We start from the raw sequence: 51,007 nt of genomic DNA on the forward strand, positions 1-51,007 counted from the left end.
TGCCGTCGATCACTGTGTTGGTGTATCCGCCGATCCAGATCGTGCCGTCGACGATATGCGCGATCAGCAAGGCATCATGGCCCATCTCGCGCCCCTGGCTTACCGCGTAGCCTGATGCCAGCGGCCCATGCGGTTCGGCCTGGGTCAGGTAGGCCGCGATCAGGCCGTTGGCGGCGCCCGAGGCAGGATCTTCGACGATGCCAACACCCGATGGGAAAGCGCGCACCACCAGGTGGTAGTCCGGATGGGTGCTGCGGGCGAACGCACACAGGCCCATGCTGCCGCTGGCGACGGCCAGCGCGCCGATGGCGCTGTGGTCTGGACGCCACGCCCGCAGACTGGCCTCGTCCACGCACTCGGCCAGCCACCAGCGCCGGCCGCCATCCACTAGCGCGGGCGGCAACTTGCCCAAGTCAATGCCATCGAGCGTGGCCGCGAGCAAAGGATGGGCATGCAATCCGGTCTTCACTACGCGCGCTTCGGGTGATTGCAGCAAGAGCCGGCGCTGGGCATTGCTTTCTTCCACGCGGATCGGCAATACGCCAGCGCCGCATTCCTGCCAGAGCAGGCCGTCCTTTGGCGTAGCCAGCCCGCATTCGAGGACGGCGTGCGCGCTGCCGATGCTGGGATGGCCGGCAAAGGCGATTTCCTTTTGCGGCGTAAAGATGCGCACGCGATAACTGGCTTTCGAATCGCCCGGCGGCAACAAAAAGGTGGTTTCGACCAGATTGGTCCAGCGCGCAAAGCGCTGCATGTGCGCATCGCTCCAACCGGCGGCGTCGGTGACGACACCCAGGTGGTTGCCGCCGCCGGGACTCGCGGCGAAGACGTCCAGGTGCATATAGCGGATTGGGTTCATACGGCTCGGCGGCGATGCGGACGTGGCTTGATCGCGCATTCTAGCCGTCGACAACTTGGCTCGTGAACGTCAAGATGGAGAAATTCCAAACAATTGTCGGATTCGTCATATGCCGATTACGCTGCTCATCATCCTCGCCGCCACCTGCATCGTCTCCTTCATGGCGTTCAATAATCGGCGCCTGATCGACGACCTGATCCTGTGGCCGCCCGCGATCGAGCGTAAGCGCGAATATTACCGGCTGGTCACCTATGGATTGATCCACGCCGATCCGATGCACCTGTTGTTCAACATGATGACGCTGTTCTTTTTCGGTCGCGTGATGGAGCCGTTCTACAACCAGACGCTGGGTGCGTTCGGCTTTGGCCTGTTCTACCTCGGCGGGCTGATCGTTTCGATTCTGCCCACGTACCTGAAGAACCGCCGCAACAACAATTACCACAGCCTGGGGGCGTCCGGCGCGGTGTCGGGGGTATTGTTCGGCTACGTCATGCTTGCGCCGTGGACGCGGATCCTGGTGTGGTTCGTGCCGGTGCCGGCGATCATTTACGCGGTGCTCTACGTGGGTTATTCGATCTACATGGACCAGCGCGGGCAGGGCAATATCAACCATAGCGCCCACTTGTGGGGCGCCGGTTACGGGGTGCTGTTCACCGTGTTGATTAATCCTGCTGTGCTGCCGCATTTCCTGGCTGCGTTATCGCAGCCGGGCATATGAGTTGAACTTGCTCATTGCGCGTACATCCAGAAATGCTCTAATTAAACCTCGTCAACGATCACCGCCGGAGTACGCACGCATGGCAACGACCCGCAAGTCTGCCGCGAAGAAGTCCGCGGCCCGCAAGGCAACCCGAAGCGCAAGCCAGGCCAGGAACAAGCCGGCTGGCAAGGGAGCTGTAAAAAAAGCCGTTAAAAAAGCTGCAGTCGGCAGAAAGGTGGCAAAGAAGGCAGCGCGCAAGACGGCAAAAAAAGCAGTAGTTAGAAAGAACGCCGCCACGGCCGTAGGCAAGAAGGTCGCAGGCAAGGCGGTAAAGAAGGCGGCCGCGCGTAAGACGGCTACGCCGTCCACGAAAGCCGCGACCGGCAAGGTCACCAGAAAGGCCGCCAAGAAAGCCAGCAAGAAGGCCACAGGCAAGGCGGCGCCGACCAAGAAGGCGCCGGCCAGAAACGCTTCTCGTTCATCCGCTGCCACGCCTGCGCCGCAGGCAAAGCCGGTGGCGAAAAAGGTGGCGAGGCCGCCGAAAAAGCCGGTGGTGGCCGAACCATCCGCCCCGGCTCATATCAGCCCGGAAGAAGCTGTTGCGCATATCCAGGCCCTGCTGCAAGCCAAGCAGGAGCGCATCAAGCAAGGTCCGACCTGGCCTGGCGCCACCTCCGTGCCGCATGTCGGCAACGATGGCGCGCCGAACCATGACAATCATTTCAGCGATGTGCATCACGTGCCGCATGCACGCGGCGATCAAGTTAAAAATGGAAAGAGTTAAGCGAACGCGCCATTGACATGATTGGCGTAGCAAAAGGCCGGCTTGTATTTAAACGCAAGCCGGCCTTTTCCATTCCCGCTCACGGCCCATTTATTGCCCGAGGAATAACGTGGTTGCGTGGATCGCATGGAGTCCCCGCCATGAATAATTCCGTCAAATACCTGCTTGCCGGCTTGATGCTGGCAGGTTCTCTGGTTGCACTGTCCGGTTGTGTGCCTAGCTACAGCTATGTTCAGGGCAATGGTTACGCAGGCGATGCTTACTATGGAAGCGGCCCGGCCGTGATCTACGGCGATCCGTATGGCTATTACCCTTGGGGTGGCTATTACGGTGGCTATTGGGGCGGTTATTACGGTTATTACGGCGGCTATCGCGGATGCTGCCATGGCGGTGGTCGTTATTGGCGAGGCGGCGGCTTGCGCGGTGGCGGCCATGGCGTAGCGCACGGCTCGTCAGGCGGCGGCCATCCCGCGCACTGACCCGCTCGCTTAAGTCAAAATGCGGGGATGACCTTACTCCGTACTGTTTTCCACCGTGCTCAGCTTGCTTGCTATATTGCGATGGCTTGTGCGCTTGGCGCATGCGCCGACTTGCGTTACTACGCCCACGTGACCCACGGTGAAAGCGCGCTGCTGCTTGAACGCCGCTCGGTGCGCAAGGTGATCGCCAATCCGGCTACCGATCCAAGGCTGGCTGTCCGCCTGCGGCTTTCCCAGCAGGCGCGGCAATTCGCCACCGCGCAGCTCAAACTGCCGGACAATCGCAGCTACACCTATTACGTCGAACTGCACCGTCCCTATGTAGTGTGGAACGTTTATGCCACGCCGCGTTTTTCGGTCGATGCGGTGCCGCAGTGTTTTCCCATCGCCGGATGCGTGGCCTATCGCGGCTGGTTCGATGAAAAAAAGGCCCTTGCCAGTGCACGACAGTTGCGAGCGCAGGGCAAAGACGTCTACATCGGCGGGGTTCCGGCGTATTCCACGCTCGGCTGGTTTGCCGATCCCATCCTCAGCAGCATGCTGCGCTGGGATGACGACGAACTGGTCGGTACGATTTTCCACGAGCTCGCCCATCAGCTTATCTACGTCAAAGGCGATACCGCGTTCAACGAAAGCTACGCGATGTTTGTGGAAGACCAAGGCGTTCGGGAATGGCACCGCTCGCGCGGCGAGGTCGAAGGAAATGACCGCGATCAAGCCATGGATGATGGCTTTACCCAACTGGTGCTGGACCTGCGTGGACGGCTGAAAAAGCTGTATGCCAGCGACGGTGATGAGCCTTCGATGGAAGCGGGCAAACAGCGCGCCATCGCCGACTTCCGCGCGCGTTACGTCGCATGGCGCGACAAATATTGGCCGGGCGACCATCGCTACGATAAGTGGGTATCAGGTCCGATCAACAACGCCACCCTGTTGCCTTTCGGCCTGTATGACCAGTGGGAGCCTGCGTTCGCGGAGCTGTTCAAGCAGGCCGATGGACAATGGCCGGATTTCTATGCCCGCGTCCGTGCGCTGGGAAAGGCGCCTCGGGCACAGCGTGAAGCAGGCCTGCGTAGCTTGTTGAGTATGTCCGGGAAGCCGCAGTAGGCGTCGCTTCAGGGACGGACCTTGTGCTGCGCCATATAGCGCAAATAAGCGAGCAGGGCACCGAGATCCGCATCCGACAACGATTCCTGCGTGGCAAAACCGGACATCTTTCCCTCCGGCCAGCGCCGCAGCGATTGTGGATTGCGGATGAAGGCGCGCAACATGGCGTCGCTCAGGTATTCGGTGGGGCTATGCGGGATGTTGAGGTCCGGCCCCATGCGCGCGTCGCCCTGTCCGTTGAGCGTATGGCAGGCAAAGCAGGTGCGCTGGAAAACCTTGTAACCGTGGCGGACAGGGCTGTCCGCGGGCAGCGCGACGGCCGGAGCGGTGGCGGGGAAGCGCGCGGCTATATTCTGCGTGCGCCGGATGCGCACCAACTGGTAAGGCCATTGCTCAGTGCCGATGCCGGCTGCTGCCGGGTTCGTCCACACAACGTAGAACGGGCCGGCGTCGCCTTTGTGATCGGGCAGCGGCGGCCATGGATGCCGTGGGTCCTCGACGGCAAGCCATGCTTGCGCGCCTGCCTGGTCGAGGATGGTATCTGCAGGAATGTCGATCGAAAAACCGTCAGCTGCCACGAATTGCAAACGATCTCCGCGTTGCAGGCCCGGAAGCAGGGCGCGTAGCGGAACCGCGCGGTACGTCATGGTGCCGCGAAACGCCACATCGATGGGGATGGTGACGTTCCGGACGTCCGGGCGCGCCAATAGTTGTGAGGTGGTCCAGAGATGCACGCCACGGCCAGCGTCGACATTCAGCTCGGCCGCGCGCAGAGGCAAGGCGAAGCACAGCGCTGACAGGCATAAGCGGCGAAGCCACATGGCAAAAGTCCTTGTGGTGACAGGCACTTGGAAATGGTACAGATAAAACCGTATGGTGCCGGCGCCGGCAAGCTATCGATAAGCTGAACCGATCCAAATGGCACCTTGAACTTCCCCTGCCGCGGCCACACTAAGTAGTCGTATCGCCGTGAGGCGACGAGCGGATGGCACAAAACATCGTGGCATCCAGGGGTTGGTTCCTAAGTTTACCCTCCCCCCGGAACGCAACCTAACAAACCCCGGCAGTTATTCCCCTGGCTGCCGGGGTTTTTTATTTCCCTTTCCGTTTCTCGACGCACTGTTCACGATTGCGATTCCGGCAGGATAATTGCCGGCAGCGGCATTATGGCCGGCGTTCCTCTTTCCGACATGGATGCCCATGATCGTCAGTTCCCTGCTCGATACCGACCTGTACAAATTTTCCATGATGCAGGTCGTGCTGCATCAGTATCCAGCCGCGCAGGTGGAGTATCGCTTCAAGTGCCGTAATCCGGGCATCGACCTGGTGCCCTACATCGACGAGATCCGCGACGAACTGCATGCCCTGTGCGGCTTGCGCTTTACCGAGCAAGAGCTGGAATACCTGCGCACCTGGCGTTTCTTCAAGAGCGACTTCATCGATTTCCTGGGATTATTCCAGCTCAACGCCAAATACGTGGATATCGCGCCGTCGCCTCGGCAGAACGGTGAGATCGAGATTCGCATCTGCGGCCCTTGGCTACATACGATCCTGTTCGAAGTGCCGTTGCTGGCCATCGTCAACGAAGTCTATTTCCGCAACACGAACGCGCAGTTGGATCTTGCCGAGGGCCGCCGCCGCTTGGCGGACAAGATCACGCTATTGCGCGATGCTCCCGGCTATGCCGAATGCCGCATTGCTGATTACGGTACCCGTCGCCGGTTCTCGCGCCAATGGCACAAGGAAGTGGTGACGACCCTGCACGCAGGCTTGCGCGATCAACTGGCCGGTACCAGCAATGTATGGCTGGCCCGGCAGCTGGGGCTGCGCCCGCTGGGCACACTGGCGCATGAATATCTGCAGGCGCATCAGGCGCTTGGTCCACGGCTGCGTGATTCGCAGGTGGCCGCACTGGAGGCGTGGGCGAAGGAGTACCGGGGTGACCTGGGTATCGCGTTATCGGACGTCTACGGCCTTTCCGCGTTCCTGCGCGATTTCGATATGTATTTCTGCAAGCTGTTCGACGGTACGCGGCACGATTCGGGCGATCCGTTCGCGTGGGGCGAGCGCGTGCTGGCGCATTACCAGGCCAATCGCGTCGACCCACGCAGCAAGATCCTGGTGTTCAGCGATGGCCTTGATATTGCCAAGGTCATGAAGCTTTACCAGCACTTCCGTGGGCGTTGCCTGCTCGCCTTCGGCGTCGGTACCAATCTCACCAACGATGTTGGCCCCACGCCGCTCAACATCGTGATCAAGATGGTCCGCTGCAACGGCCAGCCGGTGGCCAAATTGAGCGATTCACCGGGCAAGAACATGTGCGAGGACGAAGCCTATATCGCTTATCTGCGGCAGGTGTTCGACATTCCTGTGCTCGTTGGCGAGGGCGATCAGGCGTACCGGGAAACGTAAATCGACATGACACGAGGGGCGGATGGAATCGGCCCCTGGCCATGCACGATTCATCCCGTTATTCAAAACGCAGGCAATACGGCACCGTGGTATTTCTGTTCGATGAAGGCCTTGACCTGCGGGCTGGTCAAGGCCTTGGCGAGTTTCTGGACGCGCGGATCGTTCTGATTGTCCGGACGGCCGACCAGATAATTCACGTAGGGCGAGTTCTTGTCCTCGATCAGCAACGCATCCTTGGTTGGGTTCAGTCCGGCGGCTAGCGCGTAATTGGTATTGATCAGCGCCAGATCCACTTCGTCCAAAGTGCGCGGCAGCATGGCCGCCTCCAGTTCCTTGAATTGCAGATGCCTGGGATTGGCCGTGATGTCCTTGAGGGTAGCCAGTTCGTCGTTGGGATCCTTCAGCGTAATCAGGCCATGCTTGGCGAGCAGCAGCAGGGCGCGGCTATTGTTGCTGGGATCGTTCGGGATCGCGACGGTGGCGCCATCGGGCAACTGGTCGATCGATTTGAACTTGTGCGAATAGGCGCCGAACGGTTCGATGTGTACGCCGGTAATGATCACCAGGTTGGTTTTGCGTTCGCGATTGAAGGCATCCAGGTAGGGCTTGGTCTGGAAGTAATTCACGTCGATGCTCTTTTCGGCCACCTGCAGGTTGGGCTGCACATAGTCGGCAAATACCTTGATCTGCAGATTCACGCCTTCCTTCGCGAGGATGGGCTTGACCTGCTTGAGGATCTCCGCATGCGGCACCGCGGTGGCGGCCACGGTCAGTGTCTGGCCATTTGCGCTATCGGAATTGGACGACGAGCAGCCGGCCAAGAGCAGGGCGGCAAGGAAAGCCAGGAGCTTTTTCATGAATACGTTCCAGTTCTTGTGCATCGCATCAGAGTAGCCGTCCAGACGTCTGGATGCAAAGCTGCCCGCTGGCGTGGTTCGGCAGGCCGGATCGAGCTTCGCTGACGATTCAGCGCCGGCTGTAATGGGCAACGATGCGATCGCCAAGCATCTGCAACAACTGCACCAGCACAATCAGCAACAGCACGGTCACCACCATATAGTCGGATTTATAACTCAGGTAACCATAGCGATACGCCAGGTCGCCGAGGCCCCCGGCCCCGATGGCGCCGCCCATGGCCGTGTAGCCGACCAGCGCAATGGCGGTAACCGTCACCCCCGCCCACAGGCTGGCGCGTGCCTCCGGCAGCAGCACATGGCGGACAATCTGCCAGGTGCTGGCGCCCATGGCCTGCGAGGCTTCGATCACGCCGTACTCCACTTCGCGCAAGGCCGTTTCCACCAGGCGGGCAAAAAACGGCGCAGCGCCGATCACCAGCGGCGGGATCGCGCCGCGGATGCCTAGTTTGGTGCCGACCAGGACATAGGTGAGCGGCATCAGCACGATCATCAGGATGATGAAGGGAATCGAGCGAAGCACGTTTACCGCCAGCGACAGGGCGCCATAGAGCTTGGGCATGGCATGCAACTGCCCTTTGCCGGTAAGAAACAACAGCACACCGAGCGGCAACCCGATCAAAACGGTGAGCAGCAATGAGCCGCCCAGCATCAGCAGGGTGTCGATGCAGGCCTGGCCCAGTTCGCCCCAGTCGTCGATATTGGGAAACAGGCTTTGCAGCAAGGGCAGGTGGGTGGCGATCATCGTGCAAGCTCCTCCACGTCAATGCCCGCGTCGCGCAGGGCCTGCAATGCGACATCCAGGTTGGCGCCCTGCATCGCCAGCGTGAGCTGGCCGTATGGCAGGTCCTTGATGCGATCGATACGCCCGGCCAGGATGTTGAAATCCACGCCGGTTTCGCGGGTCACGCGGCCCAGGGTCGGCGACCAGGTGGCTTCGCCGCGAAAAGACAGGCGCAGGATACGGCCAGGGACATGTTCATAAGGCACGTGTGCGCCAGCTGCTTCCTCGGGCAGCGCTTCGTTGACGAAGCGCCGCGTGGTGGGATGCCGGGGATGCAGGAAAACATCGGCCACCGAACCGTGTTCCACGATGCGGCCGCCATCCAGCACCGCGACGCGATCGCATACCCGGCGCACCACGTCCATTTCGTGCGTGATCAGCACAATGGTCAGTTTCAGGTCGCGATTGATTTCTGCCAGTAGCTCGAGCACGGACGCCGTGGTTTGCGGATCGAGCGCGCTGGTTGCTTCATCGCACAGCAGGATGGAAGGCTGGTTGGCCAGCGCGCGGGCAATGCCGACTCGTTGCTTCTGCCCGCCGGAAAGCTGCGATGGGTATTTGTTGGCGTGCGCCTCCAGGCCGACCCGCTGCAGCAACTCGTCGACCCGCGCGCGGATCACTTTGGCTTCCTTGCCACCGGCAAGGCGCATCGGGAAGGCAATGTTGTCGGCGACGGTCTGGGAGGAGAGCAGGTTGAAGTGCTGGAAGATCATGCCAATGCGCTGCCTGGCCGCGCGCAGGGCGGTGCCGGCGAGCGCGGTCATGTCGGTATCTCCTACCAGAATGCGCCCGCCGCTCGGCCGTTCCAGCAAGTTGACCAGGCGTACCAGTGTCGATTTGCCGGCGCCGGAATGCCCGATGATGCCAAATACCTCGCCATCGGCGATGTCCAGACTGAAAGCTTCGAGCGCTGGAATGTCCTTGCCGCCGACGCGGTAGGACTTGTGGACATCGACGAAACGGATCACGGCGAACCCTGGCCCATGGAGGAGCCGGCATTCTATGCCACTACCCGCGCCGGGGCTGCAGTAGACTGCCATATCGATATGACCCGGGAGCGATCCATGACGACTGCTTACGACTTCCATGCGCGCGACATCGACGGCAACGAGCGCTCACTGGGCGAATGGCGCGGCAAGACCTTGCTGGTCGTCAACGTGGCTTCCAAGTGCGGCTTTACCCCGCAGTACAAGGGCCTGGAAGAACTGTGGCGACACCATCGCGACGAAGGGTTGGTGGTGCTCGGCTTTCCCTGTGACCAATTCGGTCATCAGGAACCGGGCAACGAAGAAGAGATCAAGCAGTTCTGTTCCACCAGCTATGAGGTGACCTTTCCCCTGTTCGCCAAGATCGAGGTGAACGGCGAAAACGCCCATCCGTTTTACCGCTGGCTGAAGCAGCAGGCCAAGGGCCTGTTGGGCAGCGAAGCGATCAAGTGGAATTTCACCAAGTTCCTGGTCGATGCCGAGGGTAACGTGGTCAAGCGCTATGCGCCGACCGACACGCCGGAAAAGATCGACAAGGATCTGCGCAAGCGCTGACTGCGCGGCACGCTTGCGGACTTCAGCCGCGCCCCTGAAAAGCGGCCAGCTGCTCCATGATGGCGTCAAGGGTGCGGCTGGGGCTGGGTTCGTCGCCTTCGCGCACGACATTGTTGAGCATGATGGCGAAAGCCAGCCGTTCGCCCGACGCCGTCGTCACGTAGCCGGCCACGCAGCGCACGTCGTTCATGCTGCCGGTCTTGGCGTGTACGTTATTGCTGGCGGCCGTGTTGCGCATGCGCCATTGGAGCGTGCCGTCCACGCCGGCGGTCGGCAACGTGTCACGCAGTTGCGCGCCATAAGGCTGCCTGGCCAGGTAGACGAGCAGATGCGTCATGGCCGCCGGCGTCGCCAAGTCCTGGCGCGACAGGCCGGCGCCGTCCTCGATCTGGCTGTCCTCGGGTGGAATGCCGATGCGTCCGAGTAGTTCGTCCAGGGCACGTATCCCCCAGGCTTCCGTCGTGAGGAAGCCCGACGCCGGATCGGCCACCTGTCCGGCGCTGGCACGTGCCTTGACGCCAGCGATCTGCAGCAAGTTTTGCAGGTAGAGATTCTGCGATCTTTTCAAGCCGCGGGTAAGCACGTCCATCACTGGCGGCGACAACACCTGTGCCAGCACCACCGCCCGGTCGAGCCCGATGTCGGCCTGTTGTGGCCAGTGCAGTACGCGCAGCGCCCCTTTCAGGCGAATACCGTGCCGCGCCAGTGCCTCCTGCAATAGCGTGCCAGCGAACTGGGCCGGATCCGCCATCGCAAGCTTGTAGGTTTGCGCCTGGGATTGCGCGGCGATATGGCCGAATGCGTATAAGGTCATATCACCCGGGGCGCGATAAAGGTTGATATCGCTGCGTGTGTTGCCTGCACTGGTGGTGAGCGTATTTATCACGCGAGGGAACGCATCGGCTGGATCGAGCTTCAACCGTGCCCGCTCGCCCGGAACGCGCGAGGGTTCCACCATCAGGTTGACGGTGTTTTCCTGCACGCTTAAAGCTGAAGCGGGCGGGGCGAACCAGCTTTGCAGGTCACGCGCCTCCCAGCCGGAGCCGGCGGATGGGCCGCTGAAATAGCTATCGTCGGCGATCAGGTCGCCCTGTACCTCATGCACGCCGCTTGCAGCGAGTTGCGCGGCGAGCTGATCGGCCCAGTCGGTATTGGTGCCCGGCGTGTCGAGCGTCGGATCACCCATGCCGCGCAGGATCAGCGATCCTTCCAGCCGCCCTTGTACGATCGGCTGCGTGACGAGCAGTTGTGTAGGAATGCGGTAATCGGTGCCTAGCGTATCCAGCACCAGCGCTGCGGTATACAACTTGGCGGTGGAGGCCGTTTGCAGCAGCTTGCCCGCATCGTGCGCATAGAGCGTGCGGCCAGTATCGAGTGAGATCACATCGATTCCCCAACGCGACGACGCAAAGCGTGGAGCTGCGATCTGCGCATCGATCGCCGCAGCCAGTTGCTGCACGGTGTGGGATGCCGTGATCTGCGATACCTGCGTGACGCTTGCCTGGGCAACGGCGATGGCGCCAAACAGCGCACAGGCGGTGGCGACGCGGAGCGGATAACGCGATGCGGCGAGCTTCATGCGCTTAGTATTGCCGAAGCTTCGCGGCACGCGATAGCTCAAGCTATCCATGCATGGCGGTGGCGAAGGCGTAGTCCCAGCCATGCCAAGCTCATCCCGCGCATAGCCATGAAAGCAAGAAATGCCAGCCATAGTCCGTGATTGCCAAGTCCGCGCGCAAACCAGGCGAGCCATGCAAAAAAAACCACGGATACCAGCATCCCATCACGCATCTCGCGCGCGCGCGTCGCGCCGATGAACAAGCCATCCAGCAGGTAGCTCCACACCGCCACGACCGGTAACGCCGCCAGCCAGGGCAGATAGCGATAGGCTGCATCGCGCACATCGGGCAAGTTGGTTTGCAGATTGACGAATAGCTTTCCGGCTGCGCTGAAGAACAACGCATAAGCGATGCTGCCGATCAGCGACCATCCGCCGGCCACGATCAACGCCCGGCGCAATGCATGGGGATCGCGCGCGCCGATGGCGTGGCCGCACAATGCTTCGACCGCGTTGGCGAGCCCATCCAGGCCGAACGCAGTGAGCATCAGTCCATTGAGCAACAGCGCATTGGCCGCGACGGTGACGTCGCCCAGTCGCGCACCCAGCAGCGAGAGGCTGAAGAACACGCCTTCCAATCCCAGTGTGCGCAAAAAAATATCGCGATTCACCATCAGCAAGGGACGCCAGTGCTGCCAGGCGCGCATGGCGCGCCAATCGATCGTGCCGTCCAACCTGCGCGCCATCTGAAGCGCACGCCAAAGGCCGTAGACAGCGCCGCACCATTCGCCCCCCACCGAGGCCAGCGCGATACCCGGCACGCCCCAACCGAAGCCGGGTACGAACAAAAGGTTCAGCGCGATATTGACGATATTGGTCACCAGCAGCAGCGCCAGCGTGGTGCGTGCGCGCTGCGCACCGATGAACCAGCCGGCCAGCGCATAGTTGAGCAGCGCGGCGGGTAGTCCGAACAAGCGCAGGTACAGGTAGTCCAGCGCGCGCCCGGATAGCAATGGCGTGGAGTGCATCTGGCTGACCAGCCACGGTAGCAGCGGCACCATCAAGCCACCCACCAACAGGCCAAGCGAGGCGGCAAGCAGCAAAGCCTGTGCCTGCACGGTGCGCAATCCCGATGCATCGCCCGCACCCTTGGCCTGTGCAACAAAGCCGGTGGTGCCCATGCGCAGAAAACCCAGGCTCCATACCGGCAGGGCGTATACCGCGCTGCCGACGGTTACGGCACCAAGGTCCTGGGTTTGCGGTAAATGACCGGCCACGGTGCTGTCTACCAGCGCTACCAGCGGCACCGTGAGATTGGACAGGATCATGGGGGCCGCCAGTGCCCACACTTGCTGATGAGTCGGGCGATGGCGCCAGGCTTCGAGGAATGCGGTCATGGGAGAAATCGGGCCGTTTTGCGGCCATTCTGGCACGCGGCGAGGTGCCCGGGCCTCATGGATGTTACCCTTGCCAATCCTGTCGTCGGCGAAGGTCGGCGTCCTTCACTACCGCGAGACCATCATGCAGATCGCCGATAATTCCGTTGCTTCCTTTCACTACACGCTGACCGGCGACGATGGCCAGGTGATCGACAGTTCCGAAGGCCGCGAACCGCTTACTTATCTGCACGGCAGCGGCCAGATCGTGCCGGGCCTGGAAAAGGCGATGGCCGGACGTGCGGCCGGCGACCAGTTCAAGGTGGACGTCGCGGCCGCGGAAGGCTACGGCGAGCATCATCCGGAACTCATGCAGGAGCTGCCGCGCGAGGCGTTCCAGGGCGTGGAGGATATCCAGCCGGGCATGCAGTTCCAGGGGCACGGTCCGCAAGGCGTGATCAACGTGACGGTGACCAAGGTTGACGACGACAAAGTGCACATCGACGGCAACCATCCCCTGGCCGGCCAGACCCTGCACTTCGAGATTGAAATCACGCAAGTGCGTGTAGCCAGCGAAGAGGAAATCGCGCACGGCCATGTGCACGGCGCAGGCGGTCATCATCATTGATGCGATGCGACCGCGCGATGGTTCGCGCGGTCGCATGCAGTTCGGACCGTTCCCGGATTAAATCCGGGGAGCCCGACGAGTGACTGCACTTCAAGGCTTCGCGCCAGCCCGGCTGCCGTGCTCGCGCAGCGAAGGCCTCAGTACCAATCCAGCAGCGAAATGCCCACGCCCAGGTACGTGGCATTGTGGTTGTAGTCGATGATGCTCTCGCCGTAACCCTTGAACAATTCCATATAGCCGCGCAGGTTGCCCACCACCGGGAAGCTCCAGGTGAAGCGTCCGCCGCCATGCTGCTGGCTGCCGCCGCGTAGCGAATCGCGCAGCAGCAGGCCAAATTCCTGTCCGTGCCATTCGTGGATGATCTGCACGTCGGCGCGGCCCATGTAATTGCTGATATCCGGATTGTTGTCGTCCGCGGCGCTCTCGGGAATACGCCACCAGGGACGGAACATGATGGTCCAATCCGCGCGCTCGAAGCCGATTTGCGCCATCACGCGGTTCCAGCTGCGCGAGAGCGGATCGGACTGGCCATTGGATTGATGGTTCACACCAATGCTGAGCAGGCGTCCGTCCCAGCCGAACAAGTGATAATCCGTATCGAATACCAGCATGGCCTCGGGCTCGTAATCGGTTTCGCGGAACGGACGCGACAGTTTCGAGTTGTACACCTGCCAATAGGAATCCTGCGTATAACCCACCCACAGGTCACCGACATCGCCGAATACTCCCTGCCAGAGCTTGGTCTTCAGGCTGAGCTGAAACTTGCCTTCGATGTTCTGCATGCCCAGTGGCACATGCTCGGTATTGGCTGGATTGGGACTGGAAGGAAGATTGTTCTGGTTGGTGGTGGCGAATGCCGGCAATACATAGATCGGTTTGTAGCCGCGCAGGTTGAATGTGCCGAGCTTGCTGTCCGGGGATAGTTCCCAACGGCTGTCCAGCAACGAAAGCGGAGCATTGTTGCCGGTGGACGTGGCGGCAACCGACTCCTGTCGAAAGACGTTCGAAGACGCAGGCGCGGCCGGCTCGCTGCGTTTTTGCGCCACCGGCATCTGGTTGCGGCCGGTAGCGCGGTCGTAGCATGCCAATCGTTGCGCATCGCTCTCGATACCCGTGCAACCTTTGATGTCCGACGGGCTGACGTTTTGCGCCTGAAGCGTCGACATGCCGAGGCTGGCGCACGTGCCGGCCAGCAAGCAGCGGAACCACGGTTTCATGGGCAACCTCCAAAGCGCCCGTCCCCGGCGCGATAGCCCCAAGTCTAGCGATGCTGGACCCAGAATAAAAAAACCGGCCATCGCGTGATGGCCGGCGTGACGGATACGTCAATGTCCGCGCTATCGCGGTTTGTCAGTTCAAGTTCTTCAACCAGCGCTCGTATTGCGCCTTGGTAATGCGCTTGCCGTGGCCCGCGACATAGCTGAAATCATTGGCCAGCGGCGGGTAGGCGTTGGCCTGTTCGCTGGTGATGTATTTCGATCCGCCGGACAATTGCTCGAACGAAGGCGGGGATGCCGTGGAGGGCGTCTGATTCATGGTCGAATTGATCGTGACCTGGCCTTGGGCCGAGTTGAACGTGGCGCTGCCGTTACCGGCGTTGCCCTGGGCGGGCATGCCCGGTTGCGAAGGGGCCGGCGGCTGATTCATCTGTGGCGCTGCGGCGGGTTGCATCGGCTGGCTTTGAGCGGGCGCAGGTGGCGGAGGGGGCGCTGGCGGTGCAGGCGCCGCCGGTGCCATGGCGGGCTGCATCGCCGGCGGTTGGTCCTGGGCCGCAACGCAGCCCGTAAAGAGCAGGCCGGCACCGATGAAGGAGACAAGAACGGACATACGAGGTTTCATTGGGATTGGCTCCGTGCGGCAATGATCAAGGTGCCGGCTGCGGCCTTGCGATCATCAACCGATGGCGGGCCAGCCGAGTTCGGAACGCACGTTAGCAAGCTTGCTGTCAATGCCAGCACAATAGTCGGGTCATGATTTCGTGAAGGCATGCGTCCATTGCGCTCCTCTTCATCTCTTGCCGGAACCATCACTCGTGGCCAGGCGCGCGTGCTGCAACTTGCCGCACAAGGCTTGCTGCAGGCACCCCGGCGCCGTGCGCGGCGCGAAGATCTGCTGGCGGCGATCCAGCGCATGCGCCTGTTGCAGATCGACAGCATCCATGTAGTGGCGCGCAGCCCTTATCTGGTGCTGTATGCCCGCCTGGGCCATTACCCGCCAGCGTGGCTTGATGTCGCGCTGGAAGACGGACGCATCGCCGAATGCTGGGCACATGAAGCCTGCTTCGTAACGGCGGCGGACTTCGGGCTGCATCGTGCATGGCGCGCGCAATCGCAAGGCAAGCACTGGGCGGATCGGCACGCAGCGCGCGCCAGGGACAATAACCTGACGGAAATGCAGGCGCTGCTGGAGCACATTCGCGCAACCGGTCCGGTGCGCGCTTCTGATTTCGAGCGCGTCGATCGCGGCGTTTCCGGGTGGTGGGAGTGGAAGCCGGAGAAACGCTGGCTTGAGGCATGGTTCGCTTCTGGCGAATTGATGGTCGCGCGTCGTGAACGTTTCCAGCGCGTCTACGATCTGGCCGAGCGCGTGCTCGCCAAGCTCGATCCGCCCTTTGACGAAACAGCCTCGGCGTTATCGGCTGAAGAACTGCGGCGGCTTTTCATCCTCGATAGCGTGCGTGCGCTCGGTGTGACGCAGGCGCGATGGATAGCCGACTACTTCCGCCTGAAGCCTTCGGTAGATGAACGCGAGTTGGCGCCCCTGGTTGCGACCGGTGAATTGCTACGGGTCCAAGTAGCAGGTTGGGATAACGCGGCCTACGTGCACCGCGACCACGTACCGTTACTGGAAAAGGCCGGTGCCGGGCGATTGCGCGCTACGCATACCGCCTTGCTGTCGCCATTCGACCCGCTGGTGTGGGACCGCGCGCGGGCCAGCGCCATGTTCGATTTCGACTACACCATCGAATGCTATGTCTCCGCTGCCAAACGGCGTTATGGCTATTACGTGCTGCCGATCCTGCATCGCGGAAACCTGGTCGGACGCCTCGATGCCAAGGCTCATCGTGCCGAGGGTATTTTTGAAGTGAAGGCGCTGTACTTCGAAGAAAAGATTACGCCCACGGCGCGGATGCTGGAGGAGGTCGCGCACGCGGTGGCCGCGACAGCCGCCTGGCATGGCACGCCCACGATACGGCTTGGCCGCTGCCGCCCCGCATCGGTCGCTTCGACGTTACGTGCGTATTGGCGTGCTTGAGGGCACGCCTTTAGTGGTTAACCGTTGTTTGTGGCGATGCGCAGGAATGGCCCTGCAAGACCGCGTTCAATTGCTGCGTCAATCCCGCGCAGCGATTCGCCAGGTAGGGACGCACGCGCGGATCGTTCGCATCGTGCAGCAAGCTGCTGCGCATGGCCTGGTAATGCCCGGCAAGGGTTTCGGGAGAATAAATACTGGCGGCGCGGTGACATGCGATATAGCTGTTCAGGTAGCTATCGCAGGCGGGGATGCCGGTAATGATGGCGGGCTTAGGCGGCTGAGCGGGCGCTGCCGGCTTGCGTATCGCCTGGTTGCAGCCGCTCAAGAGCAAACCTGCCAGCCAGCAACCCGCCCAGCGAACACCGGCCTGCCGAAAGAAACCTGCCTTATTAACTAACGCCATGAAGCTCTTCCACACGTAAAAACCTATCTTAGGGATGCCCTGATCAATGCTATGCAGGTGGCATGATGTCCAGAAGGCTCGCAGGGTAAGTTGCTTGGCGCCGCCGTCTTACTCGCTATTCAAGCGGCAGGCCAAGGCGCGGCACAGTCTGCGAGCCTTCTGGACATCACTCCATTACTTTAGTTTTAGATTCAATCCGCCGGGGCCGTGGCTGTCTGTCCGCATGCCCTCCGCGCGCCCCAAAGCCGGATACATCCATGTGTCCGCCGCGTGCGCCGATGGCCCCGTGGCCTGCGAACAGACAGCCGCGGTGACACCTGCGTAGCGTTGATCAGGGCATCCCTAGCATAGCGCCCCTGCTAAAAGGCCATTCCAGCTGAACGCCTATTCGCCTTATGCCTGTATTTGCGAGTATGATGAGCGCACTGTGTTTGCCGGGGTCACCAGAGTCACGTGACCCGATGCAGCCGATTACGATCTGCCTCATCGCTCACCCCCTAGGGTTTTCCTTAGCACACCAGTAAGCCGGCCCCGCTCTCGGCGGTCGAGTCTCTATTTTTACGAAAAACCTAGTTTGGAGTGTGTTTCATGTCTGATCGTCAGATCGGTACCGTCAAGTGGTTCAACGATGCCAAGGGTTTCGGCTTCATCAGCCGCGACAATGGCCCGGACGTCTTCGTGCATTTCCGCGCGATCCAGGGCAATGGCTTCAAGAGCCTGCAGGAAGGCCAGAAGGTCAGCTTCAAGGTTGTGCAGGGCCAGAAGGGCCTGCAGGCCGATGAAGTTATGGCTGCCTAATCGATTAATGAATCGATTTAAAAAGCCGGGCTTGATGCCCGGCTTTTTTATTACCACGACTATACCAATTGTGATTCCTGGCGTGAATTTTCCATCACATATCTTTTCACGGAAGTCATTATCCTGTGTTTACTGTGTCTGCTAGGTAAGGCGTGTGTCTGCTCTGCGGATCTGTTTTCCGCAAGGTTCGCTTGATCTCGGCATTCCCAGTAAGCCGTCGGCTCGGGTGGGTCGACTGGTCTCAGAGTAAAACGGTCGAACGGAGTAAGTCATGTCGGATCAACGTGAGAAAGGCACAGTCAAGTGGTTCAATGATGCCAAGGGCTTCGGTTTCATCAGTCGCGAAAATGGCCCTGACGTTTTCGTCCACTTCCGCGCAATTCAGGGAAATGGCTTCAAGAGCCTGAAGGAAGGCCAAAAGGTGGAGTTCAAGCTAGTGCAGGGGCAAAAGGGCCTGCAAGCCGATGAAGTCACCCCGGGCTAGAACCAGTTTGACAACATATCTACGAAGGCCGGCGCATGCCGGCCTTTTTGTGTCTGGCGCGGGTGTTGGCTAACCTGCCGCAATGTCTGCATTACCCATTCCGCTTGCCACGCATGCGAGGTCAAGCATCGTCACGGTGAATTCCGGCGATGGCGCGCGTAGCGAATTGATTCTGACGCGGCCGATCGATGATCCGCTGCATAGTTTGTATTGGCTACCGGCGATGGGTGTGCCGGCCCGGCATTACCTGCCGTGGGCACAGGCCTTGGCCGCGCATGACATCGCTGTAGCCTTGCACGAGTGGCGCGGCATCGGTTCCAGTGATCGGCGCGCCGGACGACACCTGGACTGGGGCTATCACCAGTTGCTGGAAATGGACATACGCGCAGGCGTGACAGAAGCCAGGGCACATTGGCCACAGGCGACGTCCTGGATGGGTGGGCACAGCCTTGGCGGACAGCTGGCGTGCCTCTATGCCAGCCTTCATCCCTGCGATGTGGCGGGTATGGCGCTGGTCGCCAGTGGAGCACCTTACTGGCGGTGTTTTTCTTATCGCCCGGTCATGTTTGCGGCCTACGCGCTTGCTACGCCACTGGCCCGACTGCTGGGACATTTTCCGGGACGTGCGATCGGTTTCGGCGGCAACGAGGCGCGCAGCGTTATCGCGGACTGGGCGCGCAGTGGACGCACCGGCCGTTATTCAGTTGCCGGCCTTGGAGCGGATGTCGAACCGAAATTGGCCGCGCTGCGACAACCGGTGCTTGCACTGCGACTGCGCGATGACTGGATGGTGCCGCCGTCTTCGCTGGCATGGTTGCTCGGCAAGATGCCAAAGGCGCCCCAACGGATCGACACAGTGGGGCCGGAACAACTGTCCGGCCAGGCCGCCGATCATTTCAGCTGGATGAAACAGCCCAATGCATTGGCAGCGCCGCTGGCGAACTGGATGCGGTCATGAGGCGCCGCGTAGCGTATCGCCCTTGATCGTAGCGGCGCAGGCGCCATGTTGCCTTGCCTGACCCCAGTGGATATCGCCCATGAAGCTGTTCGAATCCTATGCTCAGCGAAGCCTCACCCTGCGCAATCGCATCGTGGTCTCGCCAATGTGCCAGTACTCGGCAACCCATGGCGTACCTGACCACTGGCATGCCGTGCACTTGGGCAGCCGCGCGGTAGGCGGTGCGGGTGCCGTGATCGCGGAAGCTACCGCGGTATCGGCCGAAGGACGTATATCCGCCTATGACACCGGCATCTGGAATGATGCGCAAGTCGAAGCCTGGCGGCCGATCACGGCATTCATCGCCGCGCATGGCGCCGTTGCAGGTGTGCAGCTGGCGCATGCCGGGCGCAAGGCCAGTGTGAGCCGTCCGTGGGAGGGAGGCGGTCCGTTACCGGACGGGCAGGGCGCCTGGCAGACGGTGGCGCCCTCTGCCGTAGCGTTCGACAAGGATTGGCATGTGCCGCAAGCGTTGGACCTTGACGGCATACGCAAGGTCGTGGCGGATTTTCGTGCGGCGGCGATCCGTGCGCGTGAGGCAGGTTTCACGCTGCTCGAATTGCATGGCGCGCATGGGTACCTGCTACACCAGTTCATGTCCCCGCTGAGCAATCATCGTGACGACGCCTATGGCGGCAGTTTCGAAAACCGCACGCGACTGCTGCGCGAAGTGATCGGCGCCGTGCGCGAGGTGTGGCCCGCGGATTTGCCCCTATGGCTGCGCATTTCCGCCACTGACTGGGCCGAGCATGGCTGGAATATCGGCGAGAGCGTCCGTCTTGCCAGCCAGCTCAGCGAACTTGGCGTCGACCTGGTCGACGTATCCAGCGGCGGACTCGTTCCGCACGTGAAGATTCCGCTCGGCCCCGGCTACCAGGTGCCTTTTGCGGCGAGGATCCGGCAAGAGGCAGGCATCGCCACCGGCGCGGTCGGACTGATCACCGAGCCGGCACAGGCGGATGGCATCCTTGCCGGTGGCGCGGCCGACGTCGTGCTGATTGCGCGCGCCAGCCTGCGCGATCCGTACTTTCCGCGCCGTGCCGCGCAGGAACTGGGCGCAACAATCGAGGCGCCAGTGCAGTATCAACGGGCCTGGTGACAAAACCGGGCGTGCCATCCACGCCTGCGCTGATCGAGAACGCCCAGCTGTACGACCTGGGCGGTGGTTTTTGTCGTGCGTCGCCTGGTGCGGCGCTAGAGCCTGTTCGCACGGTTGGCGTAGCCCGGGGTTAGCGTTGCGTGGTTGTCATGTGGCGGTGCACGGCGCAGGCCTGGCTGGCTGCCAAGAAGCTGCGCGCTGCGCATGGCGGCCACGCAAGCCTGGCCCGAAAGGGCCAGATCTGTTTGCCCACAGACGGCGTTATCACTCGGTCATGTGCGGGCGTACACAGCCTCGCTCTTGCCTGCGAGCAAACCGCTCTCGGCGCGGGCTGCGCGAATAGTGGGAACAGGCTCCAGGTGTCCCGCCAGGTCGATCCGTTCGTGCTCTTTGATCACATGGGCTCGGTGGATTTCGGACCTGGCAAGGGCATGGATGTGTCTGCACGGCATCCAGGCGGGGCGCGTTACCGCATGCCGATGAAGAAGCCGATCCGCGCCAGCTTCGCGTACTGTTAAGCTGAATGCGTCGAATCATCGGTATTCGCCATGTCCGCCTTTACCAGCTTTCGCGACTTCTATCCCTACTATCTCGACGAGCACCGCGACCGTCGTTGTCGACGACTGCACTTCGTTGGCAGTTCACTGGTAGTGCTGATCGTGGTACTTGCGCTGCTGATGGGACGGCCAGGGCTCCTGTGGCTGGCCCCGGTGGCAGGTTACGGTTTTGCTTGGGTGGGGCATTTCGTTTTCGAAAAGAACCGACCCGCCACCTTTCGCCACCCGCTATACAGCTTGATGGGCGATTGGGTGATGTATGGGGACATACTGCGCGGCAAGATCAGGCTGTGATCGCACAAGCTTGACACGGCGTCGACAAACGGCCGCCCCACGAAACATGAACCGAAGACGCGAACGCGCGTGTTTCCCGTAGGCGCATGGCGTTTGCGTCTGAACGCGCAGCAACCTGTCAAAAATATCTGACAACCGATGATCTGCACCCGCGTTACATTTGCCCACCTTCCCCGAACCACCGCTGGGCTGCCATGTCCCACCATGCCTTTCCTCATGTGCGAAATAGCGGGGCGTCTGCTATCAACTTTGTGTTGATCATGGCTACGGTTTCCTGAGCATCGATATCCATGTCTTTCACACCTCCCTCGATACCTCAGCGATGGTCGGCCAGCCATGTGGCCTGGGCGTCGGCAATCTTGTGCCTCGGTTTGGCGGTGCGGCTGTTCCGCATCGATCACCAGCCGTTCTGGCTCGATGAAGCGCTGACGTCCCAGCGTATCCACCTGGGTTTTCACGGATTGATTGCCGACAGCTTCACCAACCGGCATATGCCGACCTACTTCCTTCTGTTGCAACTGGCTTCGTCATTGTTCGGTTCCGGCGATGCATGGCTGCGCATTCCGTCGGCAATGTTCGGCGCGCTGTCGGTCGGCATGGTGTTCATCATTGCGCGTCGCATCGGCGGCCTGGGTGCGGGAGCGGTCGCCGGACTGCTGATGGCGCTCTCCCCGTCGCAGGTGCAATACGGACAGGAAGCGCGTTCTTACACGCTGGTTACCTTGCTGATTACCGTGGCCTTGTGGGGCCTGTTGCGGTTGGCGCAGGATCCCTTGCGTGCGGCGGCCGACCTCCGCGGTGGCGGCGCGGACCGTTGGGGTTGGGCGGCCTACCTGCTTGGCACGATAGCGGCCTTGGATGTACTAGGTGCCGCGGCGCCATGGTTGATTGTTTCGAATCTCTCGCTCTGGCTGATCTGGCGCAGCTTGCGCGGATCAGTGGATGCGCGCGATGCCTTTCGCCGCCAATGGCTGGCGAGCATGGTGGCGATCGCGGTCTGCACCGTGCCTTTCTACGCTGCGATCGTCGTGACCAGCGACGGGCATATGTTGCAAAAATTCGACTGGATTCCACCGCTGAGCTGGCAAAACCTGTGGGTAGTGACCGCAAGCGTGTACCTGATGCGCATGAGCGCCGTGGTGAAATTCGATTTGCTGCATACGGCTGTACCGCTGCTGGGAGCGTTGGTAGCGCTGGCCGGCGGCGTCGGCCTGTTGCGCATGCGTGGCCGCCTGGATGGCCGGGTGGTGCTGCTGAGCGTGGTCGTGCTCCCGCTGTTGATACTGGCGATCTCGCTGTTCAAATCCATGTTGCTGCCGCGTTACATCCTGTGGAGTGCGGCGCCGTTCTTCATCCTGGCCGGGCTGGGAGCCGCCGCGTTGCCGCGACGGACCTTGCCACTGGCGATCACGCTGTTGTTCCTGCTCGGCGTCGTGAACCTGGGGCCGGTCTACCGCATGGAGACCAAGCCACGCTGGGACATGGCTGCCGCAACGCTTGCGGCGAACGTCCGGCCGGGCGATACGGTGTTTACCGCCGACCCGAACGCCCCGACCATGCTGACGGTGCTGCAGCCCAAAAATGGCTTGCCGATCGAAGCCAGCGCGCTGGTGACTTCGCAACTTGACCAGGCGCTGGCGCGCTGGCACGAAGGCGGGCGGGTGTGGGCCGTGAACGGTCGCTCCGCGCTCGGTCAGCGCGAAGAGCTTACCGAGTTCAAGAGCCGCATAGGGGCGCTAGGCGCACCAGCGGAGCAAATTCCGCAGGGCAAGGAAATCACCATACTGATGTTCCCTGCGTCCGAAGAGTCGGCGGCGAACTGACCGTCAGCGATAGTGTTGGTGGCATTCGCTGCAGACCTGGTCGACCGGCTTGAGCGCGGCGGCCAGGGCAGGGCAATCCGCCGGGGCCGATTGCGCGGCGGTCAGCAAGGCGGCATGCAAATGGCCGGCCAGGTCTTGGAACGGCTTTGGTGCATTCGGGAAGACTGCCGGAATATCGGCCGCGATCAGTTGCATATGCTGCAACTGGTCCAGGTTCGCCGTGGCCTCGCAGTGCTGCCCCTTGACCGCCAGTTTCAACTGCTGGCGATGGAAGCCCATGGTCACCATCAAGGCTTGCGGCACCGGGTTGCGTTGGCTCAATGCCTGCATGGTAAATACGGTACCGATGATACCGATGGCGAGTCCGAGCACAATCAGGAGAGCAGCGCGCATTTGCCTTGGCCTGTCCGGGTAGCGATGGACGCGGAGCATAACGCACTCCGTATGGCAGCCGGGTAGCAGTTAAAATGCACGAAATAGCCTGAGCGGGTCATGCGCGTGAATCCCTACACTTACCGAGCCGCGGCGGGTGGCTGCCCGTGAGCGGTGCCGTTTATCCCAGCGAGCGCTTCGAGGGCGTGGAGCGTTTATATGGCGCAGGCAGCGTGAGCCGCCTGGCGCAGGCGCATGTCTGCGTAATCGGTATCGGCGGCGTCGGCTCCTGGGCGGCCGAGGCATTGGCACGCAGCGGCGTGGGACGCCTCACCCTGATCGATGCCGACGAAGTCTGCGTGTCCAATACAAACCGCCAGCTGCACGCGCTGGATGGCGAGTACGGCAAGCTCAAGGTAGGGGTGATGGCGGCGCGCGTGCACGCGATCAATCCTGCGATCCGGCTGGAGGCGATCGAGCGCTTCCTTACGCCCGCCACCCTGGATGAATTGCTGGATCGCGGCTACGACATAGTGCTGGATGCGTGCGACGCATTCCGGGTGAAGCTGGAGGCGATCGCCTGGTGCCGGCGCCGCAAATTGCCGATGGTGACGGTCGGTTCGGCGGGCGGTCGCACGGACCCTACGCAAATATGCGTGCGCGACCTGTCGCGCACCGAGCACGACGCGATGTTCAGCCTGATCCGCAAGAAGCTTCGCCAGGATTTCGGATTTCCCCGCAATCCGGAGCGCTACTTTGGCGTATCGGCGGTGTATTCGCTGCAGAACGTGCAATACCCGCAACCGGATGGAACCGTATGCGGCACCCGCCCGCCCGGTGGACAGGCCTTGAATCTTGCCTGCGGCGGAGGACTGGGCGCCGCCACCCATGTGACCGGCGCGTTTGCGTTCGCCGCGGTGGGGAAGGTGCTCGAGAAATTGCTCGGAAATCAGTGAGGCGCAGCGAGGAACGAACCGGCTCGTCCATCCGCCGCACTCGTTGCTCGCTTGCTGCTTGCCATTTTCCGCGCGATCACCAACCCATGTAATGTCCGCCGTTGATCGCCAGGTTTGCCCCGGTGATCCAACTGGCGTCATCGGTGGTGAAGAAGGCGACCGCGTGTGCAATTTCCTCCGGCTTGCCGAGACGGCCGACCGGAATCTGCGCGATGATCTTTTCGCGCACTTCTTCCGGCACTGCCATCACCATGTCGGTGCCCACGTAGCCGGGCGAAACGGTGTTCACGGTAATGCCGAAGCGCGCGTTTTCCTGCGCCAGTGAAATGGTGAAGCCATGCATGCCGGCTTTCGCGGCGGCGTAGTTGGCCTGGCCGTACTGGCCCTTCTGGCCGTTTATGGAGCTGATCTGCACGATGCGGCCCCACTTGCGGGTGCGCATATCTTCGATCACCGGACGGGTGACATTGAAGCAGGCATTGAGGTTGGTGTTCACCACGTCCATCCACTGCTGGTACGTCATCTTGTGGAAGGTGGTGTCGCGGGTGATGCCGGCATTATTGACCAGGATCTCGACCGGACCGCACTGATGATGGACCGCGGCGATCATGGTTTCGCATGAGGCCGGGTCGGCGACATCGCCCGGTACCATGCATACCTCGATGCCTTCCTGCGTCATCGACTTGCGCCAGGCTTCGGCTTTGGCCTCGTCGCGGTAATTGGTGGCGACGCGGTGTCCCTGCCGGGCAAGGTAGCGCACGATCGCAGTACCAATGCCGCCGGTTCCGCCGGTTACCAATGCCGTGCGCTGTGCCATGACCTGCTCTCCTTGGATGTCTACGTGGAAGCCACCGCGAGGGGTGCGGGTGGCTTGGGGTTATACGCAGACAACATGAAGAAATATCGGTTCTCGGTATTGCGAACATGGTACGGCTGCGTCCCGTTGTTATACCGGGTTACGGAGTCGGAATGTCGCTGCAATGCGTCAAATTGTTGGGGTCGAAATGGGCGAGCGCCGCATCGAGCAGCGCGGACGGACGGACGGCCTTTTCGTCCGCAGGCACGCCAAGGAATGCCAGTGCCTGCCGCAACGCCGGCATCGGGTGAGCGGGATCGATTTCCTGCGAGCGCTCGGACTTCGACAGCTTGCGGCCTTCGCTGTCCAGCACCAGCGGCAAATGCACATAACGTGGTGTCGGCAATCCCAGGCATTGCTGCAGCCAGATCTGACGCGGGGTGGAATCCAGCAGATCGCTCCCACGGACCACTTCGGTGATGCCTTGCCAGGCGTCATCCACGACGCAGGCCAGTTGGTAGGAGTAGAGCCCTTCGACCCGGCGGATCACGAAATCGCCCACGTCGTCGCGCAATCGTTGCTGCTGCGGGCCCTGCCATCCGTCCACGAAGGCAATCGTCTCGTCCGGCACGCGGGCGCGCCACGCCGGCGCGCGCCCAGGATCGGGCCGGGCCGTGCAGCGGCCGTCGCGATGGATGCCGCCGCCGGCGGCCAGCTCGCTGCGACTGCACCAGCAGGGAAAGACCATGTTGGCCCGCCGCAATTGCGCGAAAGCGGCATCGTAGGCGGCAATGCGCGACGACTGGTAAATGACCGGCTCATCCGCGACCAGGCCGAAAGCCGCCAGGGCGGCGATGATGGCTGCCGCCGAGCCGGCGACTTCGCGTGGCGGGTCGATATCTTCCATCCGCACCAGCCAGCATCCACCCGCATGGCGCGCGCGCAACCAGCTGCCCACGGCAGCGGCCAGGGAACCGGCATGCAGCATGCCGGTGGGCGAAGGAGCGAAGCGTCCGCGATAGCTCATCGAGCCATTCTACGTAAGCCGCCCGAGTGCTGGCGGCCTTCAGGCGATGGGGCGCGCAGCTCTTGAAAGGTGGAATTTTGCCCGAATCTCCAGGCTCGGATTACCATTCTCCATTCAGTGTCAGTGTGACCGACCTGGGACAACTATGCGCCGCATCGCACTCTTCTTGCTTACCAATCTTGCCGTCCTGTTCCTGCTGAGCATTGTCTGCCGCCTTTTCGGCATCGACCAGTGGGCGGCCATGCGCGGCTACGGCGGCATGACCGGGCTGCTGGTTTATGCCGCCGTGTTCGGCATGGGGGGCGCTTTCATTTCACTGGCCATGTCCAAGTGGATGGCCAAGATGTCCACCGGCGCCCGGGTGATCGAGCAGCCGCAGAACGAGAACGAGCGCTGGCTGGTGGACACGGTGCGCCGCCATGCTCAGAACGCCGGCATCGGCATGCCCGAGGTGGCGGTCTACGACGCACCGGAAATGAATGCGTTCGCGACCGGCATGACCCGCAACAGTTCGATGGTGGCGGTGAGCACCGGCCTGCTGCACCAGATGGACCGCGAGCAGGTCAGCGCGGTGCTCGGTCACGAGATCGGCCATGTAGCCAATGGCGACATGGTGACATTGACCTTGATCCAGGGCGTGCTCAACACGCTGGTGATTCTTGCCGCACGCATCGTCGGCCGGCTGGTCGATAGCTGGATGTCGGGTGGCCGCGATAATCGCGAGGGTTCCGGCATCGGCTATTTCGTTTCGGTCATGGTGTTGCAGCTGGTGTTCGGCCTGTTCGCCTCGATGATCGTGATGGCTTTTTCGCGCTGGCGCGAATTCCGGGCCGACGCAGCCGGCGCCAGGCTGGCCGGCCGCGGCGCGATGGTGTCCGCGCTGCAGCGGCTGCAGCTCAACCACGGCGAAAGTACCTTGCCCAAGACCATGGCGGCGTTCGGCATTTCCGGTCCGCTGGCCCAGGGGCTGCAACGCCTGTTCATGAGCCATCCGCCGCTGGAAGAACGTATTTCAGCGTTGCAAAACGCAGCGGCATAGGCCGACAGGAAATTAAAGTTCGCCCTGGCCGGCCTGCTTCGCCATGATGAAGCAGCTGCGGACTGGGCGGGTTATCACTCACGACCACATGCTTGGAAAGCCATCGTTATGAGCGCAACCACCGAAACCCGCAAATTCGAAGCCGAAGTCGCCCAGGTATTGCACCTGGTGACGCACTCCCTTTATTCGCACAAGGAAATCTTCCTGCGCGAACTTATTTCCAATGCCTCCGACGCCTGCGACAAGCTGCGCTTCGAATCCATCGCCCAGCCCGAGTTGCTGGCGGGCGATGCCGAACTGCATATCGACGTAAGCTGGGACGCGCAGGCCCGCACGATTACCGTGCGCGACAACGGCGTGGGCATGAGCCGCGACGAAGTGGTCGCCAATATCGGCACCATTGCCAGCTCCGGCACCCGCCGCTTCCTGGAAGCCATGAGCAGCGAGCAGAAGAGCGACGCGCGCCTGATCGGCCAGTTCGGAGTCGGCTTCTATTCGGCGTTCGTGGTCGCGGACAAGGTCACCGTGTTAAGCCGCCGCGCCGGCGCCCCGGCCAGCGAAGGCGTGAAGTGGGAAAGCGACGGCAAGGGCGAGTATTCGCTGGAGCAGATCGATCTGCCCGAGCGCGGCACGGCGATCGTGCTGCACCTGAAAGCCGACGAGGACGAATTCCTCAAGCGCTGGCAACTGCGTTCGCTGATCACCCGCTATTCCGATCACGTCGCGTTTCCGATCCGCATGCCGATCGAAAAAGATGACCAGCCTACCGACGAATGGGAAGCCGTCAACGCCGCATCGGCGCTGTGGACCAAGCCCAAGAGCGAGATCAGCGACGAGGACTACCAGAGCTTCTACAAATCGCTCGGTCATGACTTCAACGATGCGCTGGCCTGGACGCACAATCGTGTCGAGGGCAGCCAGAGCTTCACCACACTGCTGTACCTGCCGGCGCAACCGCCGTTCGAGCTGATGATGGGCGGGCGTGACGAGCGCAAGGGACTGAAGCTCTATATCAAGCGCGTCTTCATCATGGATGCGGCCGAAGAGCTGCTGCCCAATTACCTGCGCTTCGTGCGCGGCGTCGTCGATGCCGACGACCTGCCGCTGAACGTAAGCCGCGAAATCCTGCAGCACAATCGGCAGCTGGAGCGGATCAAGGCCGCCTGCGTGAAGCGTGTGCTGGACCTGATCGAGAAACTGGCCAAGGACGAGCCGGAGAAATTCGAGACCTTCTACAAGGCATTCGGCAACACGCTAAAGGAAGGCATCGCCGAGGACCAGGCCAACCGCGAGCGCATTGCCAAGCTGCTGCGTTTCGCATCCACCAAGGGCGAGGGCAGCGCGCAGAAAGTCTCGCTGGATGACTACATCGGCCGCATGCCGGTGGACCAGGACACCATTTGGTACATCACTGCCGACAGCCATACGGCGGCCGCAGGCAGCCCGCAGCTGGAAGCTTTCAAGGCCAAAGGTACCGAAGTGCTGCTGATGTCCGACCGCATCGACGAATGGATGCTCGGCAGCCTCAGCGAATACGCCGGCAAGAAGCTCCGCAACGTCGCCAAGGGCGATTTGCCGCTGGACGAAGCAGGCAAGAAACAGCAGGAAGAGGCCAGCAAGGCCGCCGAGCCGCTGCTGAAGAAGCTGAAAGCATTGCTGGGCGATCGCGTGGGCGACGTAAAGGTATCGGCACGCCTTACCGATTCGCCGTCCTGCCTGGCGCTGTCCGATTACGAGATGGCGCCGCACCTTGCCCGTTTGCTGCGCGAAGCGGGTCACGACATGCCATCCAGCAAGCCTACGCTGGAGATCAACCCGCAACATGCCTTGCTCAAGCGAGTGGAGACGGAAAGCGACGATGGCAAGGCAAAGGATCTTGCCAACCTGCTGCTCGAACAGGCGGAAATTGCCGCAGGTGCACAGTTAACGGATCCGGCTGCATTCGTGCAGCGCTTGAACCGGGTGCTGCTAGGCTGACGCGGCAACGCTCCAAGTGCTTGCCAGGGCGGCCGCTATACTGCGGCCGCCTTGCTGTTGAAGGAACGCGATGAGCGCCTTGCTGCTGCTGTTTGCCTGCCTGTTGCTTGGGGTCGTGGTGGCACGCTGGGCGCGGCCGCCTGCCGGCATCGTTCCGGGCATCAACTGGTGGGTGATCAACGTTGCTCTGCCTGCGCTGGTGCTGAACCTGATCCCGCGCGTGACATTCGATTCGCAATTATGGTTTCCGGTGGCCGCCATGCTGGTGGTATTTGGCGGCGCGTGGCTGCTGTTCGGATGGCTGGGTTCGCGCCTCGGCTGGCCGCGCGGTCGCACCGGTGCGTTGATACTGGTGTGCGGCTTGGGCAATACCTCGTTCATGGGGTATCCGATGCTGCTCGCCCTGCATGGGCAGGCGGGGCTTTCGCTGGCGGTGGTAGCCGATCAGCTCGGTTGTTTCCCGCTGCTTTCCTCGGCCGGCATCGTGGTGGCATCCATCTATGCAGGACGTCGCCCCGAAGCGGGATTGATCGTGCGCCGCATCCTCACGTTTCCGGCCTTCGTCGCGCTGGTTGTCGGCGTGCTCGCCGGCAGGCTCGGCGGTTGGCCTGAGGCCGTGAACGGGGTGCTGGCTCCGCTCGGGGCGACGCTCACGCCGCTCGCTCTTTTCTCGGTCGGCATGCAGTTCCGGTTTCGCGTCGATGCAATGCAGGTGGGAGCGCTGAGTTGGGGCCTGGGCTGGAAACTGCTGCTGGCGCCTTTGGCGTGTTGGTTGATCGGCCGGGCCGCCGGCGTCGGCGGTCTGGTTCTCACCATCAGTGTTTTGCAGGCGGCCATGGCGCCGATGATCTCGGCCGCCATTCTTGCCGACGAATACGAACTTGATCCACCGCTCGCCAATGCCTTGCTGGGTGCCGGCATTGTGCTGTCCCTGCTGACCGTCCCACTCGCGAACCTGTGGCTGCCGCCGGTTTGAACGGTTGGGATACAAGCGGGGCCAACGTGCACGAGTAACACACGGCACAGGGCCTGAGGTCGAGGAAAGGCAGCGCGCGAGCAGGTTGAAGCGTTGCTCCGCATCGTTGCAGGCAGGTCTGTTTTCCTCCCATGCCCGTGCCATCGTGTGCAGGCCTTCCTGGGCAGCTTTGAGTCCGCAGCCGGTGCGCCGGCGGTATAGCCTCAGCGCGCCGACCCTGTTGCCGGCATCGTATTCGGCCATGATCTGGGCATCGCTGATACCAAGGTCGGGTTGGCAAGGTGGAGCAGGGGACCTGCGCAAATACATGGCGCGGGCAACAGCAAAGCCGGCGAAGAACGCCAGCGGGAGGCGTAGATAATGCTGCCATTCGATATTCACGGACCCATTCCTTTTTCGGGCGTCGATGAGGCGATAATGCCAGCCATGAACGATAGCCGCCCTTCCTCGCTGGCCGCGGTGCGCGCCGACATATGGCTATGGGCCGCCCGCATGTACAAGACGCGCAGCCTCGCCAAGCAGGCTATCGATGGCGGCAAGGTCGATATCAATGGCGCCGGCTGCAAGCCTGCCAAGACCCTGCATGTCGGCGACCGCGTCCGGCTGACCCGGGGGGAAGAGCGGCTGGAACTGGAAGTCCTCGCGCTATCGGAACAGCGGGGGCCGGCCAGTGTGGCGCAAACCCTCTATCGGGAAACCGAGGCCAGCCTGCGCGCACGAGAGCAGATGCGCGAGCAACGCCGCTTGAGCGGTGAGGGACTCAATCATCCCGCTTCGCGGCCCAACAAGCAGGAACGCCGGGAACTGCGACGGCTTAAAGAGTTTCCATGAGCAGCACATCTCAGAAATCCGCCTGAATCTGCGTGAATATCCCGGTAAAGCGAGCGATTCGATACGACGTCGCTGCGCGAGCGGGATTGCAGATTGAGGGGACGGCATGAACGGGATCGAATTCTTCAAGCGCTTGCTTGGCGGCCATGCCTCGGACGCCGTCCAGCATGGACGGTTGTTGCAGGCAGCCGCCGGCACGCGAGTATTGGTGGTGGACGATTCGCCGACCATCCGTGCCGTGCTCGGCAAGATGTTGGGGCAGGACGCTTATGCCGTGCAAAAGGCGGTCGATGGTGAAAGCGCGATCGCGCTGGCGAAAGCCGAACAGCCGGAGCTGATTTTTCTCGACATCGTGCTGCCGGGCATCAATGGCTTTGCCGTGCTGCGCAGTTTGCGACACGATCCGCTCACGCGCCATATTCCGATCGTAATGATCAGCGGCAACCAGCAGGCAACCGAGCAGTTCTACGTACAGCGCTTCGGTGCGGACGATTTCATCAAGAAGCCTTTCGGCCAGCGCGAAGTGCAACGGGCTATTCATCAATTGGTCCGTGCGGGGCGGCTGGCAGCGCGTGCGCCGCTGGTTTCGCCAGCGGCGATGCTGGATCCGACGGTACCTTACGTGGAAGTCGGCGCGACGGCGTCGAGCATTGCAGCCTAGGGATGCTCTAATCAATGCTATGTAGGCGTCACCAGCTCTGTGTGTTCGCAGACCATAGGTTCGTCGGCGCACGCGGGGAGGGTACATGGATGTACCCGGCTTTGAGGAGCGAGGAAGGGATGCGGACAGACAGAGCTGGCCCCGACATATTGAATTTAAAGCTATGGGGTGATGTCCAGAAGGCTCGCAGAGTGCGCCGCGCGGCTTGGCAAGACGGCCAGTCTTCCCGGCGCCGCACAACACACTCTGCGAGCCTTCTGGTCATCATGCCGCCTGCGTAGCATTGATCAGAGCATCCCTGGCGTGCCCAGATTGCCATGCCCAAAGACAAAGAAACGCCGCAGCGCGTGAGCTGCGGCGCTTCTTTTTACGGCTGGATCAAAGCTTGATGCCTAGCGCCTTCGCCACGCCTGCCGCGTAAGCCGGATCGGCCTTGGCGAAGTGACCCAGTTGCCGACGCACAATCTCTTCCGGAACGCCTTGCATGGCGCCGGCGATATTGTCGAACAACTGCTGCTGCTGGTTCGCGTTCATCAGGCGGAACAGATCGCCGGCCTGCGTATAGTCGTCATTGCCTTCACGATGATCGTAGCGATCGGCATCGCCGGAGATCTTCAAGGGCGGCTCCTTGGCCGACGTGTCTTGCACGGGCCCGTTGAACGAATTGGGCTCATAGTTCACGCTGCCGCCGCCGTTTTCGTCGAAGCGCAGGGTTCCATCGCGATAGTAGTTGTGTACCGGGCAGCGCGGGCGGTTCACCGGCAGATGCTCGTAATTGACGCCCAACCGATAACGGTGCGCATCGGCGTAGGAGAAGATGCGAAATTGCAGCATCTTGTCAGGACTATGGCTGATGCCCGGCACTACGTTGGCGGGCGAGAAGCTGGCCTGCTCGACTTCGGCGAAATAGTTGTCCGGGTTGCGGTTCAGCTCGAGCACGCCGACCTCGATCAGCGGATAGTCCTTGTGCGGCCATACCTTGGTGAGATCGAAAGGATTGTAGGCCGTCCGGGTTGCTTCGGCCTCCGGCATGATCTGCACGTACATCGTCCAGCGCGGAAAGTCCTTGTTCTCGATTGCGTCGTAAAGATCGCGCTGGTGCGATTCGCGGTCATCGCCGATCACCTTGGCGGCTTGCGCATTGGACCAGTTCTTGATGCCCTGCTGGCTTTTGAAGTGGAATTTTACCCAGAAGCGTTCGCCGGCTTCGTTCCAGAAACTGAAAGTGTGGCTGCCGAAGCCGTGCATATGGCGCAGCGAGGCAGGCAGGCCGCGGTCGCTCATCAGGATAGTGACCTGGTGCAGCGATTCGGGCGATAACGACCAGAAATCCCACATCGCGGTGGCGCTGCGCATGTTGGTGCGCGGATCGCGCTTCTGGGTGTGGATGAAATCGGGAAATTTGTAAGGGTCGCGCACAAAAAACACCGGCGTGTTGTTGCCGACCAGGTCCCAATTGCCTTCCTCGGTATAGAACTTGATGGCGAAGCCGCGCACGTCGCGTTCGGCATCCGCGGCACCGCGCTCGCCGGCCACCGTGGAGAAGCGCAACAGCAGGGGTGTCTGGCTGCCTGGCGCAAAGACCTTCGCGCGCGAGTAGCGGGTGATGTCGTGCGTGATGGTAAGTGTGCCGAAGGCCGCCGAGCCCTTGGCATGTACCACGCGCTCGGGAATGCGCTCGCGGTTGAAATGCGCATGCTTTTCGAAGAGCTGGTGATCCTGCACCAGCAAGGGGCCGCGCGGACCCGCGGTGAGGCTGTTCTGGTTATCGGGCACCGGTGCGCCCGAAGTAGTGGTCAGTGTCTTGCGGTCTTGGCTCATGGCGAATTCCCTTCGTTGCGGCTGCTGGAGTGGCTGGCGTCTGCCAGCTGGAAACCGACTCTACGCAACCTTCGACGGCAAAAGGAATTCGATTGTTCCGATGCTTCCCATAGGGCTGGGCTATAGCCAGCCGGTACGGTGGCAGAAAGCCGTCCGCGCTTCAGGACAACGATTTCAGGCGATAAAGCGCTTCGAGCGCATCCCGCGGGGCCATGGTGTCCGGATCCAGTCCGGCAAGTTCGCGCTCCACGGCTGAAGGCGATGCGGCGAACAAGCCCAGTTGTGGCGAGACGGGAGCGGCCGCGGCAGGCGCGCCGACGTGCGCATGCATGCCGCGCTCCAGCTCGGCAAGCGTGCGCCGCGCATCGGCGATAACCGATCTGGGCAGGCCGGCCAGGGCGGCCACCTGCAAGCCGAAGCTGCGATTGGCCGGTCCTTCTTTTACTGCGTGCATGAAGACGAGCTGTTCGCCGTATTCGACCGCGTCCAGATGCACGTTGGCGATAGTGGGATATTCGACAGCCAGTTCGGTCAGCTCGAAATAGTGCGTGGCGAACAAGGTATAGGCACGGCTGCTCGCCGCCAGGTGCACGGCTGCCGCACGGGCAAGCGCAAGACCGTCATAGGTGCTGGTGCCGCGCCCGACTTCGTCCATCAGCACCAGGCTTTGCGGCGTGGCGTTGTGCAGGATGTTGGCCGTTTCGCTCATTTCCACCATGAAGGTGGATTGTCCGCGCGACAGATCGTCGCCGGCGCCGATGCGCGTGAAGATGCGATCGATCGGTCCGATCGCCGCGCGCGCGGCAGGCACGTAGCTGCCGATATGTGCCAGCAGCACGATCAATGCGTTCTGGCGCATATAGGTGGATTTGCCGCCCATGTTCGGCCCGGTGATGACCAGCATGCGGCGGTTGTCGTCGAGCACGAGGTCATTCGGCTCGAACGGCTCGTCGCGCACCTTTTCCACCACGGGATGGCGGCCGCGCTCGATGGCGATGCCTGCGGCATCGGTGAGTTCCGGCGCGCGCCAGTCCAGCGCGTCGGCGCGTTCGGCCAGCGTGCACAGCACATCCAGTTCCGCCAGCGACGAGGCGGCATGCTTGAGCGGCTCAAGCTGTTCGGTGAGGGTATCGAGCAGGGCTTCGTACAAGGCGCGTTCGCGCATCAGCGAGCGTTCCTTGGCGGAAAGCACCTTGTCTTCGAAGGTTTTGAGTTCTTCGGTGATATAGCGCTCGGCGTTCTTGGTGGTCTGGCGGCGCGTGTAATGCGCGGGCGCCTTCTCCGATTGCGCCTTGCTGATCTCGATGTAATAGCCGTGCACGCGGTTGTAGCCGACCTTCAGCGCAGGAATGCCGCTGGCAGCTTTCTCGCGTTCTTCCAGTTCCACCAGGTATTGGTCGGCATGCGTGGCCAGACGGCGCAGTTCGTCCAGTTCGCTGTCATAGCCATCGCCGATGATGCCGCCGTCGCGCAGCAATACCGGCGGCTGCGCGATGATGGCTCGCTTGAGCAGCTCGGCCGTCGCCGCGTGATCGCCGATGCCGTCGACCAGGGCGTGCAGCAACGGGCTATCCAGCGTGGCGATCGAGGCGCGCAAGGCGGGCGCGGCCGCCAGTCCGTCACGCAGGGTGGAAAGGTCGCGCGGGCGTGCGGAGCGCAGGGCGACGCGCGCCAGGATGCGCTCCAGGTCGCCGATGCCGCGCAGCTGATCGCGCAAACCTTCGTAACGGCGCGACTCGATCAGCGCGCCAATCGCCTGGTGCCGTCGCCGCAAGGTTTCGCGCGAACGCAGCGGACGATTCAACCAGCGACGCATCAGGCGTGCGCCCATCGGCGTGACGGTTTCGTCGAGCACGCCCAGCATGGTGTGCTCGGTACGTCCGCTCGGATGGGTGTCCAGTTCAAGGTTGCGGCGCGTGGCGGCATCCAGCGCGATCGTTTCGCTGGCGCTTTCCACGGCCATCCCGGAAAGATGCGGCAGGGCGCTCTTTTGCGTTTCTTCCACGTAACCAAGCAGGCAGCCGGCCGCCGCGACAGCCAGCGACAGGCTATCGACGCCGAAGCCGCCGAGGTCGCGCGTGCCGAAGAAACGATTGAGTTCGCGGCGTGCCGCATCGCCATCGAAATGCCACGGCGGCCGCTTGCGCAGCCCTGGCAGCGCGCTCACCAGTTTTGGCCAGGCCACGTCTTCGCACACCAGCGTTTCGGCGGGCTGCAGGCGTGCCAGTTCGGCAGCGAGCGTTTCGGCGCCGGGCACTTCGCTCAACAGGAAGCGGCCACTGGAAAGATCCACCCACGCCAGGCCGTAATGACCTTGCGCGCCCGCGGCGATAGCCAGCAACAGGTTGTCGCGGCGCTCTTCCAGCAAGGCTGCATCGGTCACCGTGCCTGGCGTGACGATACGTACCACCTTGCGTTCCACCGGGCCTTTGGCCAGTGCCGGATCGCCGATCTGCTCGCAAATCGCCACCGATTCGCCCAGCCGCACCAGCTTGGCCAGGTAATTCTCCACCGCGTGATACGGCACCCCGGCCATCGGAATCGGCTGCCCCGCGGACTGGCCGCGCTGGGTCAGCGTGATATCCAGCAGCCGTGCCGCCTTGCGGGCGTCGTCATAGAACAACTCATAGAAATCGCCCATGCGAAAGAACAGCAACACGTCGGGATGCGCGGCCTTGGCGGCTAGGTACTGGCGCATCAAGGGGGTGTGCAGCGAAAGGTCGTCCTGGCTCATGCGGTCAAAGTCTTGGCGTCGTGGCGCGAAAGGGGGTACAACGAAAAACATCGCGCCACAAAGCAGGGCGTCGAGAGAACGCGGAGTTTCGCATGGAGTTGTCATCCGTTCCTACCGACGCCGAACTTGCGTCGCGGGCCGTCCAGATTGCAGCGGCAATGCAGCAGCAGCAATTGATGCTGGCGGCGGCCGAATCGTGCACGGGAGGCTGGATCGCCAAGACCTTGACGGACCTGCCCGGAAGTTCCGCCTGGTTCGACGCTGGCGTGGTGACCTACAGCTACCGGGCGAAGGAAGGGCTGCTCGGGGTCCGCCGCACCACGCTGGAGCGGACTGGAGCGGTGAGCGAGGAGACCGTGCTGGAAATGGTTTCCGGTGTACTGGACCGTCTGGGTGCCGACATGGCCGTGGCGGTAACCGGCATCGCCGGGCCTGGCGGCGGCACGGCCGACAAGCCGGTCGGCACCGTATGGATCGGCTGGCAGCGGCTCAACACGGCGGCGCGTGCCAGGCTGTTCCATTTTTCCGGCGATCGCGAAGCGGTGCGGCGCCGGACCGTGGCGGCGGCTCTCGCCGGTGTGCTGGAGATGCTGACGGACTGAGCAGGCATTCGCCATCGGGCTGGCTTGACCGATGTGGGATACTTGAAACCTTCATCGATCCCAGTCCGTGAGACGGTCCTGGGAGAGGATGCACGCCATACCCACCACGACCGGAATCAAGACGATGGATGACAACAAGCGCAAGGCGCTCGCCTCCGCCCTCGGCCAGATCGAGAAGCAATTCGGCAAAGGCGCGGTGATGCGCCTGGGCGACCGCACCGACGACAACATCGACACCATCTCCACCGGTTCGCTGGGCTTGGACATCGCGCTCGGCGTGGGCGGCTTGCCGCGTGGCCGCGTCGTGGAGATCTACGGGCCGGAATCGTCGGGCAAGACCACGCTCACCCTGCAGGTGATCGCCAACTGCCAGAGGAACGGCGGTACCGCGGCTTTCGTCGATGCCGAGCACGCGCTCGATCCCAGCTATGCGCAGAAGCTGGGCGTGAACGTGGAAGACCTGTTGGTATCGCAGCCCGACACCGGCGAGCAGGCGCTGGAAATCGCCGACATGCTGGTGCGTTCCGGCGCGGTGGATATCGTGGTGGTCGACTCGGTCGCCGCACTCACGCCCAAGGCTGAAATCGAAGGCGAGATGGGCGATTCGCACGTCGGCCTGCACGCCCGGCTGATGAGCCAGGCGCTGCGCAAGCTCACCGCCAACATCAAGAAATCCAACTGCCTGGTGATCTTCATCAACCAGATCCGCATGAAGATCGGCGTGATGTTCGGCAGTCCGGAAACCACTACCGGCGGCAATGCGCTGAAGTTCTACGCCTCCGTGCGCCTGGATATCCGTCGTATCGGCGCGGTGAAGAAGGGCGAGGAAGTGATCGGCTCGGAAACGCGCGTGAAAGTAGTGAAGAACAAGGTGGCGCCGCCATTCCGCCAGGCCGAGTTCGAGATCCTCTACGGCGAGGGCAGCTCGCGCGAAGGCGAGATCATCGAGCTGGGCGTCAAGGAGAACCTGATCGACAAGTCGGGCGCCTGGTACAGCTACAAGGGCGACCGCATCGGGCAGGGCAAGGAAAACGTGCGCCAGTTCCTCAGGGACAACGCGGCGATCGCCGATGAGATCGATCGTGAATTGCGCGCGCGCCTGCTGGTAAGCACCGGCGGCACGCCAGCTGCGTCCGCAGAAGCATTGGAAGAAGCCTGAGCATGGGCGAGCGACGCCTGCGGATTCTGCTGGTCGGTGCATCGGGTACGCTCGGGCGCGCGGTGGCGGCCGAGCTCGGTCAGCGTCATGAGGTCATTGCGGCCAGCCGCCATGCCGGCAGCGTGAACATCGACCTTACCGATGTCCAGAGCATCCACCGCGGATTGAAGCAAGCCGGCGAGCTGGATGCGGTGATCAGTGCGGCGGGCAAGGTCGCTTTCGCGCCGCTGGCGGATTTCAAGGCGGCGCCCTATGGCGAGTCGCTGCATACGCTGGGCATCGCCGACAAGCTGCTGGGGCAGGTGAACCTTGCCCTGGCTGCCCGCGATCATCTGCGCGATGGCGGCTCGATCACGCTGACCACCGGCATCCTCTCCCAGCAACCGATCGTGGCGGGCAGTTCGGCCAGCCTGGTCAACGGCGCGGTGGAAGCTTTCGTGCGCGCCGCCGCTGTCGAGTTGCCGCGCGGCTTGCGTATCAATGTCGTCAGTCCCACCGTGCTGACCGAGGCGATGCCTTCCTACGCGCCGTTTTTCCGGGGTTTCGAACCGGTCAGCGCGGCGCGTGCCGCCATGGCTTTCAGCCGCAGCGTGGAAGGGGCGCAGACCGGCCAGATCTATACGGTGTTTTGAGGTTTTCGTTGTCCATTCCCAGGGAAATGCTGGCCAAGCTTTTCGCCATGGCGCCGACGTTTTTCCCAGGCGAGACGGGATAAGCAACAGCCGATGAAGCGCAAACCCGGCGATCATGAAAAGACCAAGCCCAGTGCCTATGACAAGGCGCTGGGCTTGCTTGCGCGCCGTGAGCATTCCCGCCGCGAATTGCGGCAGAAACTCGGCCACAAAGGTTATGCCGGCGATGAGGCTGGCGAAGCATTGGATCGCCTCGGCGAACAGAATTACCAGGATGACGACCGCTTCGCCGAAGCGCTGATCCGTAACCGCGCCGGCCAGGGCTATGGGCCCATGCGCCTGCGCGCGGAGTTGAAAAGCCATGGCCTTTCGGACTCCCGTATCCGTGACTTGCTCGGCGCCGCCGATATCGACTGGGGTGCGTTGGCTGCCGTCCAGCTTCGTCGCCGTTATGGCGGCGGAGGCGTCGCGGACACCGCCGAACGCGCCCGCCGGGCGCAATTCCTCTTGCGCCGAGGCTTTCCCGCCGCCACAGTACGGGATGTCACCCACACCGACGTGGACGACGCCGCCGACGAAATTCCCTGAGGCCCTGCCCCGGCAGGCGCATGGGCCGGTCGCGGCGTCGGAATCGCGTCGCGCCCTATTCGTCTTTTGCCCCCGACCTCATGAAAACCGCTGATATTCGCTCCGCTTTCCTCGACTATTTCCGTGCCAAGGATCACACCATCGTGCCGTCCAGCTCGTTGGTGCCGGCCAGCGACCCGACCTTGCTGTTCACCAATTCGGGCATGGTGCAGTTCAAGAATGTGTTCCTCGGCAGCGAGAAGCTGCCCTATGTGCGTGCGGCCGACGTACAGCGCTGCCTGCGCGCCGGCGGCAAGCACAACGACCTCGATTCGGTGGGTTACACCGCGCGCCACCACACCTTTTTCGAGATGCTCGGCAACTGGTCGTTTGGCGATTATTTCAAGCGCGATGCGATCCGCTATGCATGGGAACTGCTGACCGTCGTGCTGAAGCTGTCCGCGGACAAGCTGTGGGTGACCGTCTATCACACCGATGATGAGGCCTACGGCATCTGGCACAACGAAATCGGTGTGCCGGCCGAGCGCATCGTGCGCATCGGCGACAACAAGGGCGCACCTTATGCGTCCGATAATTTTTGGCAGATGGCCGACACCGGTCCATGCGGTCCGTGCACCGAGATCTTCTATGACCACGGCCCGGAAATTGCCGGTGGCCCGCCCGGCTCGCCGGACGAAGATGGCGATCGGTACATCGAGATCTGGAATCTGGTGTTCATGCAGTTCGACCGCGCGCCCGACGGGACGCTGTCGCCTTTGCCGGCGCCCTGCGTGGATACCGGCATGGGATTGGAGCGCCTTGCGGCGGTGTTGCAGCACGCGCACTCCAACTACGAGATCGATTTGTTCCAGCACCTGATCAAGGTTGCGGCGGAACTTACCAAGACGCAGGACCTCGCCAATAAATCCTTGCGCGTGATCGCCGATCATATTCGCGCGTGTTCCTTCCTGATCGTCGACGGCGTGCTGCCTTCCAACGAGGGGCGTGGCTACGTGCTGCGCCGGATCATCCGCCGCGCTTTGCGCCATGGCTGGATGCTGGGCGTGCGCGGCGATTTCTTCTGGAAAATGGTGCGGCCGCTGGTCGAGGAAATGGGCGAGGCTTACCCGGAACTCGCGACGAAACAATCCTTCGTCGAAGAAGCCTTGCGAACCGAGGAGCAGCGCTTCGGCGAAACGTTGGAGCACGGTATGCGCGTGTTCGACGAAGTGGCGGCGAAGTCCGGCCAGGTCATTCCCGGCGAAGCGGCGTTCCGCTTATACGACACGTATGGTTTCCCGGTCGATCTCACGGCCGATATCGCCCGTGAGCGCGGCCTTGGCGTAGACATGGCCGGCTTCGAGCAAGCGATGGAACAGCAACGCGAGCGCGCCCGCGCCGCCAGCCGCTTCGAAGCCAAGGGCCAGATGCCGGCGGAGCTGGCCAGCCAGCTCAAGCCCACCGCGTTCCTGGGCTATGAAAGCCTCTCCGGCGAAGCCGGCAAGGTAGTCGGCATCGTGCGCGCCGGTAAGCAGATCGCCCAGCTCGCCGAGGGCGAGGAGGGGCTGGTGATACTCGATCGCACACCGTTTTATGCCGAATCCGGTGGTCAGGTGGGCGATACCGGCACGCTGTCGAATGCGGCGGGCCGCTTCGATGTCGCCGATACGCTCAAGATGGGCGGCGTGTTCTTCGGCCATGCCGGCCGCTGGCATGGCGCACAGCCGCTGCGCACAGGCGATGCGGTGTTTGCCAGCGTCGACGCGACGCGACGCCAGGCCATCGTGCTCAATCATTCCGCCACGCACTTGCTGCATGCGGCGCTGCGCCAGGTGCTGGGCACGCATGTTGCGCAAAAGGGTTCGCTGGTCGCGCCAGACCGCTTGCGCTTCGATTTCTCGCACTTCAAGCCAGTCAGTCGTGAAGAGTTGGCGCGGATCGAAACGTTGGTGAATGACGAAGTGCGCCGCAATGCAGCGGCGGAAATACGCCACATGGCCTATGACGACGCGATCACTTTCGGCGCGATCGCGCTGTTCGGCGAGAAATACGGCGATGAAGTACGTGTACTGAAGATGGGCGATTTCTCGACCGAGTTGTGCGGTGGCACGCATGTCGAACGGGCCGGCGACATCGGTCTGTTCAAGATCGTCAGCGAAGCCGGCGTTGCATCAGGCGTGCGTCGCATCGAGGCCGTCACCGGCGCCGGAGCGCTCGCTTACGTGGCCGGCGAAGAACGCCGCCTGGGCGAGCTGTCGCAACTGCTTTCCAGCAGCGGCGACGATGCCGCGGACAAGCTTCGCCAGCTGCTCGAGCGCCAGAAGAAGCTTGAGCGCGAACTGGAATCGCTGCGCGCGAAGGCGGCCGGCTCCATGACCGGCGACCTGGCGAATTCGGCGCGGGACGTCGGCGGTATCAAAGTGATTGCGGCGCGTCTGGAAGGCCTGGATGCGAAAGCGCTGCGTGATGGCGTCGATCAACTGAAACAACAGCTTGCCGATTGCGTGGTGCTGCTGGCGGGCGCCGTGGAGGGCCGCGTTTCCCTGGTCGCCGGCGTGCATGGCAAGGCCGGCGGACGCATCAAGGCCGGCGATGTCGTGGCGCATGTCGCCGCGCAGATCGAAGGGAAGGGCGGCGGCCGTCCGGACATGGCGCAGGGCGGCGGCTTGGATAAACCACAATTACCTGACGTTTTGACAGGTACAGTGGGGTGGATCGAACAACAACTGACGGGTTGATGCGCCGCATATGGCCGGATGTCAAGAATATGTGTAGATTGCACCCGGCGCTGACGCTCGGCTAGTATCGGTCAGATATTGGCACCACTGTTGCGGTGGTGTTTTTAAATGGCAAGTTGTCTTTCGGGGCATCTTGATGTGTTTGGAGCCGGGGAAGGCGGTAGGCCTTTGACGGATGCAAACGTCAGAACTGCGTGGTGACTGTGCTCAGGGGTGAGGCAACAGCATGCAGATGGCCTGTGACCACAAGCATTAAATGGAGTAGCAGCTATGTTGATTCTGACCCGCAGGGTCGGTGAAACCCTGATGATCGGCGACGAGGTGACCGTCACCGTTCTCGGTGTTAAAGGCAACCAAGTGCGCATTGGCATCAATGCGCCCAAGAACGTGGCCGTACATCGCGAAGAGATCTACCAGCGCATCAAAGGCGAGAACGACGAAGGCGGCGCCTCGGGTGAATCAGGCGGTCATTGACCGCCTCTTTACCTCGAGGGCATTGGCCGGTATCCTCTCCGGCTCCGTGACACCACGGAACAAAATACGGAGAGATGCCCGAGAGGCCGAAGGGGCTCCCCTGCTAAGGGAGTATAGGGTCAAAAGCCTTATCGAGGGTTCGAATCCCTCTCTCTCCGCCAGTAATGCAAAGAGCGCCCCCGGGCGCTTTTTTGCGTTATGCGGGGAAACATTCTGCGGTTCGCCCGCTCGTCGGCCATGCGTCAATCCGCGCGTGCCGGAAGTCGTCCGACATAATCGGCGCGCGGGCGAATCAGGCTTCCGTTTTCCTGTTGCTCCAGTGCGTGTGCCAGCCATCCCGCCATGCGACCGGCCGCGAAGATGACCAGCGCGGCGTCGGCATCCAGATCGTAGGCCGATGTTATCGCGGCCAATGCGAAATCCAGGTTGGGACGAAGGCCACTTTGCTTTTGCATGACGTCGACCATTTGCCGGATGCGCGGTAAATGGCCGGGATGCGGTCGCGTTGCATCCAGGGCGCGCAGCAGCACGCCGGACCGCGGGTCACCTTCGACGTAAAGCGGATGTCCAAATCCCGGCAGCCTCTCGCCTCGTCGCAACCGCTCGCGAATACGTCTTTCCGGATGTTGCTCGCCTAGCATGTCCTGGATGAAGGCGTGCGCGCGCGCCGCCGCACCGCCGTGATGTGGCCCGGAGAGCGCGGCAAGCCCGGCGCAAACGGCCGCATGAAGGCTGGCCCCGGTCGATGCCGCGACGCGCGTGGCGAACGAGGAGGCGTTGAGTTCGTGATCCGCGCACAGCACCAGTGCACGCCGTACCAGTTCGCCAAGGCCCGGTTTCTCCTTGCGCCAACTGCCAGTCAGGTATTGGTGGATCGGCTGGCGATCCGGCTGCGTGCCGCCCAGCAGCGCGGCGGTTTCGCGCAACAACTGCGCCGCATAATCGCGGCGGTGGCGCGCGTCGGCGCTGTGCGAATGGACGGCATGCAAGGCCAGCAATGGCAACGCGGCCGCTGTGCGCTCAAGCGGCGGCAGATCGCGTTGACGCAATAGCGAAGCCACTGCTGGTGGCCACGATCTGCCTGGCTCGGCGGCGAAAGGGTCGTGGTTGCCGCAGTCCCACAGCAGTCGCGCTGCATCTTCCAGCGTGGCACCGGTTTCGGCCAGCGTGATGGCGGATGCGCCACGGTAATAATGTCCGAGCGGACGGATCAGCGAGATCCGCGTCTCCAACACCGGCAATCCCCACGTGAGGCTGTGCGCGGCTCCCCGGGCGGCGCCGCGCCCGGCTTGGCGGCGCTCGATCAGTCGCTCGATATCGCCACCGCTGTATTCGCGGCTGCGCCCGTCGGCACCCGGGCGCGAATCGATACGCCCGCGACTCACGTAGGCGTAGAGCGTGGCGAGACTGACGCCGAGGCGGGAAGCAGCATCCTGGGCGGACAGGTAATCGGTGCGCATGGAAATATATTGATCCTTTCGATCAAGATTGATCAATGTATTTTCGCGTGACACAGTGGTGTTCTGGCGTCATTGCTTTCCCCCTCGGCATGGCCAGGCAACCGAATCCATGGCGCTTGGGGCCGCTTACCGCGCCGCGACATGGCGGTCGCGGCACATCACTTACAATTCGCTGTTTCGGAGAACCAACATGACCCAGCCTGACTCCGCCGGCCGCCGCTTTCGCGCCGCGCTTGCCGCCGAAAGTCCGCTTCAGATCATGGGCGCGATCACCGCCTACGCCGGCCTGATGGCCAAGCGCGTCGGCTACCAGGCCTTGTACCTGTCGGGTGGTGGCGTGGCGGCCAATTCGCTGGGCATGCCGGATCTGGGCATCAGCACCATGGAAGATGTACTCACCGATGCGCGCCGCATCGTGGATGCCACGCAGCTGCCGCTGTTGGTGGATATCGACACCGGCTGGGGCGGCGCCTTCAATATCGCGCGCGCGATCCGCTCTTTCGTCAATGTGGGCGTGGCCGCCGTGCACATGGAGGATCAGGTCGGCCAGAAGCGTTGCGGCCATCGTCCCGGCAAGGAAGTGGTGACGAAGGACGAAATGGTCGATCGTGTGAAGGCGGCTGTCGATGCGCGCACCGATTCGGCCTTCGTCATCATGGCGCGCACGGATGCGGCGGCGGTGGAAGGTATCGATTCGGCGATCGAGCGCGCCTGTGCCTATGTCGAGGCTGGCGCGGACATGATCTTCCCCGAGGCGATGAAAACGCTGGAGGACTACCGTCGTTTCAGGCAGGCAGTGAAAGTGCCGATCCTTGCCAATCTCACTGAATTCGGCTCCACGCCGTTCTTCACTACCGACGAGTTGCGCAGCGCGAATGTCGATATCGCCCTTTATTGCTGTGGCGCTTATCGCGCCATGAACAAGGCAGCGCTGCATTTCTATGAAACCGTGCGCCGCGAAGGCACGCAGAAAAGCATCATCGATACCTTGCAGACGCGCGAAGAGCTTTATGACTTCCTTGGTTATCACGCCTACGAAGACAAGCTCGACCAATTGTTTGCAGGCAAGAAATAATCCATCCCTTCGGCTGCGGCAGTCCCCGCGGCCGTTGTTCAAGTACGCACCAGGAGCATGATCCGATGAGCGAGCAATCCACCGCCCCCAAGCCGAAGAAATCCGTTGCCCTTTCGGGCGTGGCGGCGGGCAATACCGCCTTGTGCACGGTTGGCCGCAGCGGCAATGACCTGCATTACCGCGGCTACGATATCCACGATCTGGCAGCCAAGGGCTGCTTCGAAGAGGTTGCCTACCTGCTGGTGCACGGTGTGCTGCCCAACTGGGCCGAGCTCAATGCCTATCGCGCCAAACTCAAGCGCCTGCGCGGCTTGCCGGCGCCGGTGAAGAGCGCGCTGGAGCTGCTGCCTGCCGCCACTCATCCGATGGACGTGATGCGTACCGGTTGTTCCGTGTTGGGCACGGTGCTGCCCGAGAAGGAAGACCACAACGTTACTGGCGCGCGCGATATCGCCGATCGCCTGATGGCGAGCTTTGGCTCGATACTGCTGTACTGGTATCACTTCAGCCACAACGGCAAGCGCATCGAAACCGAGACGGAAGACGAGTCGATCGCTGGGCATTTCCTCCATCTGCTGCATGGCAGGAAGCCGAGCGAACTGCACGCGCAGTCGCTGGATCGTTCGCTGGTGCTCTATGCCGAACACGAATTCAACGCCTCGACCTTTACCGCGCGCGTCATCGCCGGTACCGGTTCGGATATGTATTCCGCCATCACCGGCGCCATCGGCGCGCTGCGTGGCCCCAAGCACGGTGGTGCCAACGAAGTGGCGATGGAGATCATTGCGCGTTATCGCAATGCGACCGCCGCTGAGGCCGATATCCGCGCGCGCGTGGAGCGCAAGGAGATCATTATCGGCTTCGGCCATCCGGTATATACCGTGTCCGATCCGCGCAATGAGATCATCAAGGAAATCTCGCGCAAGCTCTGTACCGAAGGTGGCAACCCGAACCTGTTCGAGGTTTCCGAGCGCATCGAAAAATTGATGTGGGAACTGAAGAAGATGTTTCCCAATCTCGATTGGTTCTCGGCCAGTGCCTACCACATGATGGGCGTGCCGACGGCGATGTTTACCCCGTTGTTTGTGATTGCGCGTACATCAGGCTGGAGTGCGCACGTGATCGAGCAGCGCGAGGATGGCAAGATCATTCGCCCCAGCGCCAACTACACCGGCCCGGAAGATCAGGCCTATACGCCGATCGAAAAGCGATAATCGCTACCAAGATCACAAAAGGGGCTTAGTGCCCCTTTTTTTATGTCTGTGTGTGCGTGGAATGGATGGCATATATGCCACGCGCATGTTGGTCGCGAGGTCCTGGCTCGGCATGGTTGCGTTGTCTTCATCGCGATACGCAACAGTCGTCGTGCACCTATCTGACGCCATTGGCGGTCGCGCTTTCCATGATCTGTTTGAGATTGGATGAGGATTTCATCGTCTTCGTGTCGAGTACACGTATTGATGCATGCACGTTACTGAACGTTCCGCATCGAGCGCAGGTTCTTGTCGCGCACGGCGCCTGCATGCGCAAAAAAATGCCGCGGTTTGCACGGTGCGTGCACATTGGCGATCTCTAGTATCGAAGCAGGGGTGTCCGCTCATCTTCATGAACGAGTTGAGACCGCTCAAGACGCGCGCTGTGCAAAAAGAAAGCCCGCGTTACGTAAAAAGCCAAGGAGATTCCACTATGCGTTGCACCGCCCCATCTCATATTTGCCGCCGCGTTTTGTGCGTTGCGCTTGCGTTAGCCAGCGGCACGGCCTTTGCCGACGATACGGATTCGAACGTTTCGCCCGCGCTGGATCGAATCAGTCTCTGGCTTGGTGGTTACTACGCCGACAGCAGCACGACGATCGGCGCCGGACTGAACAATCCCAACGTCAACGGTAAGCTCAATCTCCAGCGCGATCTCGGGTTTCCCACGCACGAGACCTCGCCGCGCGTGCGCTTCGACTTCCTGCTCGGCGACAGCCAGGGTTTTTCCTTCGACTATTACCGAATCGATCAGTCGCGAACCAAGTCACTGAGCAGCGCGATCGGTTTCGAGGGGAACACTTATGATGCTTCTGCGTCTGTCACCGGCCGGGTCAATTTCGACTTCGGCAGTGCTGCCTATAAATGGTGGTTTGGCCACGAAAACGATGTGTTCGGCGTCGGTGTCGGCGCGGCATACTACCGAGTGCATGCTGGCATCAGCGGACAGGCGTCGCTGACCGGACCGCTGGTCGGGCAAGCGTCCACCTATGCATCCGCCTCCACCACGGATAGTGCCTGGGCCCCAGAACTGCAGCTTGGCTGGCGGCATGCCTTCAGCAATAACGTGCGCATGTACTTCAACGCTTCCGGCGTCAAAAAGAACGGTAGCCATCTTGGGGGCCATATCTATGACGCTGCGCTCGGCGTGGAATGGTTCCCGTGGCAAAACCTCGGTTTTGGCGCGGAATACGATTACACCCGTATCGATATCCGGCAGGAGCATCACGACTACAACGATTACCTGGCGATGCGCATGGACGGTCCTTCGGTGTTCCTGCGACTGCGTTTCTGACAGGCACGTTCCGCGGCCGGCTGGCACATACGGCGCAGCCGGCCGCTGACGCTCAAAGGCCTTCGGCTCGCATCGCGGCGGTCACGCCTGCGTCGTCGTGCATGCGCTTGGCGAATGCATCCAAGTGGTGCAGGCCCTGGAGGTCCACCTGCTTGCCTTTGGCCCAGCGCAGCACGACGTACAGGTAAGCATCCGCGACCGATCGATGGCCCGTGAGCCATTCGCGGCCGGCCAGCTGCGCATCCAGTCGTTCGAAGTGGGCGCGCAGCTTCTGGCGTGCCGATTCATGCAGCGCCGCATGCTGGGCCTCATCGGCGATAAAGCGTTGCGCTGCGAACAGCGGCTTGAAGGCAGGGTGCACGTCGGCGTTGAGAAAGGCCAGCCAGCGATTCACTTCTGCGCGCTCGCGCGGTGAACCTTGACCATCGAGCCTGGCTTCCGGAAAGCGATCCATCAAGTAGTTGAGGATGGCGACATTCTCGGTCAGCACCCAACCATCGTCATCGACAAGCGCGGGCACTTGTCCGGTCGGGTTGATCTGCAGGTATTCGGGCGAACGCAAGGCATCGCGCGCTACCTGTTGCGCTTCATAAGGCTGGCCGATCCATTCGAGCACGATGTGATCGGCCATCGAACACGCGCCGGGCAGGTAGTAGAGCTTCATGGCAAGTCCATGTCAGGGAATAGCTTCATAGTGTCGTGTGCGCGAAACCTTTGCTCAAGTAGCACGATGGCGGCGATTGACCAGATAGCGCCCGCCACAAATCGCAATGACAAAGCCGATTTCCAGCACATGCTTCATCCAGCCATGGCTTTCGAACCACGCAAGCCACGCTTTTTCATGGCTGATCATGCGACCAGCCGTCCAGGCGACCGCGGCGGCTCCGGCATACACGACGATCGGAAAACGCTCGACCAAGCGGAGGATCAGGGTGGAACCCCAGACCACCAGCGGAATGCTGATGAGCAATCCGATCACGACCAGGCCCATGTGGCCCTTTGCGGCACCGGCGATCGCCAATACGTTGTCCAAGCCCATCAGCGCGTCGGCGAGCACGATCGTGCGCAACGCGGGCCAGAAGTTCGCGGCGGTAGCCACCGCATGCGTGTTCTCCGGCTCGGGCTTCAGCAGCTTCCACGCGATCGGCAGCAGCAGCAAACCGCCAAGCAGCATCAATCCGGGCAGTTGGAGCAGGTAGACCACCAGCACGGTGAGCAACATGCGCACTGCCACTGCGCCGAACGTACCCCAGAACACGACCAGCTTTTGCAAGCGTCGCGGCAGATCCCGGGCAGCCAGGGCAATGACGATCGCATTGTCGCCGGCCAGCACCAGATCAAGCAGGACGATGGTCAGCAGATCCGAAAGCAGATGAGTGGGGATGGCCATGCGGGTTCCTTTACGCGCGGGACTCAAGCGACGACGCCGGACGCGCGTGGCCCGGCGTTATCGCAAAAGTCTCGTTCGCGGCTCACGCCGCCGCGGCGTCCGGAGCGAAGCCTCGCTCGTGATGACGATCGCCGCACGGACGCGGTGCGTCCGGAACTACTCCCCTCTGGGATGATGGGCTGGATTCTGGGAGGGAAGCGGGTAGGGGTCAAGTTCGCGTGCTGGAGCACGGTGCGTAATGCGTGTGCATCAGGCTTCTTTCCCGCCGCAAGTGATGTGTCTGAGCGTTCCCCAAGTCCCGCCGCCCGTTACAATGGGCGTTTCCCCTATACGCGAGAGCCCTGCCATGAGCGCGCACGACATCCGTTCCGCCAAGCGTCCCGACCCCGATCAGCCGTTGGTTGACATCGCCAACTACGTTGCGGATTACCGGATCGACTCGACCGAGGCCTACGACACCGCGCGCTACATGCTGCTCGATTCGCTGGGAACGGCCATGCTGGCGATGAAATTTGCGGAATGCGTAAAGCATCTGGGCCCGATCGTGCCGGGCGCAACGCTCCCTGGCGGTGCGCGCGTGCCGGGCACCAGCCACGAACTGGATCCGGTACAGGCGGCGTTCGCGATCGGTACGCAGATCCGCTGGCTGGATTTCAACGACACCTGGCTGGCTGCCGAATGGGGCCATCCTTCGGACAACCTCGGCGCCATCCTCGCCGTCGCCGATTACCTCAGCCGCCAGGCCGAACGCGAAGGCGGCAAGCCGCTGACCGTGCGCGATGTACTGTCCTACGCCATCAAAGCGCATGAAATCCAGGGCAGCTATGCCTTGCTCAACAGTTTCAACCGTGTCGGCCAGGATCACGTCATCCTGGTACGGCTGGCGTCCACCGCGGTAACCACGGCCATGCTCGGGGGCAACAAAGAGCAGATCACCACGGCCGTCTCGCACAGCTGGATCGACAACGGCGCACTGCGCACCTATCGCCATGCCCCCAATACCGGCCCCCGCAAAAGCTGGGCCGCGGGCGATGCCTGCCGCCGCGCGGTAATGCACGCCATCAACGCGGTGTATCGCGGCGTAGTAGGTTATCCGTCGGCGCTCAGCGCCAAGACCTGGGGCTATTACGACGTGGCCTTCAAAGGCAAGGCGTTCGAGTTTGAACGACCATTCGGCAGCTACGTCATGGAGAACGTACTGTTCAAGATCAGCTTCCCGGCCGAGTTCCATGCGCAGACCGCCGTGGAGTGCGCCATGCAGTTGCATGCCCAGGTAGCGGGCAAGCTCGATCAGATCGAGAAAGTGGTGATCGAAACGCAGGAGGCCGGATGCCGCATCATCGACAAGACCGGCCCGTTGGATAATTACGCCGACCGCGATCACTGCATCCAGTACATGGTGGCCGTCCCGTTGATCTTCGGTCGCCTTACTGCCGACGACTACAACGATGATGTGGCTGCCGACCCGCGTATCGACGCCTTGCGCGACAAGATGGTAGTCAGCGAGAACCCACAGTTCACCAAGGATTACTTCGACCCCGAAAAGCGCTATATCGGCAACGCAGTGCAGGTGTTCTTCAAGGACGGCAGCAGCACCGAGAAAGTGTCCATCGATTACCCGATCGGTCACCGCAAGCGTCGTGGCGAGGGTATTCCGGTGCTGCTCAAGAAGTTCGAAGCGGCGCTGCGCGGCCACCTGCCCTCGCACAAGGTCAAGGCCATCCTGGAATCCACTGCTGATCCGGCCAAGCTGGACGCAATGCCGATTCAAGCATTTATGGGCCTCTTCACATTGTAAAGACAATGTGAGAAGAAAATTCAGGGAGAATTAGCCCGACATTTTGCAAATCGTTTAGTTTTTGTTAAAGTGGTGCAAGCGGGTACAAATGCGTCGCATGATTTTTTGGTTATCCGTCATTTATTGCGCATAACAAAAAGCGATTTTCATTCTTGGCGGGATGAAATGCCCTAATCATTAAGAAGAGGAGACACCTGATGAAACGTAAGGGCCTGTATTTTCTGATCGCTCTTGCCCTGGGCGGCGTAGGTGCCGTTCACGCGCAGGACAACACCGCCGCCGCTGGCAGCAGCACCGATACGAGCGGTGCGCCGGCGTGGCCAAACGGCTTCGACGACCGCTGGTACGTCGCACCGACGGTGGGCGGTTACTACAACGACACTGACCGCAACACGCGCAGCCGCCAAGTTTTCTACGGTTTGTCGGTGGGTAAATTCATCAGCCCGAACGTTTCGGTTGAACTGTTCGTGGACCGCACCAAGCGCGATGCCGATTCGGCGGTGTTCGGCCAGGGCAACAAGTG

The 51,007-nt window shown here is 62.0% G+C and carries 49 protein-coding genes, 1 tRNA gene and 1 pseudogene (1 of these 51 cut by a window edge); 33 read left to right on the forward strand and 18 right to left on the reverse strand.

Annotated features, from left to right (window positions below):
• Positions 1-859, reverse strand: the 5' portion of a protein-coding gene (locus tag ISP15_RS10865) for a PhzF family phenazine biosynthesis protein (protein WP_404547341.1). Its footprint begins 23 nt before the window's first position; only the first 859 of its 882 coding nucleotides appear in the window; the start codon lies at positions 857-859; its stop codon lies beyond the left edge, outside the window.
• Positions 860-968: 109 nt separating this feature from the next.
• Between ISP15_RS10865 and ISP15_RS10870 the strand changes: the two genes are divergently transcribed.
• From ISP15_RS10870 to ISP15_RS10885, 4 genes are all read left to right on the forward strand, one after another.
• Positions 969-1,577 carry a rhomboid family intramembrane serine protease gene (locus tag ISP15_RS10870; protein ID WP_404547342.1) on the forward strand — a complete coding sequence of 203 codons (609 nt, stop codon included), beginning with the start codon at positions 969-971 and terminating at the stop codon, positions 1,575-1,577.
• A gap of 79 nt (positions 1,578-1,656) precedes the next feature.
• Positions 1,657-2,343: a hypothetical protein gene (locus ISP15_RS10875; RefSeq protein WP_404547343.1), complete on the forward strand. Its 687-nt coding sequence runs from the start codon at positions 1,657-1,659 to the stop codon at positions 2,341-2,343.
• Positions 2,344-2,483: 140 nt separating this feature from the next.
• Positions 2,484-2,822 carry a hypothetical protein gene (locus ISP15_RS10880; protein ID WP_404547345.1) on the forward strand — a complete coding sequence of 113 codons (339 nt, stop codon included), beginning with the start codon at positions 2,484-2,486 and terminating at the stop codon, positions 2,820-2,822.
• 81 nt (positions 2,823-2,903) lie between these two features.
• Positions 2,904-3,929, forward strand: a complete 1,026-nt coding sequence (locus ISP15_RS10885) for an aminopeptidase (RefSeq protein ID WP_404547347.1) — start codon at positions 2,904-2,906, stop codon at positions 3,927-3,929.
• Positions 3,930-3,937: 8 nt separating this feature from the next.
• Here the strand turns inward: ISP15_RS10885 and ISP15_RS10890 are convergent, their stop codons facing one another.
• Positions 3,938-4,750: a c-type cytochrome gene (locus tag ISP15_RS10890; RefSeq protein ID WP_404547348.1), complete on the reverse strand. Its 813-nt coding sequence runs from the start codon at positions 4,748-4,750 to the stop codon at positions 3,938-3,940.
• Between the two features lie 379 nt (positions 4,751-5,129).
• Between ISP15_RS10890 and pncB the strand changes: the two genes are divergently transcribed.
• The gene (pncB, locus tag ISP15_RS10895; RefSeq protein ID WP_404547349.1) at positions 5,130-6,341 is read left to right on the forward strand and encodes a nicotinate phosphoribosyltransferase; all 1,212 of its coding nucleotides are present in this window, start codon (positions 5,130-5,132) and stop codon (positions 6,339-6,341) included.
• Positions 6,342-6,403: 62 nt separating this feature from the next.
• Here pncB and ISP15_RS10900 read toward each other — a convergent pair whose 3' ends face one another.
• From ISP15_RS10900 to ISP15_RS10910, 3 genes are all read right to left on the reverse strand, one after another.
• Positions 6,404-7,198: a MetQ/NlpA family ABC transporter substrate-binding protein gene (locus ISP15_RS10900; protein ID WP_404547350.1), complete on the reverse strand. Its 795-nt coding sequence runs from the start codon at positions 7,196-7,198 to the stop codon at positions 6,404-6,406.
• Between the two features lie 109 nt (positions 7,199-7,307).
• The gene (locus ISP15_RS10905; RefSeq protein WP_404547351.1) at positions 7,308-8,000 is read right to left on the reverse strand and encodes a methionine ABC transporter permease; all 693 of its coding nucleotides are present in this window, start codon (positions 7,998-8,000) and stop codon (positions 7,308-7,310) included.
• Complete coding sequence (locus tag ISP15_RS10910; protein ID WP_404547352.1) at positions 7,997-9,007, reverse strand: methionine ABC transporter ATP-binding protein; 1,011 nt, start codon at positions 9,005-9,007, stop codon at positions 7,997-7,999. The genes ISP15_RS10905 and ISP15_RS10910 overlap by 4 nt, the downstream gene beginning before the upstream one ends.
• Positions 9,008-9,103: 96 nt before the next feature.
• Between ISP15_RS10910 and ISP15_RS10915 the strand changes: the two genes are divergently transcribed.
• Positions 9,104-9,580, forward strand: a complete 477-nt coding sequence (locus ISP15_RS10915) for a glutathione peroxidase (RefSeq protein ID WP_404547353.1) — start codon at positions 9,104-9,106, stop codon at positions 9,578-9,580.
• A 22-nt stretch (positions 9,581-9,602) separates the two neighbouring features.
• Here ISP15_RS10915 and dacB read toward each other — a convergent pair whose 3' ends face one another.
• Positions 9,603-11,243 (reverse strand): D-alanyl-D-alanine carboxypeptidase/D-alanyl-D-alanine endopeptidase, encoded by a 1,641-nt coding sequence (gene dacB, locus ISP15_RS10920; protein ID WP_404547354.1) that lies wholly within the window; start codon positions 11,241-11,243, stop codon positions 9,603-9,605.
• Positions 11,198-12,535 carry an MATE family efflux transporter gene (locus ISP15_RS10925; protein ID WP_404547355.1) on the reverse strand — a complete coding sequence of 446 codons (1,338 nt, stop codon included), beginning with the start codon at positions 12,533-12,535 and terminating at the stop codon, positions 11,198-11,200. Before ISP15_RS10925 ends, dacB begins: the two co-directional genes overlap by 46 nt.
• A gap of 124 nt (positions 12,536-12,659) precedes the next feature.
• On the opposite strand from ISP15_RS10925, the gene ISP15_RS10930 reads away from it, so the two are divergent.
• Positions 12,660-13,142: an FKBP-type peptidyl-prolyl cis-trans isomerase gene (locus ISP15_RS10930; RefSeq protein WP_404547393.1), complete on the forward strand. Its 483-nt coding sequence runs from the start codon at positions 12,660-12,662 to the stop codon at positions 13,140-13,142.
• A gap of 137 nt (positions 13,143-13,279) precedes the next feature.
• Here ISP15_RS10930 and ISP15_RS10935 read toward each other — a convergent pair whose 3' ends face one another.
• Positions 13,280-14,359 (reverse strand): phospholipase A, encoded by a 1,080-nt coding sequence (locus ISP15_RS10935; protein ID WP_404547356.1) that lies wholly within the window; start codon positions 14,357-14,359, stop codon positions 13,280-13,282.
• A gap of 133 nt (positions 14,360-14,492) precedes the next feature.
• A complete protein-coding gene (locus tag ISP15_RS10940; protein WP_404547357.1) occupies positions 14,493-14,789 on the reverse strand; it encodes a hypothetical protein in 297 nt (98 codons plus the stop codon).
• 339 nt (positions 14,790-15,128) lie between these two features.
• Between ISP15_RS10940 and ISP15_RS10945 the strand changes: the two genes are divergently transcribed.
• Positions 15,129-16,397 carry a winged helix-turn-helix domain-containing protein gene (locus ISP15_RS10945; RefSeq protein ID WP_404547358.1) on the forward strand — a complete coding sequence of 423 codons (1,269 nt, stop codon included), beginning with the start codon at positions 15,129-15,131 and terminating at the stop codon, positions 16,395-16,397.
• Positions 16,398-16,407: 10 nt separating this feature from the next.
• On the opposite strand, the gene ISP15_RS10950 is transcribed toward ISP15_RS10945, so the two are convergent.
• Positions 16,408-16,800, reverse strand: a complete 393-nt coding sequence (locus ISP15_RS10950; protein ID WP_404547359.1) for a hypothetical protein — start codon at positions 16,798-16,800, stop codon at positions 16,408-16,410.
• Positions 16,801-17,388: 588 nt separating this feature from the next.
• On the opposite strand from ISP15_RS10950, the gene ISP15_RS10955 reads away from it, so the two are divergent.
• From ISP15_RS10955 to ISP15_RS10985, 7 genes are all read left to right on the forward strand, one after another.
• Complete coding sequence (locus ISP15_RS10955) at positions 17,389-17,598, forward strand: cold-shock protein (protein ID WP_114823570.1); 210 nt, start codon at positions 17,389-17,391, stop codon at positions 17,596-17,598.
• 271 nt (positions 17,599-17,869) lie between these two features.
• Positions 17,870-18,082: a cold-shock protein gene (locus ISP15_RS10960; protein WP_404547360.1), complete on the forward strand. Its 213-nt coding sequence runs from the start codon at positions 17,870-17,872 to the stop codon at positions 18,080-18,082.
• Between the two features lie 82 nt (positions 18,083-18,164).
• Positions 18,165-19,040, forward strand: coding sequence for an alpha/beta hydrolase family protein (locus ISP15_RS10965; protein ID WP_404547361.1), 876 nt, complete (start codon positions 18,165-18,167; stop codon positions 19,038-19,040).
• 79 nt (positions 19,041-19,119) lie between these two features.
• Positions 19,120-20,178 carry an NADH:flavin oxidoreductase/NADH oxidase gene (locus ISP15_RS10970; RefSeq protein ID WP_404547362.1) on the forward strand — a complete coding sequence of 353 codons (1,059 nt, stop codon included), beginning with the start codon at positions 19,120-19,122 and terminating at the stop codon, positions 20,176-20,178.
• Positions 20,179-20,537: 359 nt separating this feature from the next.
• Positions 20,538-20,696 (forward strand): hypothetical protein, encoded by a 159-nt coding sequence (locus ISP15_RS10975; RefSeq protein WP_404547363.1) that lies wholly within the window; start codon positions 20,538-20,540, stop codon positions 20,694-20,696.
• 30 nt (positions 20,697-20,726) lie between these two features.
• On the forward strand, positions 20,727-21,029 hold the full coding sequence (locus tag ISP15_RS10980; RefSeq protein ID WP_404547364.1) for an Mpo1-like protein: 303 nt from the start codon (positions 20,727-20,729) through the stop codon (positions 21,027-21,029).
• A 290-nt stretch (positions 21,030-21,319) separates the two neighbouring features.
• Positions 21,320-22,852: a glycosyltransferase family 39 protein gene (locus tag ISP15_RS10985; protein WP_404547365.1), complete on the forward strand. Its 1,533-nt coding sequence runs from the start codon at positions 21,320-21,322 to the stop codon at positions 22,850-22,852.
• Between the two features lie 3 nt (positions 22,853-22,855).
• Here the strand turns inward: ISP15_RS10985 and ISP15_RS10990 are convergent, their stop codons facing one another.
• On the reverse strand, positions 22,856-23,245 hold the full coding sequence (locus ISP15_RS10990) for a cytochrome C (RefSeq protein WP_404547366.1): 390 nt from the start codon (positions 23,243-23,245) through the stop codon (positions 22,856-22,858).
• A 146-nt stretch (positions 23,246-23,391) separates the two neighbouring features.
• On the opposite strand from ISP15_RS10990, the gene ISP15_RS10995 reads away from it, so the two are divergent.
• Positions 23,392-24,180 carry a tRNA threonylcarbamoyladenosine dehydratase gene (locus ISP15_RS10995; protein ID WP_404547367.1) on the forward strand — a complete coding sequence of 263 codons (789 nt, stop codon included), beginning with the start codon at positions 23,392-23,394 and terminating at the stop codon, positions 24,178-24,180.
• A 76-nt stretch (positions 24,181-24,256) separates the two neighbouring features.
• Here the strand turns inward: ISP15_RS10995 and phbB are convergent, their stop codons facing one another.
• Both phbB and gluQRS read right to left on the reverse strand, forming a co-directional pair.
• The gene (gene phbB, locus ISP15_RS11000; protein WP_404547368.1) at positions 24,257-24,997 is read right to left on the reverse strand and encodes an acetoacetyl-CoA reductase; all 741 of its coding nucleotides are present in this window, start codon (positions 24,995-24,997) and stop codon (positions 24,257-24,259) included.
• A gap of 139 nt (positions 24,998-25,136) precedes the next feature.
• The gene (gene gluQRS / locus ISP15_RS11005) at positions 25,137-26,003 is read right to left on the reverse strand and encodes a tRNA glutamyl-Q(34) synthetase GluQRS (RefSeq protein WP_404547369.1); all 867 of its coding nucleotides are present in this window, start codon (positions 26,001-26,003) and stop codon (positions 25,137-25,139) included.
• Positions 26,004-26,148: 145 nt separating this feature from the next.
• On the opposite strand from gluQRS, the gene htpX reads away from it, so the two are divergent.
• The 5 genes from htpX to ISP15_RS11030 all read left to right on the forward strand — a co-directional run bounded on the left by htpX (position 26,149) and on the right by ISP15_RS11030 (position 31,487).
• Positions 26,149-27,042, forward strand: a complete 894-nt coding sequence (gene htpX / locus ISP15_RS11010; protein ID WP_404547371.1) for a protease HtpX — start codon at positions 26,149-26,151, stop codon at positions 27,040-27,042.
• A gap of 108 nt (positions 27,043-27,150) precedes the next feature.
• Positions 27,151-29,019 carry a molecular chaperone HtpG gene (gene htpG, locus ISP15_RS11015; protein WP_404547372.1) on the forward strand — a complete coding sequence of 623 codons (1,869 nt, stop codon included), beginning with the start codon at positions 27,151-27,153 and terminating at the stop codon, positions 29,017-29,019.
• 70 nt (positions 29,020-29,089) lie between these two features.
• Positions 29,090-29,995, forward strand: coding sequence for an AEC family transporter (locus ISP15_RS11020; RefSeq protein WP_404547373.1), 906 nt, complete (start codon positions 29,090-29,092; stop codon positions 29,993-29,995).
• Positions 29,996-30,421: 426 nt separating this feature from the next.
• A complete protein-coding gene (locus ISP15_RS11025; RefSeq protein ID WP_404547374.1) occupies positions 30,422-30,826 on the forward strand; it encodes an RNA-binding S4 domain-containing protein in 405 nt (134 codons plus the stop codon).
• A gap of 106 nt (positions 30,827-30,932) precedes the next feature.
• Positions 30,933-31,487 carry a response regulator gene (locus tag ISP15_RS11030; RefSeq protein WP_404547375.1) on the forward strand — a complete coding sequence of 185 codons (555 nt, stop codon included), beginning with the start codon at positions 30,933-30,935 and terminating at the stop codon, positions 31,485-31,487.
• 378 nt (positions 31,488-31,865) lie between these two features.
• Here the strand turns inward: ISP15_RS11030 and ISP15_RS11035 are convergent, their stop codons facing one another.
• Positions 31,866-33,308 (reverse strand): catalase, encoded by a 1,443-nt coding sequence (locus ISP15_RS11035; RefSeq protein ID WP_404547376.1) that lies wholly within the window; start codon positions 33,306-33,308, stop codon positions 31,866-31,868.
• A 160-nt stretch (positions 33,309-33,468) separates the two neighbouring features.
• Positions 33,469-36,042 carry a DNA mismatch repair protein MutS gene (mutS, locus tag ISP15_RS11040; protein WP_404547377.1) on the reverse strand — a complete coding sequence of 858 codons (2,574 nt, stop codon included), beginning with the start codon at positions 36,040-36,042 and terminating at the stop codon, positions 33,469-33,471.
• 92 nt (positions 36,043-36,134) lie between these two features.
• Between mutS and ISP15_RS11045 the strand changes: the two genes are divergently transcribed.
• The 7 genes from ISP15_RS11045 (at position 36,135) to ISP15_RS11075 (ending at position 42,375) form a co-directional block, all read left to right on the forward strand.
• On the forward strand, positions 36,135-36,644 hold the full coding sequence (locus ISP15_RS11045) for a CinA family protein (protein WP_404547378.1): 510 nt from the start codon (positions 36,135-36,137) through the stop codon (positions 36,642-36,644).
• A gap of 124 nt (positions 36,645-36,768) precedes the next feature.
• Positions 36,769-37,803 carry a recombinase RecA gene (gene recA / locus ISP15_RS11050; protein WP_404547379.1) on the forward strand — a complete coding sequence of 345 codons (1,035 nt, stop codon included), beginning with the start codon at positions 36,769-36,771 and terminating at the stop codon, positions 37,801-37,803.
• 17 nt (positions 37,804-37,820) lie between these two features.
• Positions 37,821-38,435 (forward strand): short chain dehydrogenase, encoded by a 615-nt coding sequence (locus tag ISP15_RS11055; RefSeq protein WP_404547395.1) that lies wholly within the window; start codon positions 37,821-37,823, stop codon positions 38,433-38,435.
• 93 nt (positions 38,436-38,528) lie between these two features.
• Entirely contained in the window at positions 38,529-39,023 is a 495-nt protein-coding gene (locus ISP15_RS11060; protein ID WP_404547380.1) for a regulatory protein RecX, read from the forward strand.
• Positions 39,024-39,103: 80 nt separating this feature from the next.
• Positions 39,104-41,740 carry an alanine--tRNA ligase gene (gene alaS, locus ISP15_RS11065; RefSeq protein ID WP_404547381.1) on the forward strand — a complete coding sequence of 879 codons (2,637 nt, stop codon included), beginning with the start codon at positions 39,104-39,106 and terminating at the stop codon, positions 41,738-41,740.
• 270 nt (positions 41,741-42,010) lie between these two features.
• Positions 42,011-42,214: a carbon storage regulator CsrA gene (gene csrA, locus ISP15_RS11070; protein ID WP_404547383.1), complete on the forward strand. Its 204-nt coding sequence runs from the start codon at positions 42,011-42,013 to the stop codon at positions 42,212-42,214.
• 68 nt (positions 42,215-42,282) lie between these two features.
• Positions 42,283-42,375 (forward strand) — tRNA-Ser (locus ISP15_RS11075).
• Positions 42,376-42,456: 81 nt separating this feature from the next.
• Here ISP15_RS11075 and ISP15_RS11080 read toward each other — a convergent pair.
• On the reverse strand, positions 42,457-43,674 hold the full coding sequence (locus ISP15_RS11080) for a citrate synthase family protein (protein ID WP_404547384.1): 1,218 nt from the start codon (positions 43,672-43,674) through the stop codon (positions 42,457-42,459).
• 190 nt (positions 43,675-43,864) lie between these two features.
• Between ISP15_RS11080 and prpB the strand changes: the two genes are divergently transcribed.
• From prpB to ISP15_RS11095, 3 genes are all read left to right on the forward strand, one after another.
• Positions 43,865-44,749 (forward strand): methylisocitrate lyase, encoded by an 885-nt coding sequence (gene prpB, locus ISP15_RS11085; protein ID WP_404547385.1) that lies wholly within the window; start codon positions 43,865-43,867, stop codon positions 44,747-44,749.
• 65 nt (positions 44,750-44,814) lie between these two features.
• On the forward strand, positions 44,815-45,963 hold the full coding sequence (prpC, locus tag ISP15_RS11090) for a bifunctional 2-methylcitrate synthase/citrate synthase (RefSeq protein WP_404547386.1): 1,149 nt from the start codon (positions 44,815-44,817) through the stop codon (positions 45,961-45,963).
• Between the two features lie 472 nt (positions 45,964-46,435).
• Complete coding sequence (locus tag ISP15_RS11095; RefSeq protein ID WP_404547387.1) at positions 46,436-47,296, forward strand: autotransporter outer membrane beta-barrel domain-containing protein; 861 nt, start codon at positions 46,436-46,438, stop codon at positions 47,294-47,296.
• A 52-nt stretch (positions 47,297-47,348) separates the two neighbouring features.
• Here ISP15_RS11095 and ISP15_RS11100 read toward each other — a convergent pair whose 3' ends face one another.
• Complete coding sequence (locus tag ISP15_RS11100) at positions 47,349-47,960, reverse strand: glutathione S-transferase N-terminal domain-containing protein (RefSeq protein WP_404547388.1); 612 nt, start codon at positions 47,958-47,960, stop codon at positions 47,349-47,351.
• Between the two features lie 54 nt (positions 47,961-48,014).
• Positions 48,015-48,686 (reverse strand): YjbE family putative metal transport protein, encoded by a 672-nt coding sequence (locus tag ISP15_RS11105; RefSeq protein WP_404547389.1) that lies wholly within the window; start codon positions 48,684-48,686, stop codon positions 48,015-48,017.
• Positions 48,687-49,032: 346 nt separating this feature from the next.
• On the opposite strand from ISP15_RS11105, the gene ISP15_RS11110 reads away from it, so the two are divergent.
• Both ISP15_RS11110 and ISP15_RS11115 read left to right on the forward strand, forming a co-directional pair.
• Positions 49,033-50,484: a bifunctional 2-methylcitrate dehydratase/aconitate hydratase gene (locus ISP15_RS11110; protein WP_404547391.1), complete on the forward strand. Its 1,452-nt coding sequence runs from the start codon at positions 49,033-49,035 to the stop codon at positions 50,482-50,484.
• A gap of 197 nt (positions 50,485-50,681) precedes the next feature.
• Positions 50,682-51,007: pseudogene (locus ISP15_RS11115) on the forward strand (OmpA family protein); the annotation flags it as partial.

Source organism: Dyella jejuensis (genome assembly GCF_044904675.1).
Classification (GTDB): domain Bacteria; phylum Pseudomonadota; class Gammaproteobacteria; order Xanthomonadales; family Rhodanobacteraceae; genus Dyella_B; species Dyella_B jejuensis.

Excerpts from the sequence above, each read along its gene's own strand:
- ISP15_RS10885 (WP_404547347.1), top strand. The coding sequence starts at position 2,904 with ATGGCTTGTGCGCTTGGCGCATGCGCCGACTTGCGTTACTACGCCCAC.
- ISP15_RS11025 (WP_404547374.1), top strand. The coding sequence starts at position 30,422 with ATGAACGATAGCCGCCCTTCCTCGCTGGCCGCGGTGCGCGCCGACATA.
- ISP15_RS10945 (WP_404547358.1), top strand. The coding sequence starts at position 15,129 with ATGCGTCCATTGCGCTCCTCTTCATCTCTTGCCGGAACCATCACTCGT.
- ISP15_RS10925 (WP_404547355.1), bottom strand. The coding sequence starts at position 12,535 with ATGACCGCATTCCTCGAAGCCTGGCGCCATCGCCCGACTCATCAGCAA.
- ISP15_RS11110 (WP_404547391.1), top strand. The coding sequence starts at position 49,033 with ATGAGCGCGCACGACATCCGTTCCGCCAAGCGTCCCGACCCCGATCAG.
- ISP15_RS10985 (WP_404547365.1), top strand. The coding sequence starts at position 21,320 with ATGTCTTTCACACCTCCCTCGATACCTCAGCGATGGTCGGCCAGCCAT.
- ISP15_RS10950 (WP_404547359.1), bottom strand. The coding sequence starts at position 16,800 with ATGGCGTTAGTTAATAAGGCAGGTTTCTTTCGGCAGGCCGGTGTTCGC.
- ISP15_RS10890 (WP_404547348.1), bottom strand. The coding sequence starts at position 4,750 with ATGTGGCTTCGCCGCTTATGCCTGTCAGCGCTGTGCTTCGCCTTGCCT.
- ISP15_RS11100 (WP_404547388.1), bottom strand. The coding sequence starts at position 47,960 with ATGAAGCTCTACTACCTGCCCGGCGCGTGTTCGATGGCCGATCACATC.
- ISP15_RS11105 (WP_404547389.1), bottom strand. The coding sequence starts at position 48,686 with ATGGCCATCCCCACTCATCTGCTTTCGGATCTGCTGACCATCGTCCTG.
- htpX (WP_404547371.1), top strand. The coding sequence starts at position 26,149 with ATGCGCCGCATCGCACTCTTCTTGCTTACCAATCTTGCCGTCCTGTTC.
- ISP15_RS10880 (WP_404547345.1), top strand. The coding sequence starts at position 2,484 with ATGAATAATTCCGTCAAATACCTGCTTGCCGGCTTGATGCTGGCAGGT.
- dacB (WP_404547354.1), bottom strand. The coding sequence starts at position 11,243 with ATGGCTGGGACTACGCCTTCGCCACCGCCATGCATGGATAGCTTGAGC.
- ISP15_RS11020 (WP_404547373.1), top strand. The coding sequence starts at position 29,090 with ATGAGCGCCTTGCTGCTGCTGTTTGCCTGCCTGTTGCTTGGGGTCGTG.
- phbB (WP_404547368.1), bottom strand. The coding sequence starts at position 24,997 with ATGGCACAGCGCACGGCATTGGTAACCGGCGGAACCGGCGGCATTGGT.
- alaS (WP_404547381.1), top strand. The coding sequence starts at position 39,104 with ATGAAAACCGCTGATATTCGCTCCGCTTTCCTCGACTATTTCCGTGCC.
- ISP15_RS11095 (WP_404547387.1), top strand. The coding sequence starts at position 46,436 with ATGCGTTGCACCGCCCCATCTCATATTTGCCGCCGCGTTTTGTGCGTT.
- prpB (WP_404547385.1), top strand. The coding sequence starts at position 43,865 with ATGACCCAGCCTGACTCCGCCGGCCGCCGCTTTCGCGCCGCGCTTGCC.
- ISP15_RS11060 (WP_404547380.1), top strand. The coding sequence starts at position 38,529 with ATGAAGCGCAAACCCGGCGATCATGAAAAGACCAAGCCCAGTGCCTAT.
- ISP15_RS11035 (WP_404547376.1), bottom strand. The coding sequence starts at position 33,308 with ATGAGCCAAGACCGCAAGACACTGACCACTACTTCGGGCGCACCGGTG.
- ISP15_RS11045 (WP_404547378.1), top strand. The coding sequence starts at position 36,135 with ATGGAGTTGTCATCCGTTCCTACCGACGCCGAACTTGCGTCGCGGGCC.
- recA (WP_404547379.1), top strand. The coding sequence starts at position 36,769 with ATGGATGACAACAAGCGCAAGGCGCTCGCCTCCGCCCTCGGCCAGATC.
- htpG (WP_404547372.1), top strand. The coding sequence starts at position 27,151 with ATGAGCGCAACCACCGAAACCCGCAAATTCGAAGCCGAAGTCGCCCAG.
- ISP15_RS10935 (WP_404547356.1), bottom strand. The coding sequence starts at position 14,359 with ATGAAACCGTGGTTCCGCTGCTTGCTGGCCGGCACGTGCGCCAGCCTC.
- ISP15_RS10915 (WP_404547353.1), top strand. The coding sequence starts at position 9,104 with ATGACGACTGCTTACGACTTCCATGCGCGCGACATCGACGGCAACGAG.
- gluQRS (WP_404547369.1), bottom strand. The coding sequence starts at position 26,003 with ATGAGCTATCGCGGACGCTTCGCTCCTTCGCCCACCGGCATGCTGCAT.
- ISP15_RS10980 (WP_404547364.1), top strand. The coding sequence starts at position 20,727 with ATGTCCGCCTTTACCAGCTTTCGCGACTTCTATCCCTACTATCTCGAC.
- ISP15_RS10965 (WP_404547361.1), top strand. The coding sequence starts at position 18,165 with ATGTCTGCATTACCCATTCCGCTTGCCACGCATGCGAGGTCAAGCATC.
- ISP15_RS10990 (WP_404547366.1), bottom strand. The coding sequence starts at position 23,245 with ATGCGCGCTGCTCTCCTGATTGTGCTCGGACTCGCCATCGGTATCATC.
- ISP15_RS11080 (WP_404547384.1), bottom strand. The coding sequence starts at position 43,674 with ATGCGCACCGATTACCTGTCCGCCCAGGATGCTGCTTCCCGCCTCGGC.
- ISP15_RS10960 (WP_404547360.1), top strand. The coding sequence starts at position 17,870 with ATGTCGGATCAACGTGAGAAAGGCACAGTCAAGTGGTTCAATGATGCC.
- ISP15_RS10870 (WP_404547342.1), top strand. The coding sequence starts at position 969 with ATGCCGATTACGCTGCTCATCATCCTCGCCGCCACCTGCATCGTCTCC.
- mutS (WP_404547377.1), bottom strand. The coding sequence starts at position 36,042 with ATGAGCCAGGACGACCTTTCGCTGCACACCCCCTTGATGCGCCAGTAC.
- ISP15_RS10970 (WP_404547362.1), top strand. The coding sequence starts at position 19,120 with ATGAAGCTGTTCGAATCCTATGCTCAGCGAAGCCTCACCCTGCGCAAT.
- ISP15_RS10955 (WP_114823570.1), top strand. The coding sequence starts at position 17,389 with ATGTCTGATCGTCAGATCGGTACCGTCAAGTGGTTCAACGATGCCAAG.
- prpC (WP_404547386.1), top strand. The coding sequence starts at position 44,815 with ATGAGCGAGCAATCCACCGCCCCCAAGCCGAAGAAATCCGTTGCCCTT.
- csrA (WP_404547383.1), top strand. The coding sequence starts at position 42,011 with ATGTTGATTCTGACCCGCAGGGTCGGTGAAACCCTGATGATCGGCGAC.
- ISP15_RS10940 (WP_404547357.1), bottom strand. The coding sequence starts at position 14,789 with ATGAATCAGCCGCCGGCCCCTTCGCAACCGGGCATGCCCGCCCAGGGC.
- ISP15_RS10930 (WP_404547393.1), top strand. The coding sequence starts at position 12,660 with ATGCAGATCGCCGATAATTCCGTTGCTTCCTTTCACTACACGCTGACC.
- pncB (WP_404547349.1), top strand. The coding sequence starts at position 5,130 with ATGATCGTCAGTTCCCTGCTCGATACCGACCTGTACAAATTTTCCATG.
- ISP15_RS11030 (WP_404547375.1), top strand. The coding sequence starts at position 30,933 with ATGAACGGGATCGAATTCTTCAAGCGCTTGCTTGGCGGCCATGCCTCG.
- ISP15_RS10900 (WP_404547350.1), bottom strand. The coding sequence starts at position 7,198 with ATGAAAAAGCTCCTGGCTTTCCTTGCCGCCCTGCTCTTGGCCGGCTGC.
- ISP15_RS10875 (WP_404547343.1), top strand. The coding sequence starts at position 1,657 with ATGGCAACGACCCGCAAGTCTGCCGCGAAGAAGTCCGCGGCCCGCAAG.
- ISP15_RS10905 (WP_404547351.1), bottom strand. The coding sequence starts at position 8,000 with ATGATCGCCACCCACCTGCCCTTGCTGCAAAGCCTGTTTCCCAATATC.